This is a genomic window from Streptomyces sp. NPDC085927 (genome assembly GCF_044540975.1).
GTDB lineage: Bacteria > Actinomycetota > Actinomycetes > Streptomycetales > Streptomycetaceae > Streptomyces > Streptomyces hirsutus.
In genome coordinates, this window is sequence record NZ_JBITSN010000001.1 from 394,674 (window position 1) to 451,950 (window position 57,277).

The 57,277-nt window shown below is 70.5% G+C and carries 51 protein-coding genes and 1 pseudogene (2 of these 52 only partly in view); 27 read left to right on the forward strand and 25 right to left on the reverse strand.

What is annotated here, in order from left to right; all coding sequences use genetic code 11:
- From ACIF80_RS01845 to ACIF80_RS01855, 3 genes are all read right to left on the reverse strand, one after another.
- Window positions 1-107, reverse strand: the 5' portion of a protein-coding gene (locus tag ACIF80_RS01845; protein WP_399798100.1) for an FAD-dependent oxidoreductase. Its footprint begins 1,009 nt before the window's first position; the window shows 107 of its 1,116 coding nt (coding positions 1-107); its start codon is at window positions 105-107; its stop codon lies beyond the left edge, outside the window.
- A 63-nt stretch (window positions 108-170) separates the two neighbouring features.
- A complete protein-coding gene (locus tag ACIF80_RS01850) occupies window positions 171-1,130 on the reverse strand; it encodes a phosphotriesterase (protein WP_399798103.1) in 960 nt (319 codons plus the stop codon).
- A gap of 48 nt (window positions 1,131-1,178) precedes the next feature.
- Window positions 1,179-2,153, reverse strand: coding sequence for a phosphotriesterase (locus ACIF80_RS01855; RefSeq protein WP_399798105.1), 975 nt, complete (start codon window positions 2,151-2,153; stop codon window positions 1,179-1,181).
- A gap of 573 nt (window positions 2,154-2,726) precedes the next feature.
- On the opposite strand from ACIF80_RS01855, the gene ACIF80_RS01860 reads away from it, so the two are divergent.
- From ACIF80_RS01860 to ACIF80_RS01875, 4 genes are read left to right on the forward strand one after another with little or no spacing between them, the layout of a single operon-like run.
- Window positions 2,727-3,320: a gas vesicle protein gene (locus tag ACIF80_RS01860; RefSeq protein WP_399798108.1), complete on the forward strand. Its 594-nt coding sequence runs from the start codon at window positions 2,727-2,729 to the stop codon at window positions 3,318-3,320.
- Window positions 3,310-4,248 (forward strand): gas vesicle protein, encoded by a 939-nt coding sequence (locus tag ACIF80_RS01865; RefSeq protein ID WP_399798110.1) that lies wholly within the window; start codon window positions 3,310-3,312, stop codon window positions 4,246-4,248. Before ACIF80_RS01860 ends, ACIF80_RS01865 begins: the two co-directional genes overlap by 11 nt.
- Before the next feature lie 37 nt (window positions 4,249-4,285).
- Window positions 4,286-4,600, forward strand: a complete 315-nt coding sequence (locus tag ACIF80_RS01870) for a gas vesicle protein K (RefSeq protein WP_399798113.1) — start codon at window positions 4,286-4,288, stop codon at window positions 4,598-4,600.
- Complete coding sequence (locus ACIF80_RS01875; RefSeq protein ID WP_399798116.1) at window positions 4,597-5,424, forward strand: GvpL/GvpF family gas vesicle protein; 828 nt, start codon at window positions 4,597-4,599, stop codon at window positions 5,422-5,424. The genes ACIF80_RS01870 and ACIF80_RS01875 overlap by 4 nt, the downstream gene beginning before the upstream one ends.
- 99 nt (window positions 5,425-5,523) lie before the next feature.
- Here ACIF80_RS01875 and ACIF80_RS01880 read toward each other — a convergent pair.
- The 6 genes and pseudogenes from ACIF80_RS01880 to ACIF80_RS01905 all read right to left on the reverse strand — a co-directional run.
- Window positions 5,524-5,813 (reverse strand): annotated as a pseudogene (locus ACIF80_RS01880) (ATP-binding protein); the annotation flags it as partial.
- Between the two features lie 20 nt (window positions 5,814-5,833).
- Entirely contained in the window at window positions 5,834-7,267 is a 1,434-nt protein-coding gene (locus ACIF80_RS01885) for a S41 family peptidase (RefSeq protein WP_399798119.1), read from the reverse strand.
- A 1,149-nt stretch (window positions 7,268-8,416) separates the two neighbouring features.
- On the reverse strand, window positions 8,417-8,656 hold the full coding sequence (locus ACIF80_RS01890) for a CstA-like transporter-associated (seleno)protein (RefSeq protein ID WP_399798121.1): 240 nt from the start codon (window positions 8,654-8,656) through the stop codon (window positions 8,417-8,419).
- Window positions 8,653-10,767 carry a carbon starvation CstA family protein gene (locus tag ACIF80_RS01895; protein WP_399798124.1) on the reverse strand — a complete coding sequence of 705 codons (2,115 nt, stop codon included), beginning with the start codon at window positions 10,765-10,767 and terminating at the stop codon, window positions 8,653-8,655. Before ACIF80_RS01895 ends, ACIF80_RS01890 begins: the two co-directional genes overlap by 4 nt.
- A gap of 804 nt (window positions 10,768-11,571) precedes the next feature.
- A complete protein-coding gene (locus ACIF80_RS01900) occupies window positions 11,572-11,781 on the reverse strand; it encodes a hypothetical protein (RefSeq protein ID WP_399798126.1) in 210 nt (69 codons plus the stop codon).
- A 253-nt stretch (window positions 11,782-12,034) separates the two neighbouring features.
- Window positions 12,035-13,558 (reverse strand): GntP family permease, encoded by a 1,524-nt coding sequence (locus ACIF80_RS01905; protein ID WP_399798129.1) that lies wholly within the window; start codon window positions 13,556-13,558, stop codon window positions 12,035-12,037.
- Between the two features lie 337 nt (window positions 13,559-13,895).
- On the opposite strand from ACIF80_RS01905, the gene ACIF80_RS01910 reads away from it, so the two are divergent.
- The 4 genes from ACIF80_RS01910 (at window position 13,896) to ACIF80_RS01925 (ending at window position 17,225) form a co-directional block, all read left to right on the forward strand.
- Window positions 13,896-14,864 (forward strand): LysR family transcriptional regulator, encoded by a 969-nt coding sequence (locus ACIF80_RS01910; RefSeq protein ID WP_399798132.1) that lies wholly within the window; start codon window positions 13,896-13,898, stop codon window positions 14,862-14,864.
- Window positions 14,865-14,934: 70 nt separating this feature from the next.
- Entirely contained in the window at window positions 14,935-15,999 is a 1,065-nt protein-coding gene (locus tag ACIF80_RS01915) for a tartrate dehydrogenase (RefSeq protein WP_399798134.1), read from the forward strand.
- Window positions 16,000-16,581: 582 nt separating this feature from the next.
- Window positions 16,582-16,833, forward strand: a complete 252-nt coding sequence (locus tag ACIF80_RS01920; protein WP_399798137.1) for a hypothetical protein — start codon at window positions 16,582-16,584, stop codon at window positions 16,831-16,833.
- Window positions 16,833-17,225 carry a DNA-binding protein gene (locus ACIF80_RS01925; protein WP_399798139.1) on the forward strand — a complete coding sequence of 131 codons (393 nt, stop codon included), beginning with the start codon at window positions 16,833-16,835 and terminating at the stop codon, window positions 17,223-17,225. Before ACIF80_RS01920 ends, ACIF80_RS01925 begins: the two co-directional genes overlap by 1 nt.
- Before the next feature lie 243 nt (window positions 17,226-17,468).
- On the opposite strand, the gene ACIF80_RS01930 is transcribed toward ACIF80_RS01925, so the two are convergent.
- The gene (locus tag ACIF80_RS01930; RefSeq protein WP_399798141.1) at window positions 17,469-19,652 is read right to left on the reverse strand and encodes a DEAD/DEAH box helicase; all 2,184 of its coding nucleotides are present in this window, start codon (window positions 19,650-19,652) and stop codon (window positions 17,469-17,471) included.
- Window positions 19,653-19,762: 110 nt separating this feature from the next.
- Here ACIF80_RS01930 and ACIF80_RS01935 point away from each other — a divergent pair, with 110 nt between their 5' ends.
- Window positions 19,763-20,032, forward strand: coding sequence for a type II toxin-antitoxin system Phd/YefM family antitoxin (locus ACIF80_RS01935; RefSeq protein ID WP_060180502.1), 270 nt, complete (start codon window positions 19,763-19,765; stop codon window positions 20,030-20,032).
- Complete coding sequence (locus tag ACIF80_RS01940) at window positions 20,025-20,288, forward strand: type II toxin-antitoxin system RelE/ParE family toxin (protein ID WP_399798145.1); 264 nt, start codon at window positions 20,025-20,027, stop codon at window positions 20,286-20,288. The genes ACIF80_RS01935 and ACIF80_RS01940 overlap by 8 nt, the downstream gene beginning before the upstream one ends.
- 84 nt (window positions 20,289-20,372) lie before the next feature.
- On the opposite strand, the gene ychF is transcribed toward ACIF80_RS01940, so the two are convergent.
- Window positions 20,373-21,461 (reverse strand): redox-regulated ATPase YchF, encoded by a 1,089-nt coding sequence (gene ychF, locus ACIF80_RS01945; RefSeq protein ID WP_399798147.1) that lies wholly within the window; start codon window positions 21,459-21,461, stop codon window positions 20,373-20,375.
- Window positions 21,462-21,643: 182 nt separating this feature from the next.
- Between ychF and ACIF80_RS01950 the strand changes: the two genes are divergently transcribed.
- On the forward strand, window positions 21,644-22,261 hold the full coding sequence (locus tag ACIF80_RS01950) for a DUF6542 domain-containing protein (RefSeq protein WP_399798150.1): 618 nt from the start codon (window positions 21,644-21,646) through the stop codon (window positions 22,259-22,261).
- 19 nt (window positions 22,262-22,280) lie between these two features.
- On the opposite strand, the gene ppgK is transcribed toward ACIF80_RS01950, so the two are convergent.
- Both ppgK and ACIF80_RS01960 read right to left on the reverse strand, forming a co-directional pair.
- Window positions 22,281-23,027 carry a polyphosphate--glucose phosphotransferase gene (gene ppgK / locus ACIF80_RS01955; RefSeq protein ID WP_399798153.1) on the reverse strand — a complete coding sequence of 249 codons (747 nt, stop codon included), beginning with the start codon at window positions 23,025-23,027 and terminating at the stop codon, window positions 22,281-22,283.
- A 121-nt stretch (window positions 23,028-23,148) separates the two neighbouring features.
- Window positions 23,149-24,177: a 4-hydroxy-3-methylbut-2-enyl diphosphate reductase gene (locus ACIF80_RS01960; RefSeq protein WP_399798155.1), complete on the reverse strand. Its 1,029-nt coding sequence runs from the start codon at window positions 24,175-24,177 to the stop codon at window positions 23,149-23,151.
- 190 nt (window positions 24,178-24,367) lie between these two features.
- Here ACIF80_RS01960 and xseA point away from each other — a divergent pair, with 190 nt between their 5' ends.
- Window positions 24,368-25,576 (forward strand): exodeoxyribonuclease VII large subunit, encoded by a 1,209-nt coding sequence (gene xseA / locus ACIF80_RS01965; protein ID WP_399798157.1) that lies wholly within the window; start codon window positions 24,368-24,370, stop codon window positions 25,574-25,576.
- A 9-nt stretch (window positions 25,577-25,585) separates the two neighbouring features.
- Window positions 25,586-25,852 carry an exodeoxyribonuclease VII small subunit gene (locus ACIF80_RS01970; protein WP_399798160.1) on the forward strand — a complete coding sequence of 89 codons (267 nt, stop codon included), beginning with the start codon at window positions 25,586-25,588 and terminating at the stop codon, window positions 25,850-25,852.
- A 90-nt stretch (window positions 25,853-25,942) separates the two neighbouring features.
- On the opposite strand, the gene ACIF80_RS01975 is transcribed toward ACIF80_RS01970, so the two are convergent.
- Window positions 25,943-26,155: a DUF4287 domain-containing protein gene (locus tag ACIF80_RS01975; RefSeq protein WP_399798162.1), complete on the reverse strand. Its 213-nt coding sequence runs from the start codon at window positions 26,153-26,155 to the stop codon at window positions 25,943-25,945.
- 237 nt (window positions 26,156-26,392) lie between these two features.
- Here ACIF80_RS01975 and ACIF80_RS01980 point away from each other — a divergent pair, with 237 nt between their 5' ends.
- The gene (locus ACIF80_RS01980; RefSeq protein WP_399798164.1) at window positions 26,393-26,983 is read left to right on the forward strand and encodes a malonic semialdehyde reductase; all 591 of its coding nucleotides are present in this window, start codon (window positions 26,393-26,395) and stop codon (window positions 26,981-26,983) included.
- Window positions 26,984-27,087: 104 nt separating this feature from the next.
- On the opposite strand, the gene ACIF80_RS01985 is transcribed toward ACIF80_RS01980, so the two are convergent.
- On the reverse strand, window positions 27,088-27,597 hold the full coding sequence (locus ACIF80_RS01985) for a DUF4245 domain-containing protein (protein WP_399798166.1): 510 nt from the start codon (window positions 27,595-27,597) through the stop codon (window positions 27,088-27,090).
- Between the two features lie 143 nt (window positions 27,598-27,740).
- Between ACIF80_RS01985 and glpX the strand changes: the two genes are divergently transcribed.
- Window positions 27,741-28,775 carry a class II fructose-bisphosphatase gene (glpX, locus tag ACIF80_RS01990; protein WP_381204500.1) on the forward strand — a complete coding sequence of 345 codons (1,035 nt, stop codon included), beginning with the start codon at window positions 27,741-27,743 and terminating at the stop codon, window positions 28,773-28,775.
- 183 nt (window positions 28,776-28,958) lie between these two features.
- Here the strand turns inward: glpX and ACIF80_RS01995 are convergent, their stop codons facing one another.
- Both ACIF80_RS01995 and ACIF80_RS02000 read right to left on the reverse strand, forming a co-directional pair.
- Window positions 28,959-29,336, reverse strand: coding sequence for a WhiB family transcriptional regulator (locus ACIF80_RS01995; protein WP_065002061.1), 378 nt, complete (start codon window positions 29,334-29,336; stop codon window positions 28,959-28,961).
- 198 nt (window positions 29,337-29,534) lie between these two features.
- The gene (locus ACIF80_RS02000) at window positions 29,535-30,230 is read right to left on the reverse strand and encodes a DUF1707 domain-containing protein (protein WP_399798169.1); all 696 of its coding nucleotides are present in this window, start codon (window positions 30,228-30,230) and stop codon (window positions 29,535-29,537) included.
- Window positions 30,231-30,520: 290 nt separating this feature from the next.
- Between ACIF80_RS02000 and ACIF80_RS02005 the strand changes: the two genes are divergently transcribed.
- From ACIF80_RS02005 to ACIF80_RS02025, 5 genes are all read left to right on the forward strand, one after another.
- A complete protein-coding gene (locus ACIF80_RS02005) occupies window positions 30,521-32,200 on the forward strand; it encodes a fumarate hydratase (RefSeq protein WP_399798171.1) in 1,680 nt (559 codons plus the stop codon).
- A 405-nt stretch (window positions 32,201-32,605) separates the two neighbouring features.
- Entirely contained in the window at window positions 32,606-33,574 is a 969-nt protein-coding gene (locus tag ACIF80_RS02010; protein ID WP_399798174.1) for a M28 family metallopeptidase, read from the forward strand.
- 383 nt (window positions 33,575-33,957) lie between these two features.
- Entirely contained in the window at window positions 33,958-35,361 is a 1,404-nt protein-coding gene (locus ACIF80_RS02015) for a class II fumarate hydratase (RefSeq protein WP_399798177.1), read from the forward strand.
- 162 nt (window positions 35,362-35,523) lie between these two features.
- Entirely contained in the window at window positions 35,524-36,285 is a 762-nt protein-coding gene (locus ACIF80_RS02020) for a DUF402 domain-containing protein (RefSeq protein WP_399798179.1), read from the forward strand.
- A gap of 489 nt (window positions 36,286-36,774) precedes the next feature.
- Entirely contained in the window at window positions 36,775-38,856 is a 2,082-nt protein-coding gene (locus ACIF80_RS02025; RefSeq protein ID WP_399799374.1) for a SpoIIE family protein phosphatase, read from the forward strand.
- A gap of 110 nt (window positions 38,857-38,966) precedes the next feature.
- Here ACIF80_RS02025 and ACIF80_RS02030 read toward each other — a convergent pair whose 3' ends face one another.
- The gene (locus tag ACIF80_RS02030; RefSeq protein ID WP_399798182.1) at window positions 38,967-41,267 is read right to left on the reverse strand and encodes a transglycosylase domain-containing protein; all 2,301 of its coding nucleotides are present in this window, start codon (window positions 41,265-41,267) and stop codon (window positions 38,967-38,969) included.
- 291 nt (window positions 41,268-41,558) lie between these two features.
- Here ACIF80_RS02030 and ACIF80_RS02035 point away from each other — a divergent pair, with 291 nt between their 5' ends.
- The 6 genes from ACIF80_RS02035 (at window position 41,559) to ACIF80_RS02060 (ending at window position 47,600) form a co-directional block, all read left to right on the forward strand.
- Window positions 41,559-42,503 (forward strand): SPFH domain-containing protein, encoded by a 945-nt coding sequence (locus ACIF80_RS02035; protein ID WP_399798185.1) that lies wholly within the window; start codon window positions 41,559-41,561, stop codon window positions 42,501-42,503.
- Window positions 42,500-42,814 (forward strand): hypothetical protein, encoded by a 315-nt coding sequence (locus tag ACIF80_RS02040; protein WP_399798188.1) that lies wholly within the window; start codon window positions 42,500-42,502, stop codon window positions 42,812-42,814. The genes ACIF80_RS02035 and ACIF80_RS02040 overlap by 4 nt, the downstream gene beginning before the upstream one ends.
- Window positions 42,815-43,235: 421 nt before the next feature.
- Window positions 43,236-43,760 (forward strand): PadR family transcriptional regulator, encoded by a 525-nt coding sequence (locus tag ACIF80_RS02045; RefSeq protein ID WP_332430353.1) that lies wholly within the window; start codon window positions 43,236-43,238, stop codon window positions 43,758-43,760.
- A complete protein-coding gene (locus ACIF80_RS02050; RefSeq protein WP_399798191.1) occupies window positions 43,757-44,446 on the forward strand; it encodes an ABC transporter ATP-binding protein in 690 nt (229 codons plus the stop codon). Before ACIF80_RS02045 ends, ACIF80_RS02050 begins: the two co-directional genes overlap by 4 nt.
- Window positions 44,447-44,544: 98 nt before the next feature.
- A complete protein-coding gene (locus tag ACIF80_RS02055) occupies window positions 44,545-46,863 on the forward strand; it encodes an ABC transporter permease (RefSeq protein ID WP_399799377.1) in 2,319 nt (772 codons plus the stop codon).
- 188 nt (window positions 46,864-47,051) lie between these two features.
- A complete protein-coding gene (locus tag ACIF80_RS02060; protein WP_399798194.1) occupies window positions 47,052-47,600 on the forward strand; it encodes an alkyl hydroperoxide reductase in 549 nt (182 codons plus the stop codon).
- 88 nt (window positions 47,601-47,688) lie between these two features.
- On the opposite strand, the gene ACIF80_RS02065 is transcribed toward ACIF80_RS02060, so the two are convergent.
- The 4 genes from ACIF80_RS02065 to ACIF80_RS02080 form a co-directional block, all read right to left on the reverse strand.
- Window positions 47,689-49,191 (reverse strand): AI-2E family transporter, encoded by a 1,503-nt coding sequence (locus ACIF80_RS02065; protein ID WP_399798196.1) that lies wholly within the window; start codon window positions 49,189-49,191, stop codon window positions 47,689-47,691.
- A gap of 144 nt (window positions 49,192-49,335) precedes the next feature.
- Entirely contained in the window at window positions 49,336-50,079 is a 744-nt protein-coding gene (locus tag ACIF80_RS02070) for a transglycosylase SLT domain-containing protein (RefSeq protein WP_399798199.1), read from the reverse strand.
- Window positions 50,080-50,562: 483 nt separating this feature from the next.
- The gene (locus ACIF80_RS02075; RefSeq protein ID WP_399798201.1) at window positions 50,563-51,888 is read right to left on the reverse strand and encodes a PhoH family protein; all 1,326 of its coding nucleotides are present in this window, start codon (window positions 51,886-51,888) and stop codon (window positions 50,563-50,565) included.
- 353 nt (window positions 51,889-52,241) lie between these two features.
- The gene (locus tag ACIF80_RS02080) at window positions 52,242-53,015 is read right to left on the reverse strand and encodes an isoprenyl transferase (protein WP_399798204.1); all 774 of its coding nucleotides are present in this window, start codon (window positions 53,013-53,015) and stop codon (window positions 52,242-52,244) included.
- A gap of 1,042 nt (window positions 53,016-54,057) precedes the next feature.
- Between ACIF80_RS02080 and ACIF80_RS02085 the strand changes: the two genes are divergently transcribed.
- Window positions 54,058-55,260, forward strand: coding sequence for a winged helix DNA-binding domain-containing protein (locus ACIF80_RS02085; RefSeq protein ID WP_399798206.1), 1,203 nt, complete (start codon window positions 54,058-54,060; stop codon window positions 55,258-55,260).
- A gap of 18 nt (window positions 55,261-55,278) precedes the next feature.
- Here ACIF80_RS02085 and ACIF80_RS02090 read toward each other — a convergent pair whose 3' ends face one another.
- From ACIF80_RS02090 to ACIF80_RS02100, 3 genes are all read right to left on the reverse strand, one after another.
- The gene (locus ACIF80_RS02090) at window positions 55,279-56,073 is read right to left on the reverse strand and encodes a methyltransferase domain-containing protein (RefSeq protein ID WP_399798209.1); all 795 of its coding nucleotides are present in this window, start codon (window positions 56,071-56,073) and stop codon (window positions 55,279-55,281) included.
- Window positions 56,074-56,278: 205 nt separating this feature from the next.
- Entirely contained in the window at window positions 56,279-57,166 is an 888-nt protein-coding gene (locus tag ACIF80_RS02095; protein ID WP_399798211.1) for an LLM class flavin-dependent oxidoreductase, read from the reverse strand.
- Between the two features lie 10 nt (window positions 57,167-57,176).
- A protein-coding gene (locus tag ACIF80_RS02100) for a hypothetical protein (RefSeq protein ID WP_399798214.1) crosses the window boundary here: on the reverse strand, window positions 57,177-57,277 show its final stretch. Its footprint extends 157 nt past the window's final position; only the last 101 of its 258 coding nucleotides appear in the window; its start codon lies beyond the right edge, outside the window — the gene reads right to left on this strand; it ends in the stop codon at window positions 57,177-57,179.

The following is a 57,277-nucleotide window of genomic DNA, read 5'->3' on the forward strand; positions in this document are numbered from 1 at the left end:
ACGTCGACCTCCGCGCCCAGCAGGCTCAGGGCCTTGGCCGCCGCCGCGCCGCCGTACCCCGCACCGACGATGGCGATCTTCAGGTTTTTCAGTTCTGAGGTCTGCATGGTGGTTCTCTCTGATTCTGGAAGGTCAGGAAGACCGTGAAGGGTCAGGAAGTTTTCTGGGAGTCAGGAGGACTTCTGGAGGGTCAGGAAGTCGGCCGGGTTGTCGACGAAGATCGTCTTGATCGCGGCCTCGTCGAGACCGGCGGCGCGGAGGTCCGGGATGAGGTCCTCGAAGATGTAGTTGACGGTGTGGCCCTTCACGCCCGGCCAGCCCAGGGGGCTGCAGTTGGCGTCGGCGGAGGCGAGGACCTGGTTCAGCCGGCCGTCGCCGATGAACCGGAGGAAGTGGTCCAGCCGCTCCTGGCGGGGGCGGGCCCAGAACGGCGGGTCCGGCAGCTCGGTCTCGTAGCCGAAGGTGTCGAAGCCGATGCGCCCGCCCTGCTCGGCGATCCAGACATCGCGCGTCTTGTCGGCGTTCACGCCGTCGTCGACGTGCCCGAACAGGACGCGGTCCAGGGGAAGACCCTCTTCGTTGAAGATCGCGATCGCGTTCTCGGCGTCGATCGCGAGGTGGGTCAGGATCGGCACACCCGTGGTGAGCGAGGCGCGGGCGGCGGCCCGGTAGATGCGCTTGTCCAGCTCCGTCATACGGCCACCGCGGCTCACCCCGACCTTGATGACACCGGCGAGGCTGCCGGTGTCGCCGATGCCGACGGTGATCTCGTGGACGAACTGGCGGGTCAGGTAGTCCACGTCGGCCCGGGCGAAGTGCGGCAGGGCGGTGTCGCCGCCGACGAAGCCGGTGCAGGCGACGATGTGGACACCGGTCTTCGCGGACAGCGACTTGTAGTAGTCGACGTCACGGCCGTTGCAGATCCCGGTCGCGTCGACGAAGGTGCCGCCGCCCAGCTCGTGGAACCTGCGCAGCTTCGGCACGGTCTCCTCGTACCGCTGCTCGGGGGTCTTCCACCACTTCGTGTCCAGCTCGGAGCCGGGCATGCCGTAGCCGATGTGCTCGTGGACGGCCACGAGACCCAGCTCCTCGGCCGGGATCTGCCCCAGGACGGTGTTCACTCTCGACACAACACTCACCTTTGAGAAAAGAGACTTGACGGTCGCTCGTGGGGGCGCTCAGCGCGCCGACAGCAGGTCGCGCGGGTTCTCCACGAGGATCCGCTGCGTGTCCTCGTCGCTGAGACCCTGTGCCTTCAGGAGCGGGACGAAGGTGGTCAGGACGTAGCTGTACGGCAGGTCGTTGCCGGTGTGGCCCTTGGCCACACCGGTCGCGCTGCTCGAGAGCAGGATCCGGTTGCCGAAGCCGGCCCGCACGAGCTCGGCGGCCAGGGCTGCGCGCTCGTCGTCGGTGATGTGGGCGTCGTCCTGCGCGCCGACGTGGTCCAGGGCGACGTAGGCCCCGTGCCGGGCGATCCCGAGGGGCGCGCCGGCGGCGACGGCGTCCCTGCGGTCGAGTCCGCCGACGACGACGCGGTCGGCGGGCAGCTTCTCGTCGAGGACGACGTCGAGGTCGTGGAGGGCGTCGGCGCCGTAGCGGATGGAGACCGCGACGCCGGTGCTCAGCGCGGTCCGGGCCGCACCGCGGAACAGGCTCTCGTCGGTCGCGGTCATGCCGTCGAGGGTCGCGGTGGTGGCCACCAGGCCGGCGGCGCCGCGTCGCTCCACGCGGGGCACCACCATGCCCTCGGTGACCTCCTTGGTGAAGAGGTCGGCGAACTTCTCGGCCGGCCACGGCGTCGGCGGGTTGGTCTGCGGCGTCAGGAAGTAGCCGCCGAGCATCTCCTCGGGGCCCTGGCCCGTCGAGGCGACGATGTGCACGCCGGTCGTACGGGAGAGAGCCTCGTACAGCCGCACGTCCCGGCCGTGGAACATGCCGGTGCTGTCGACGACGGTGCCGCCGCCGTGGGCACGGAAGTCCTTCAGCTTGGCGGCGAGCGTCTCGAAGATCTCGGCACGGTCGAGGGTGACGTCGTAGGCGTACTCCGCGCCCGGAACCACCGACAGCAGTGCCTCGTGGACCGACACGACGCCCAGCTGCTCGGCTGCCACCGGGCCGAGGACGGTGTTCACAGTGTTGCTCTCGACGCTCATGCCTGCCTCACGTGTCCGGGGTGGGGTACACCGCAGGGGCGCACCGCACCCTTGTGGCTGATGTCAAGGTAGCCATTCGCTTTACACGACGTCAATGAAACTGACACCACGAAAAAACAATTCACGAAAGGCGGCTCAGACACCCGGCACAACCCGCCAGCCCTGCGACGACGCCCCGGAAGGCGGTCGGGCACCACCGGCACGGACCCCCTGTTGTGAGCGTCTCACCCCGAGCGGAATGCCCGAATTGAACTGAATTCGCACCGACGGCTTCGGCAAGGACGCCAGGACCCGGCCCGGCCGGCCGTGGCCGGCGGGAGCGCGGGGCTGCTGAGGCACCGGCTACGACGACACCGGCCGGTCCCCAGGACCTCCGTGCCGACGCAGAACGGCGGCAGTCGCCGCTCGGTCGCCCATCCCCCCATTCTGCGACCGCGGCTCGCGCCCGCCGGGGGCCGGACGGGTGGCATGCGCCGCGCCGGCCCCCACCCGCTCATGACGATCGAACCGTTCACGCGCCCTTGGAACCACACCCGGGTGTGTAAGTGACAGGAGAGCGGACAGACGCGCGGAATGAGCAGCTACCCCGAGAGGATCACCCCGAGCGACAGCGGATTCCCGTCCACGGTCTCCCGGCCCGGCCCCCCGCAGGGCGGGATGCCGAGCGCGGGCCCGTCCCCGATGCAGCCACGACGGGACGGCGACGGCAGCCTCGCGCACGTGGTGGAGACCCTGCTGGACAAGGGCCTCGTACTCAACGCCGACATCATGGTCTCGGTGGCCGGGGTGGAGCTGCTGGGCATCCGTCTGCGCGCGGCGCTGGCCTCGTTCGAGACGGCCGCCCGCTACGGGCTGGAGTTCCCGTCCGGCACGGACACGGAGACCGCCGCGTGGCGCGACACACGCGAGGAGAAGGAGAGCTGCCCGGCCTGCGGCAAACGCTCCCCGGTCGAGCAACTGCTGGAGAAGTGGTGCCCCTGGTGCGGGTGGCTCAGCGCGCAGGCCCGGATGCGGGACCTCCCCGAGCACACCCGGCCGGCGGCGGTGACCGAGCGCGGGGAGGAGCCCGCCGCCGGCAACGACGAGGACGAGGCCGACGAGGACCGGGACCGCCGGGCGGCCGAACCGGCCCCGGCCGAGGGCGAGGCGGAACGGCGTGACGGCTGACCTCTCACCGATGCGCCCCACGCGGGATCCGCGGGTCACCCTGGACGACCTGCTGGAAGTCGTGCTGAACAAGGGCGCGGTCCTGCACCTGGACCTGATCGTCGCCGTGGCCGACATCCCGTTGATCGGCGTCTCCCTCCGGGCGGCCATCGCCGGGATGGAGACGATGCTGGAGTACGGGATGATGCGCCACTGGGACGAGAACACCCGTGCCTGGGCCGAGCGGTCCGTCGCCCGCCGCGCCCTCGACCTGGGGGAGGACGAGAACGTCGTCTGCCGGATGAGCGGCGGCCATCTCCTGACGGAGGGTCTCTACCACGGATGGCGGCCCGGCACCGTCTACCTCACCGACCAGCGCCTCGTCGTCCTGCGTGACGAACCACGGGAAATCCTGTGGGAGACCGGACTCGACGCCGTCACCGCCGTGCGGCTCGAACCGGAGAGGACGGTCGGAGGCGAGGAACGGCTGCGCCTGGACGTCGCTCTGGCCGACGGCAGTCAGGAACGCCTCTCGGCCCGGGAGCCCGGAGAACTGCACGACCTCCTCACCGAGGCGTGCGCCGGCCGCGCGACGCCCGCCCTCCCCTTCACGTTCACGCCCCCCGCCGAGGAGGAACCGCCTCTCGCCGAGGGGCACCTGTGGTACCACGAACCGCGCCGGGACGGGCCGTTGTGGCGCGGCGGTCAGGGACGGCTGACCTCCGACAGGCTGATCTGGAAGTCCCCCGTGGATTCCCGGCCGGCGCTCGCGCTGTCCACGGCGGACATCACCGCGGTGCGGCGGGTACCCGCGTACAGCCCTGCCGGAGAGGGCAGCGTCATCGCGGTGCACACCACCGCGGGCGACGAGGTGAGGCTGGCCGCGGACGATCCGGTGGCCTGGACGCAACGGCTGCGCACGACGGGGCCCGTGGCGGCGGCCGGATGAGCGACCGAGCACGACAGCAGCAGGAGGGAGAGCCGACATGCCGTTGACCGTCGACGAGAAGAGCCTCAAACACGGGGTGCTGTCCTTGGTGGTCACCTTGGTGGAGGTCATCCAGGAAGCGCTGGACCGCCAGGCCCTGCGCCGCATGAACGGCAACGACCTGACCCCGCAGGAGGCCGAACGCCTGGCGAACGCCCTGCTGGAACTGGACGAGGCGATGGAGCAGATCAAGGAGGACCACGGCATCGTCTCCTCCGTCGCCGACCTGCACCGGGGACTGGACGAAGTCGTCGACGACGTCGTGGACAAGCTGATCAACCCGCAGCGCTGGGCGGAGGAGGCAGGCGAATGACCGAGCACACGGCGTTGTACGTGTACGCGCTGCTCCCGGACCGGCCGGACGCGGCCGACGGCGTCACCGGGATCGACGGTCGCCCCCTGCGGCTGGTGCGCGTTCCCGGCACCTCCGTCGCGGCACTGGTGCACGACGCCGCGCCGGCCCCTCTCGAGGGCGGCGACGACCAGGTGCGCCGCTGGGTGGAGGAACAGAGCCGGGCGGTGGACATCGTGTGGGAACGCACCGGCAGCATCCTGCCGATGACCTTCAACGTCCTGGTCGCCGAGGAGCCGGCGCCGGAGGACCGGCCCGCGGCCGGGCGGAGCGCCGAACGGCGCCTGACGGAGTGGATCACCGAGCAGGCGGCGGACATCAGGGGCCAGTTGGAGGACCTGGCCGGCCGGTGCGAACTGCGGGTCGACATCACCGTGGACCGTACGGCCGCCACCGCGGGCGACGCGGGAGAGGACACACCGGAGGGCATGCCGGACGGCCTGTCGCCCGGCATGCGCAGGCTGATGGCCAAGCAGCGGGAGCACCAGGCCCGCAACGCGGCCGGACAGCTCGCCGACACCCTGCACGCCGAGATCAGGCACCGTCTGCTGTCCATCGCCGAGGACTACCGCGACCGCGGCCCCACCCACCGTGTCGCGGGCGAGACGGACGTCCTGTGCGCCGCCCTGCTCGTCCGGCGGGAGGACATCGACACCGTCGGCACCGTACTGACCGAACTGCGGGCCCGGCAGCCCGCCGTCCGCATCCGCTTCCTGGGCCCCTGGCCCCCGTACTCCTTCATCGACACCAGCCACCGCGCCCGGGCGGAGGAAATGGCCCCTTGAAACCCCGAAGCCGGTCCTCCGGCACGCCGCCCCCTCTCCAGGGGCTCCCCGAAGGAGGGCGCCTGCCGCCGGATGCGGAAACCCGGATGGGCTGAGCCGCTACCGGGGCTGCCACGCCCGTACGAGGTCCTCCGGCCCCCAGTGCGCGGTGAGCGGCAGACCATCGGCCACTCCGCAGCGGGATACCGCGACCAGTGGAGTATCCGGGGCGGTACCGGGGACGGCCGGCATGTCGCGTACCAAGGCGTCGTACTCATGACGACCGAAAGGCTGGTTCTCCAGCCACTTGACCGATCCGACGAAGTGACCTGCCGGGTCACCGGCTCGCGGTCCGCACCGATGAGGTCGATCTCGGGGTTGTTCCGACGGTTCCACCAACCGCCGACGGCAAGCCACCCGTTGCGGGTATTCATCCGGTGGATCCGCGAGGGCATGGCGTTGTCGTTGCCGGCGGCTTGTTCGCGAGATGGTCGAGGGCGCGGGCGACGGCCGAATCACAGCGGCGTCCGATCTCTGTGGCCGTGAAGACAGGGGTACGGAATTCCTGCGGCACCGGGATGCCACGGCCCTCGAAGCTCTGCCCGGCCGCGTTCCGGTAGTCCTCGTTGCTGAGATCGAGGGACCAGCCGCCGGGCAGTGTTCGCGACAGTTGGTCCGAGAAGACGCCCTGCGTCGGGCGGCCGATCAACGTGGGCTTCGGCGAGCGGTTCAGCAGTGTCATGACCGCCGTCTCGCCTGCGCTCACCGTGAGGTCGCTGACCAGCAGCGCGATCGGTCCGTGGAAGCCGGGGCGGGCGCTGGGCGACACCTGCAGCTTCTCGTACGGCGTGAACCCGGAGGCTGCCTGCGTGTTGCGTGCCCGCTTCTGGAACGCGAAATGGGGCTCCGCTGTCAGCCGGGAGGCGAGTTCGAGGCTGAGGCCGTCGAAACCGCCGTCGTTGAGGCGCAGATCGAGCACGAGGCCGCGCCAGCCGTCCTGCTCCGCGACGGCGAACACCGTGTCCAGGGCTTGTGTGAACTCCTTCCGGTCGATGTCGTACGACTCGTCCGCGAAGTCGTCGAATTGCGTGATGCGCAGGTATCCCAGGTGGCCCGGCAGCCCGCCGGCGTATTCCACCTTGCCGTCGATGACGGGTTCGAGCTGCTTGCCCAGCCTTGCTTCGATCGCGGGGCGTAAGGCATCAGTGTCCATGTCGGCCGAGTCGCGTGTGCCCGGCCGTTTACCGTAAAGGCTGAGGTCCTTCCCCTCGATACCGGTGTGCATGTCGCCGAGCTTGCGGACTGCGCCACCCAGCAGCTTGCCGAGCATCCGGTCGGTGTTGTGCTTGGCCAGGGCCGCCCGGTCGTGTTTTCTGCCCGCCGCATCGAGCCTCCGGTGCGCATAGGGCGGGTAGTGCTCGGCGAGGTTCTGCCAGAAGACGTCGAAGGTCTGCAGACGACGGTCGGCCGCGTTCCCCGAGACAGCGGAGGGGCAGCCGGGCTGCTTCTTGAGCCGGTTCATGCGGATGTGCCCGGCCGAACCCGGCTCCTGCACGATCAGATGGCCTCCTTGCCTGCGGACGACCAGCTCGACCTCACCATCCTCACCAAAGGCCGTTGCAGTGCCATCGCGGCCCACCGGTGCCAACAAGTCCCCGTCAAGGCAGCTCACCGATGTCTGTTCGTAGGAGGTGAGCTCCGTCTTCCCCGCGCTGTCCCGGGCGATGTTGAAGACGTAACCGTATCCGGTGCTCTGCCATATCCCTTCGATCGCCGCGGGCCGGCTGTCAGGGGTGCGGTCCGGAACCGAGCAAGCGGTCAGCACCGCGGCGAGCCCCACCAGCAGCCATTGTTTCCGTGCCATGAGCGCGAACGTACCGTAAGCTTGATCTTTAACTTCACTGCTGTCCCAAATGGGCGTGTTCGGTGAGGGTTTCGGCTCGTTTCATGGTATTCCCTGGTTCGCGCCATGGGGGCCGGCTTGCGGTTTCTCGATCCGGATGGGCACCCGGGGCCTGGCCGGGAAAGTTTGGGCACACCTGCGGGACGGGTGGTCTTCGCGCGGAGGTGGCGGAACCCCGGCGGTCCCGGGCAGGGCCCGCGAGGGGCACCCGAGACCGGCACCAGGCCGGCACGGGAACGGCGGAGGAGCCGGACTCGCGAGAGTGAAGTTTCCACGTGATCACGGCCACGCTCCGTTCGACGAGATCAACAGAACACAGCCGACTTCACCGTTGCTCGCCCCGGACAGCTGAACCGAAGTCCTCAAGTCCATGAGGAAAATGGCTGCTCACGCCTGGATCTGCGCGGCCTCCGCCTCGGCCACGGCCAGTTCGCCGGCATCGATGCCCAAGTCCTCGATGGCCTTGGCCTCCTGGTCGGGCACCTTGCGGACGACGGACACCTTGCTCAGCGCGATCGTCCGGCAGGACCGTCACGGCACATGTCCTACGGCCATCGGGCCTGACGTCGGCCGATGCCTGGTGGAAGGCTGAGGTTTTCCTGAGGAAGCTCTGAGCGCAGGCGGAGCCGACGGCATCGGTCGGCCGGAGGGTGTGATCCTCGTCGAGTTGGATCAGTTCAGCGAGCGCGGTGGTGTGCTCGGCGCCGCAGAGCGCCGAGCTCCTTCTCCGGCCACTCCACCACGTCCAGCGCGCCGCAGCTCCGGTCCGGCCTCGGCCAGCCGGTGCAGGGCGACGACGAGCGCGGTGGTGTGCGGCTCCGGGTGGTTCACGTCGATCCGTACGGAGAAGGTCTTCGCAACCGCGTCCGCGATCTGCCGAGCTGCGGCGAGCGCCCGGTCCGCGGTCCGCTGTCGCCGGCCGAGGGCCTCGTCTGATTCGAAACGAACGATCCCACGGTGCCGTCGCCCGGCCGCCCCTAGGAGCGGCCGGGGTGTTGGGCTGAGGGCCGGGCGATGGGAGCCGGGCCGGCCACCCGGCCGGAGCCGCGCCCGAACCCGGCCGCCCGGAGCGCGCCTGAGTGCCCGTCAGAGGTGCTGGCGCCGCGTTCGTCAGCAGCAGCGCCCGCCCTCGCGCGGGTCGCGGTCCCGGCGGTCGAGCCGGTCGCGTTCGAACTCCTGGCGGCTGAGAAGCGGTCGGTCCGACGCCCGGGCACGCTCGGCGTAACGAGCGTAGGTGTTCTCGCCGTTGAGTTCCCTCACGTACCAGCGCATCCATGCCAGGCCGCGGCGTGCGCCCCTGAGGGCGGCGCCCCGCACCGTGAAGTGCGGGGCGCCGCCTTGGGCCGTCACGGCTTGCCCGCCGGCACGACGTCAGCGGTCTCGGGCTCGGGCCGTGCCGGAATCCGGGACTCCACGTACTCGGATTCCGCGAGCGGCAGCGAACCGCCGTTGCGCACCGCCTTGACAGCGACCCGGGCACAGGCGAGCACCACGACGATGGTCAGGACCGCGAACACCACCGACAGTGTTCCGGTGACCGTCGAGTTGCTGACGACGGTCGCCATGTCGTCCAGGGACTTGGCGGGGGCCAGGACGGTGCCCTGGTCGAGCGCGTCCTGGTACTTGGCGCGCTGCGCGAAGAAGCCGATCGCCGGGTCGTTCGAGAACACCTTCTGCCAGGAGGCGGTCATGGTGATCGCGAGTGCCCAGGCCAGCGGGATCCCGGTCACCCAGGCCCACTTGAGGCGGCCCGACTTGATCAGAAGGGCGGTGGAGATGGCCAGGGCGATGGAGGCCAGGAGCTGGTTGGCGATGCCGAAGAGCGGGAAGAGCTGGTTGATGCCTCCGAGCGGATCGGTGACGCCGACCCAGAGGAAGTAGCCCCAGGCCAGGACGACCACGGCCGACGAGATCCAGATGCCGGGCCGCCAGTCCTTGTCCCTGAACCGCGGTACGACGTTGCCGAGCGTGTCCTGGAGCATGAAGCGGCCCACACGCGTACCGGCGTCCACCGCGGTGAGAATGAACAGCGCCTCGAACATGATGGCGAAGTGGTACCAGAACGACATCATGCCGTCGCTGCCGAAGGCATCCGCGAGAATCACCGCGATGCCGACCGCGAGGGTCGGCGCGCCGCCGGTACGGGCGACGAGCGACTCCTCACCGACCGAGTCCGCCATGTGCTGCAGGGTCTCGGGGGTGATGTGGAAGCCGAAGCCGGCGACCGCCTCGGACGCGGACTGCAGGCTGTCGCCGAGGACTCCGGCCGGGGCGTTCATCGCGTAGTACAGGCCCGGGTCGAGAACACAGGCGGCCACCAGGGCCATGATCGCGACGAAGGACTCCATCAGCATCGAGCCGTAGCCGATGAGCGGAACGTGCGACTCCTTCTCGATCATCTTCGGGGTGGTGCCCGAGGAGATCAGCGCGTGGAACCCCGAGAGAGCGCCACAGGCGATGGTGATGAAGGCGAAGGGGAAGAGCCCGCCGGCGAAGACCGGCCCGTTGCCCTCGCGGGCAAAGCTGGAGATCGGGTCGACCGTGAGGTCCGGCATCGCGATCAGGACACCGACCGCGAGCAGGACGATCACTCCGACCTTCATGAAGGTGGAGAGGTAGTCGCGCGGCGCGAGCAGCACCCACACGGGCAGGACGGAGGCCACGAAGCCATACACCACCAGGCAGACGACCAGCGTCGTGGGCGAGAGGACGAAGACATCGGCGAACGAGGACTCCGAGACCCAGTTGCCGCCGAGGATCGCCGCGATCAGCAGGACGAACCCGATCACGCTGATCTCGGTGACCCTTCCCGGCCGGAAATAGCGCAGGTAGCAGCCCATGAACAGGGCGATCGGAATGGTCATCGCGATCGAGAAGGTGCCCCACGCGGACTCGGCGAGGGCGTTGACCACGATCATCGCGAGCACGGCCAGAATGATGATCATGATGGCGAAGACCGAGATCAGGGCGGCGATGCCGCCGACGCGCCCGATTTCGTCGCGCGCCATCTGCCCCAGCGACTTGCCGTTGCGGCGCATCGAGAAGAACAGGACCACCATGTCCTGGACGGCACCCGCGAAGATCACGCCGACGATGATCCAGATGGTGCCCGGCAGATAGCCCATCTGCGCTGCGAGCACCGGACCGACCAGGGGACCCGCGCCCGCGATGGCCGCGAAGTGATGGCCGAAGAGGACGCGTTTGTCGGTCGGGTGGTAGTCGACTCCGTCGTTGAACCGCTCGGCGGGGGTGGCGCGCCGGTCATCGACCTTGAGGACCTTGCGCGCGATGAACCGCGCGTAGAAGCGCTGGGCGATCAGGTACGAGCCGATCGCGGCGGCCACGATCCAGATCGCGGAGACCTTCTCACCCCGGGAGATCGCGAGCACGCTCCAGCCCGCCCCGCCGATAGCGGCGACGGTCGTCCAGAGTGCTATTTGAGCGGGCTTGAGTCTGCGCACTGTTAGGTTCCCTGCTTCTCGTAGCAAGCTGGGAGGGCAAGTGCCACGGCTCCTCGAGGAGCCCTTACCAGTCCGTGCACCGGTGTCGGGGCAGCCTCCGGCCGCGGGGCGGTCCCCGATGGAGCTCGGACAGCACGTGACCTGCCGGATGACACGGATGCCTGCATCGGACGCGACACCCAGCTGCATCAATATCCACAATCACGGACAGATGTTCCGCGGTGAAGAACTTAGACTCGAGTAGTTTCGACGTCAACAACATGCTTGTATCCCACACATTTCCCCCGCACCAGGACCGCCGTCCGTCCCACCACGGGGACGGACGGCCGTTGCGGCCCCTTGGCCGCCGACGAGGGCGACGAGGGCGAACAAGGTCTCCCTGATCGAGGCCCAGCACAACTACCAGGACTTCGGCGCATGCGACCAGCACGACCGACGGTCCGTCCGGCCCCGGCAGCGGACGAGCCACTCGATCCGGCCTGGCACCCGAGCGGCCTCACACGGGGCTCCTTCGAGGTCTGGGGAGCGAAGGGCTGGGCCCCGTGGCCGGCAGACTTCTCGGTGCTCTGCTGGCGGCTTCCCGCCCTCTGGCGCCGCGACCATTCCGCCTCATGACCTCCCCCACCGAGAGCCTCGTCCAGCAGTACGGCATCTCCGGCACCGGCCTGGACCGGGAACTCGGCTGGACCGCGCCCTGGGAGCACCTGGCCGGAAAAGCCCGCATGTGACCCCTTACCACACCAACTGCCGCCGGAGGAAAGTACGTTACGGCCTGAACGGCATGTTGTGGGTGGCGAGACCCGTTCACAGCGTGGTGGTGAACTTCCCGTCGGCCGGCTTGCGCAGCCAGCCCCGCTCGGCCAGCCGACGTGCGACCCGCTCGGCAACGGCGAGCTCCTCCAGGTCATCGCGCACCTGTTGAAGCTGCTGGCTCAACTTCTCTGCCTGCACCTCGAGTTCGTCCCTGCGGGCCGTGATCAGCTCACGAAGGTCCGGTTCCGCATCCTGAGCCACCCGATGCACCTCCCGCCCGGTCCTCCGGCAGGCGCCACATTCGCCACCATCCCCGGCCCCGCGGTAATACAGGCTGTTCCCGTCCGGACGAACATCAGCCCAACCGCACTCCAGCAGGGCCCTGGTCACGGCATGCTCCCACACCCGGTCCGGGTGTGGGAGATCTTCGGGAACGCTCGGCCGATGCATGACGACCATACGTTCGAGGTCCATCGTGGGACTCGTGCCCGCTGGAAGACGGGAGCTGCTCCTGTCACTGGAAAGCCGAAATCGCCAGGACGATGGGCAGCGAGATGAGCGAGGCCAGCGTCATCGGGATGGTGTGGGTCTTGATGGTCCCCCGGGTGGAGAACCCGAGCAGGGACTGGAACATCCAGAAGAAGTTGCTGGACACGTGGGGGACGAAGAGGGCGCCCGAACCGGCTGCGAGGGCCACCAGGACCACTGGCGTGTCGAGGTTGCCCGCGATGGGCGCCAGGATACCCGCGGCGGTGATGCCTGCGACGGTGATGGAGCCGAGCGCGATGTGCAGCACAGCCGCCACGATCCAGACCAGCAGCAGGGGCGGCAGGAATCCGGAAGAGAACGCGCTGCCGAGAATCTCGGCCATGCCGGAGCCCTCGATGACGAACCCGAGCGAACCGCTGATGCCGCTGAGCACGAGGATGGGGCCGCACTGAGTCAGCGCCGTGCCGATGGCCCCACTGATCTCGTGCCGGGACCGGACGCGGCTCGCCAGCGCATAGGCCAGGGCGGCGCCCAGGAAGACGGCGACCACGGGGTCGGTCAGGAACACGAGCGCCGCCGAGCCGACGGACATGGCGTCCGCGAGTGCTCCGCCTGCGATCAGGACCAGCGTCAACAGCACCGGTGTGACGGCGACGAACAGGGACGGCTCCCGTACCTTCTCCCCGAGCGGCACCCCGCCCGGCGCCGCGCCGGGCGACTCGGTGGTGGTCGTCTTCTCACCATCCTGAACAGCCGCTGCGGCCCGGGGCGAACTGCCGACCGTCGCCCCGTCTCCAGAGGGCTGCGCCTTCTCGCCCTCCTGGCGGCGGAAACCATTGCCGTCAGGGCCGTCGTGCGCTTGTCCGGGGGCGGGCCGGGACTTGTCGTCCTCGTCCGCCTCACCGGCCTCGTCGAACTCCGGCTCCCACTTCATCAGACGCAGAAGGGCGGCGAAAACGAGCATGGTCAGCAGCGCCGTGGGCAGACCGACCGCGAGACCGACCAGGAACATCTGGCCCAGTGGGACGTTCAGAATGCCGGCGATGGCCACAGCGGCGACGCCGGGCGCGACGAACACCAGACCCACTTCGATGCCGGCGGTGAGCGAGCCGCCCATCAGGGCGCGGCCCTTCGGGCCCAGCCGCGGCCCCAGCCGGCGCGCGAGCGGTGACGAGAGCACCAGCAGCACGTCCGAGTAGATCGAGGTGAACATCGAGCTCAGTGTCGCGGCGAAGACATACGGGACGCTGCGCTCGCCGAAGACCTTGAGCATCGTCTCGACGAGACGCTGCATCGTGTTCGTCACCGTGAGCAGCGCGCCCAGGACGACACCGAACGTCACCAGGATGCCGATGTCACCCATGACGTCGGCGAATCCTGCCGCGACCGCCTCCGGAGTGCCCTTCGCCCCGACCGCGGTGGTCAGCCCGAGATAGAAAGTTCCGAAAAGAAGCGCGAACACAGGGGGGAGCCTCAACCACGTGATCGCGACGACGATGCCGACGACGGCGATCGTCGTGTTGAGGAACAGCAGGGCTTCGTCGGGCACGGGAGACTCCGCTCATAGAATTCCACCAGGTCCGTGCAGATCCGTCAGGAGCCGGCCCGACGGGTAGCCCCGGGGACGGCTGCTCGCGTGGTGCGTCGAGTTCGCGGACCGGTCACTGCCGCCGGACCCGTCGGCGGTGTGTGACGTGTCGTACATGGTGACGACGGTCACCCCCGCTGTCCAAGACGCATATGCAGCCCGACCGATAACATCCGCTTATCGAACGGCAGGTATGAAAGACGGCGCTGGCCAGAACACCCCACTCCAGTCAGGGACTCGCCCCTGGACATGATCGGGCCGGTACCTGCCGCGCAGGCTCGCGAAGGCGATGGACGGCTTGGACATACGACAGCTGCGCTACTTCCTGGCCGTGGTCGACCACGGCGGCGCACACCGGGCGGCCGAGCATCTCTTCGTCGCCCAGCCGTCGGTGACCCAGACCATCCGCCGCCTCGAGGCCGATCTCGGGACCAGTCTGTTCCTGCGGCAGGGCCGCGGGCTCGTGCTGAGCCCATCGGGTACGGCCCTGGTCGCGCCGGCCCGCGAAGCGGTCCGCTCCCTCGATGTCGCCCGCGAAACGGTCGCGGCCGTGGACGGTCTGCGAGGCGGACAGTTGCGCATCGCCTCCATGCCGTCCCAGGTCGTCAGCCCCCTCACCGGGCTCATCGCCGCCTACGCCGACGCCTACCCTCACGTTCAGGTGGCGGTGGTGGCCGCCGCCCGGCCCGACGACGTCCGTGACGCCCTTCGCAGGGGCGCCGCCGAGGTCGGCATCGTCGCCGCGGCCGGCACTCACGAGGCGTTCGCAGACCTCAACCATGTGCCCATCGAAACGCAGTCGTTCGTGCTCGTCGCCCGTGACGACGCAGGCCTTCCGCCCGGCGACCGTCCCCTCGCCGTCGGCGAGCTCACCGGCCTGCGCCTCGTCGCCGGCCAGCCGGGCACGGGAATGCGCCGCATCGCAGACACCATCGTCGCCGCGACCGACTGCCGCATCACGGTCGAGATCGAGCACCGCGAGGGCCTCCTCCCCCTCGTTCTGAGCGGCCTGGGGGTGGCCGTCGTCGCCGACTCCTGGCGCCCCCTCGCCGACGCGGTCGGGCTACGCGTCCGACGGCTCGCGGTCGAAGACACCCTCGAAGTGGGCCTGGTCTGGCAGCGCCACCGCCTCAGCCCCGCTGCCGCCGCATTCGTCGCCGTCATCCAAGGCGCCGGCAACGTCAGCGATCCGGGGCCGGCGGCACAGACGACTGAGACCACCCGGCAGCGCCGCACATCGGCCGGGACGGCGCGGCGCGACCGATAGGGGAGTCTTATCGGACAGGCTGCAAACGGCTCTTGGACAGTCGCGAGCATCCCGGCGTTCCATGGTGACCATGACCATTCGCTACCGCATCGCCCTCATCCCCGGCGACGGCATCGGCGCCGAGGTGCTGCCGCCCGCCTGCGCCGTCCTCGACGCCGTCGGCAAGCGCCACGGACTCACGTTCGCCTACGACACGCTCGACTGGTCCTGCGAGCGTTACCTCGCCGAGGGGGCGATGATGCCGGCCGACGGTCTGGAGCGCATCCGTCACCACGACGCCATCCTCCTCGGCGCCGTCGGATGGTCCGGCGTGCCCGACCACGTCTCGCTGTGGGGTCTCCTCATCCCCATCCGTCGCCAGTTCCGCCAGTACGTGAACCTGCGCCCCATCAAGGTCCTCCAGGGCGTGCCGAGCCCGGTGGCGAAGGCCACCAGCGACGTCGACCTCGTGGTCGTCCGCGAGAACGTAGAGGGTGAGTACTCCGAGATCGGCGGACGCCTCAACCGCGGCTTCCCCGACGAGATGGCGGTCCAGGAGGCCGTTTTCACCCGTCCTGGCGTCGAACGCATCCTCGACTACGCCTTCACCACCGCTCAGCAGCGCAATGGCCACCTGGTCTCCGCCACCAAGTCCAACGGCATCGTCCACACCATGCCGTTCTGGGACGAACTCGTCAGGGAGGCCGGCGAGCGGTTCCCGCACGTGACCTGGCGGCAGGAGCACATCGACGCACTCGTCGCAAAGATCGTCCTCGACCCGGCCCGGTTCGACGTCATCGTAGGATCGAACCTGTTCGGCGACATCCTCTCCGACCTCGCAGCCGCCGTCGCAGGCAGCATCGGGATCGCTCCCGCGGCCAACCTCAACCCCGAGCGCGAGTACCCCTCCATGTTCGAGCCCGTCCACGGCTCCGCCCCCGACATCGCCGGCCAGGGCATCGCCAATCCCCTCGGCGCGATCTGGTGCGCCGCGATGATGCTCGACCACCTGGGTCACCCCGAGGCCGGCGCCGAGGTCTTCGACGCATTCGCCTCCGTGCTGGCCACCACCGACGTCCGTACGCCCGACCTCGGCGGGACTGCCGGCACGAAGGACTTCACCCGCCTGGTACTCGAGGGCATCGCCCACGGCTAGCGGTGGTTTGTCGGAGCGGGGCAGGCAAGGGTTGGAGTGAGTGGTTGGCCGTGGCTGACTGCGTCGAACAGGCCCTGGTGGTGCCGGCGGGGCGTGCTGATCCAGGCTTTCCAGATGAAGAACGGTGCGGCTCCTCTGCAGGGATGGCCGCGAAGCGAGTGGGCGGCAGCCTCTGTGGACTGTTCGCCAAGACCGCGGGCCGCCCTCCATCCTTCGCCCGCAGAGGGGCCCGGGCCGGCGGGTGCTCAACTGCACGGTCCACGTCCTGATTGGCGCCCCGCCGGCTGCCACGGAACACGGCGCGCGACGAGGTGCCCCGGGCTGCGGCCCGGTGGGCGCGTGAGCCGGCCGAGTCGACGGCCGCCGCGGTCTTCGGGGTGGCCCGGTTCCTACCGGGCGGCACCCTTCCACCGCCGATACGCGTCCCGCCCGCGGCCGCGTCCCCGCTCTCCGTTTGGTTGCGTTGGCCGCCGATGAGCGTTTACGACCGTACTGCGGACTGTCTGCGGACCGGGCAGCCTCCCCCGTGCTGCCCTGACCATTCGCACCCACAGAGTTACGACCACCGGTAGGATCGGCACCATGAGTGGTAGTAAAAAGTACTCCATCAGCCTGCCCGAGGACCTTGCCGAGGCCGTACGCGCCCATGTCGGACCCGGCGGCTTCTCCGCCTACGTCGCCGAAGCCCTCGAACAACGGGTCGCCATGGACAAGCTCCGGGAGATCGTCGCCGACTTCGAGACCGACAATGACGAGCTCACCCGCGAGGAGGTCGAGGCCGCCCGCGCGCTGCTGCGCCATGACCACCGGCAGGCCGGCGGTGCCGCCGCCTGATGCCCGGAACCCTGCTGCTCGACAGCGAAGGACTCTCCAAGCTCTACCGCAAGGACCGCACCGTCGTGGCTCTGGTCCAGGCGGCATCGGAGGAGGGCATCCGCGTGGCAACCAGCGCCATGACCACCCTTGAGGCCGATTACGAGCGGATCCACCCGGCCCGCATCAAGTGGGTCCTCTCCCGCGTCGACGTTCACGACGTCACCAAGGAGGTCACCGACGAGGCCGCCGCCCTCCTTCGCACCCATCATCTCCACGGCCACAAGTACGCCATCGACGCCGCCTTCGCCGTCATCGCCCGCAACGCGCCCCCGCCGGTCACCGTCCTCACTTCCGACCCCGAGGACCTGGTGCTCCTCTGCGGCCCTTCCGTAGAGGTCGTCAAGGTCTGAAAACGTCGGCCACAGCCCCGCCCACCAGGTCGGCCGTCGGCCACAGCACTTCATGAGACGAGGGCCCCGGCAGACAGAAACCTGCGCCCGACCCGCCAAGAGGCGGGCCGGGCAACGTCCTCGATGGCTCGTCAGACGTTGAAGCGGAATGCCCGAGCCTCGACCCTGACCTGCGGCGGAGCCGCATGCAACGCCCTGACCAGGCATTTCCCCCGTTGGCGTGCATGGGGTCCCGACGGTCGCTTACACGTGTCCTGCGGACTCTTCGCGGACCGCTCCCAGCCGCGCCTGCTCCTCCTCGACGATCTGGCGGGCCATCGCCGTGTCGGAAACGTCGACCGCGTCCGGTGTCGACTCGGCGACCGCGCTGCGACGTGCGTACGCGTCGAACAGGCGGGTCTTGTTCTTCAGCATCTCCACCATCCGCTCGTCCACCCCGCGGGTGGTGAGCAGCCGGTGCACCCGCACCGAACGGACCTGCCCCATGCGGTGGGCCCGCGCCACCGCCTGGTGTTCGATGGTCGGTTTGATCTGAGGCTCACAGATGATCACGACGGACGCGGCCTGCATGTTGAGCCCCACCCCCGCCGCCTCGATCTGCGCCACCAGCACCGCATGACCCGGCACGGCGGCGAACTCGTCCACCAGCTGCTGGCGGCGGGCGGGCGGCACGCTTCCCGAGATCGGACCGAACACCTGACCGCCACCATTGCTCCGCGCGCCATCCAGCGCGTCCTTCACCGCTCCAAGGACATCCCTGAAGTTGGAGAACACCACCACCTTCAGCCCGTTCTCGGCGGCGTCCTCGACGATCTCGCGCAGCCGGTTCAGCTTGGCCGACTTCTCGGGGCACGCGTACGCCGCTCTGCGCATCGCCATGAAGTTGCCGGTGCGCACGGCCTCACGGTAGGCATCTTCGTCCGACGCGCTCAGCTCCTCCCACTCGTCCGTCTGCTGGAGCGCGGGCAGTTCGGTCAGAACATCCTGCTGGTTGCGGCGCAGGTAGACCGGGGCAACGGCCTTCCGGAAGGCCTTGGAACCGGCCACTCCGTCACGGTCACCGACAGCCCCTGCCAGGTGCGGCTGGAGAATCTGCACAAGGCTGCGAAACTCGGCGACTCGGTTCTCCATGGGCGTGCCGGTCATGAAGAGAACCCGTTCGCAGTGCCCGGACCATTCAGTCACGGCCCGGGAGCGACGCGTCTTCGGATTCTTCACGTAGTGCGCCTCGTCCACGACCAGCATCCCCAGCTCGCCGCCTCCGGGGACCGGGAAACCACGCAAGGCGTCGAAGGTGGTCACTCCTACGCCGCCCCGGCCCTTCCAGTCGGCGAACGCTTCCTGCCTGTCGGGGCCGTGAAGAGGCATCACGCGCAGCTTGCTGCGTGCCTCGATCTCGCGTGTCCAGTTGATCAGAACGCTGGCCGGGCAGACGACCATGAAGTGGCTCTGCCCCTCGGCCGCGAGATGAGCCAGAGCAGCGATGGCCTGGATGGTCTTGCCGAGCCCCATCTCGTCGCCGAGAATCACCTTGCGTTGCGCCAGAGCGAAGCGGGCCCCGAAGGCTTGATAGCCGCGCAGCGACACCCGCCGGTGAGTGTCATCCAGCATCTGATCGCGGACCCGCTCGGCAACTTCGTCGGGCAGGAACCCCTCGGCAGCGGCAGTGTCGGGTCTGCGGCCGGAGATCTCCGCGAGCAGGCTGTAGTACTCGGCGGAACGCAGCTCGAAGTCGACCCAGGCCGCAGCCTCGGTCGAGGTACCGCGCAGCAGATCCACCGAGGCCTGTGCAAACAGCTCTGGCACACCGCCCTGCGCTGCTTCCTCGGTCAGCCTGCGGACCTCTGCAACGGCCTCCAGCGCCCGAGCTCGTTTGGCCTGCCCCACCAGCAGTATCCGCAGCCGCCCGGCGGCCGGCTTGGCCTCGGCCAGCAGCGGACCGAGCCGCTCCGAGAGAGCCGCGGCCGTGTCGACGGCTCGCCGCGCATCGGGGCCCGCTTCCACCAGCACATGCAGGGCCATGACGAGTGAGGTGGTTCGCGGCTCCGGCCGATCCACGTCGATGTGGACGGCTATGGTCTCCCGAACGGCATCAGATATCTGACGTGCCGCCGCGATGACCTGATCGGCGGTCCGCTGCCCCACGCCAGGAATCTGCCGCAACCGGTAGGAACCGGCATCGAGTACCTGCCGGACCGACCGTAGCCCGCTCCTCTCGACTTCCCCGAGCCTCAGCCGACCCTCGGTGACCTCCTTCAACCGGGCCACTGGGATGGCGTCCAGCGCCTGTTCCGCCGCCGTATCGCAGATCGGCTTCAGCGCCGCCCGAACCGCCTCGACAGCCCGCTCGTGGTCACCGGCCACCGCCTGCGCCGCCTCGTACAGCCGCCCTCCCGCGGCGACCGCCCCCCGCTCACTGCGCCCCATCCCGCCCCGACCCCTCTCGCCCTGTCCCCGCATACTGCCACCGCTGCCCCCAGCGCCGACCGGGACCCGCAGACGTTGTGTACACATGGCACACTCGGTACCCTTGGGGCATGACGCAGCCGCTGCCCATAGAGTCCATCCGCGACGTACGCGCCCACTTGGCCGAAGTCGTCGAACGGGCCGACCGCGACGACGTGCCCACTGTCATCACCCGCCGCGGCAAGCAGGTCGCCGCCGTGGTCTCGATCGAGGTGCTGCGCAAGTACCAGGAGTGGGAAGAGCGCGAGATCAACCGCATCATCGACGAGCGCATGGCGAGCCCTGCCGCCGGCGTCCCGATCGAGGACGTGATGAGGGAGACGCTGGCACGCAGTGAGTGACTACCGCACGGTGTTCCGGCCCGAGGCCCAGGCCGAGCTGCGCAAGATCCCGCGTGACATGGCGCTTCGCATCCTGGCCAAACTGACAGAGCTGGAAAGCGACCCCTTCGGCCTCAACACCACCGCACTCGTATCCCGGCCTGAGCGCCGCCGCCTACGGGTAGGCGACCACCGTGTCGTCTACACGATCGACAACGGGGAGCTGGTGGCGTGGGTCGTACACGTCGGACACCGCTCCACGGTCTACGACACGTAGCTGCTCCAGGTTCTGCGGACTACCGCGGACAGCACAACGGCCTGACCTGCTTTCTCGCAGGTCAGGCCGTTTGTCCACGTCCAATCAGACGTTGAAGCGAAACTCCACCACGTCGCCGTCGCGCATGACGTAGTCCTTGCCCTCCATGCGGGCCTTGCCCTTGGCGCGGGCCTCGGCGACCGAGCCGGTTTCGACGAGGTCGGCGAAGGAGATGACCTCGGCCTTGATGAAGCCCTTCTGGAAGTCGGTGTGGATGACTCCGGCGGCCTCGGGGGCGGTGGCGCCGCGCTTGATGGTCCAGGCGCGGGACTCCTTCGGGCCCGCGGTCAGGTACGTCTGCAGGCCGAGGGTGTTGAAGCCGACGCGGGCGAGGGTGGCGAGACCGGGCTCCTCGGCGCCGACCGACTCCAGGAGCTCCATGGCGTCCTCCTCGTCCAGCTCGGCGAGGTCCGCCTCCAGCTTGGCGTTGAGGAAGATCGCCTCGGCGGGGGCGACCAGGGCGCGCTGCTCGTTCTTGAAGTCCTCGTCGGTCAGCTCGTCCTCGTCGACGTTGAAGACGTAGAGGAACGGCTTGGTGGTGAGCAGGTGCAGGTCGTGCAGGGGCTCGGCGCGCTCGCTGCCCTGGACGATGCCGTGCGTGAAGAGCGTGTCGCCCTTCTCCAGGATCTCCTTGGCCTCCTCGACCGCCTTGACCTTGGGCGCGATGTCCTTCTTGATCCGCGACTCCTTCTGCAGGCGCGGCAGGACCTTCTCGACGGTCTGCAGGTCGGCGAGGATCAGCTCGGTGTTGATCGTCTCGATGTCGTCCTTCGGCGAGACCTTGCCGTCGACGTGGACGACGTTCTCGTCCCGGAAGGCGCGGATGACCTGGCAGATCGCGTCGGACTCGCGGATGTTCGCCAGGAACTTGTTGCCGAGGCCCTCGCCCTCGCTGGCGCCGCGGACGATGCCCGCGATGTCGACGAAGTCGACCGTGGCCGGGAGGATCTTCTGGGAGCCGAAGATCTCCGCGAGCTTCGCCAGCCGGGCGTCGGGGACACCGACCACGCCGACGTTCGGCTCGATGGTGGCGAACGGGTAGTTGGCCGCCAGCACGTCGTTCTTGGTCAGGGCGTTGAACAGGGTCGACTTGCCGACATTCGGCAGACCGACGATTCCGATCGTGAGCGACACGTTGCGACTTCCCGTACGTGAGGGTGGGGGACGAGGACCGGCCGACTGGGCGCGTGGGCCGATCCACCAGTCTACGGCGTACCCGCTCCGCACCCCGTCGGCAAATCGAACGCATGGACAGCCCTCGCTCCCCGGCGTGTCCGTCGGCCCATTCGGCACATAAACAGACCTAAGTTGGTCCAGTGGAGCAACACAGCACGCGACCTGCTCAGTACGGACCGCGACGCGACCGGCCGGCCCGGCCGCCTCGGCCACCCCGGCCGCCACTGCCTCCGCAGGCGGGGCGGACCCCCGGGGGCGGTGTCGCGCGCTCCGCCCGGCCTGCCCGTCCGGCACAGCGCAGGCCCGCGCCGGTCCCCCGGCCCGCTCCCTCCCCCGCGGCCCGGCGGCTGCCGAATCCCCGGCTCACCGGGCTCGGCGGAGGCCTCTTCTGCGGGCTCGTGATGCTGACGCTCGGGTTCCTCGTCGCGCTGCTGTTCGGGATGTCCCAGACCGTGTACGGCGTGCTGTTCCTGCCGGTGTGCGTGCTGACCGCGCTGTGGGTGCGCGAGGGGGACCTGCTCACCGCACCCGTGGTCGTCCCGATCGCCTTCGCCCTGGGCCTGGTCCCGGTCGCCGACGAAGGCGACGGCGGGACCGGAGGCCGGCTCATGGGCATGGTGACGGGACTCGCCACCCAGGCCGGCTGGCTGTACGGGGGGACCCTGATCGCCTGTGCGATCGTGCTCGGCCGCCGGATGCGCATGATCCGTACGATCAACCGGCGGACCGCCGCCGCCCGGAGCCGGGCCCAGGCCTGACGTCCGGGCGACCCGGTGCCTATATGCCCGTGGCCGCCCGCATCGCCGCTCCCACGATGCCCGCGTTGTTCTGCAGCTGCGCCGGGACGATCTCGGCCTTGATGCCTTCGATGTGGTGCAGGAACTTCTCGGACTTGCGACTGACGCCGCCGCCGATCACGAACAGCTCCGGCGAGAACAGCATCTCCACGTGGGCCAGGTACTTCTGCACCCGGCGTGCCCAGTGCTCCCACGTCAGTTCGTGGTCCTCCCGGGCCTTGCTGGAGGCCCGCTTCTCCGCCTCGTGGCCGTCCAGCTCCAGGTGGCCGAGCTCCGTGTTGGGGACCAGGACGCCGTCCACGAACACGGCGCTGCCGATGCCGGTACCGAACGTCAGCAGGACGACCGTGCCCCGGCGGCCCTTCGCGGCACCGAAGTGCATCTCGGCGATGCCCGCCGCGTCCGCGTCGTTGACCACGGTCACGGGCAGACCGCCGAGGCGGTCGCCGAGCAGGACCCGCGCGTCGGTGCCGACCCAGCTCTTGTCGACGTTGGCCGCCGAACGGATCGTGGTGCCGTCGGTGACCACGCCCGGGAAGGTGACCCCGACCGGGCCGGTCCAGCCGAAGTGGTCGACGACCTCCTTGACCCCGTCGGCCACCGCGTCCGGCGTGGACGGGTGAGGGGTGAGGACCTTGCAGCGCTCCTGCGCCAGGTCCCCCTTGTCCAGGTCGACCGGGGCACCCTTGATCCCGGACCCGCCGATGTCCACACCGAAGATCTGCATGGGACTACGTTAAGCCGGGCCGTGAACGGCCACCGAACCAAATGCCGTCACCAATCGGACAGAGGGTGAGGATTGGGGACGTGACGCCGTCACATCCCCCGGACCCTCACGCGGCGGCGCGCTACGCCGACGCCGAGGCCTCTCCCGGCCCGGTGCCGCCGCGCTCCGCCGCCAGCGTCGCCGCCTCCTCGCGCAGGTCGCGGCGCAGCTCCTTCGGCAGCGAGAAGATGATGGACTCCTCGGCGGCCTTGACGATCTCCACGTCCTCGAAGCCGCGCTGCGCGAGCCATTCCAGGACCTGCTCGACCAGGACCTCCGGCACCGAGGCGCCCGAGGTGACGCCGACCGTGGAGACGCCCTCCAGCCAGGCCTCGTCGATCTCGTCGGCGAAGTCCACCAGGTGGGCGTCACGGGCGCCCGCGATCTTGGCGACCTCGACGAGCCGCACGGAGTTGGAGGAGTTCCGCGAGCCGACCACGATCACCAGGTCCGCCTCGGCGCCCATCTGCTTGACCGCCAGCTGGCGGTTCTGCGTGGCGTAGCAGATGTCGTCGCTGGGCGGGGAGATCAGCTGGGGGAACTTGTCCTTGAGGGCGTCGACGGTCTCCATGGTCTCGTCCACCGAGAGGGTGGTCTGGGAGAGCCAGACGACCCTCGACGGGTCACGGACCTCGACCTTGGCGACGTCCTCGGGGCCGTCGACGAGCTGGATGTGGTCGGGGGCCTCGCCGGAGGTGCCGATGACCTCTTCGTGGCCCTCGTGCCCGATCAGGAGGATGTCGTAGTCCTCGCTCGCGAACCGGACCGCTTCCTTGTGCACCTTGGTGACCAGCGGGCAGGTCGCGTCGATGGTGGCGAGCCGGCCGCGCGCGGCCTCCTCGTGGACGACGGGGGCCACGCCGTGCGCGGAGAACATGACGATGTTGCCCGGCGGCACCTCCTCGGTCCGTTCGACGAAGACGGCGCCCTTCTTCTCCAGGGTCTGCACGACGTACTTGTTGTGCACGATCTCGTGCCGGACGTAGACGGGAGCCCCGTACTGCTCCAGGGCCTTCTCGACGGCGATCACGGCGCGGTCCACGCCCGCGCAGTAGCCCCGGGGGGCGGCGAGCAGGACACGGCGGCCAGGCGAAGCGGTCATGCGTCCCATCGTAAGGGCCACGTCCGGCAGCCCGGTGATCGCGTCCAGGAGAGGCTCCGGGCCGGTCCGGGTTCCGGGTGCACGGGGGCGGCGGGCAGGGCGTGCGGGCGCACCGGGCGCATGGGCGGGCGGTGTACGGGCAGGGGGGCCGCGCCTGGTGGTGGCCTGCGATGTCGGTGGCTCGGACTAGTCTCGCGACATGGCTCTCAACACGTCTGCGGAAGCGCCCATCCCGGTCGGTGAGGTGTCCCGGCTCATCGGGGGGTGGATCGACCGGCTCGGCGCGGTGTGGGTCGAGGGGCAGATCACCCAGCTGTCGCGGCGGCCGGGCGCCGGGGTGGTGTTCATGACACTGCGGGACGCCTCGCACGACATCTCCGTCGGCGTGACCTGCTACCGGCAGGTGTTCGACGCCGTCGCCGACGTCGTCAGCGAGGGCGCGCGGGTCGTGGTGCACTGCAAGCCCGAGTGGTACGCCCCGCGCGGGCAGCTGTCGCTGCGGGCCGCCGAGATCAGGCCGGTCGGGGTCGGGGAGTTGCTCGCGCGCCTCGAGCAGCTGAAGAAGTCCCTCGCGCGGGAGGGCCTTTTCGCTCCCGAGCGGAAGAAACCGCTGCCGTTCCTGCCGCGGCTGGTCGGGCTGGTCTGCGGACGCGCCTCGGCCGCCGAGCGGGACGTGCTGGAGAACGCCCACCGCCGCTGGCCCGCCGTCCGCTTCGAGGTGCGCAATGTCGCCGTGCAGGGCGTGCACGCGGTGCCGCAGGTCGTCCAGGCCGTGAAGGAGCTGGACGCGGTCGACGAGGTGGACGTGATCGTCGTGGCGCGGGGCGGGGGCAGCGTGGAGGACCTGCTGCCGTTCTCCGACGAGCAGCTGGTGCGGACGGTGGCGGACTGCCGTACGCCGGTCGTCTCCGCGATCGGGCACGAGCCGGACAACCCGCTCCTGGACCACGTCGCCGACGTACGGGCCTCCACTCCGACGGACGCGGCCAAGAGGGTCGTCCCGGACGTGGGCGAGGAGCACGAGCGGGTGCGGCTGCTGCGCGACCGTGCGCGGCGCTGCGTCCAGGCGTTCGTCGACCGGGAGGAGCGGGGGCTGGCGCAGGCGCTGGCCCGGCCCTCGATGGAGGCGCCGTACCGGATGATCGACGGGCGGGCCGAGGAGGTCACCGCGCTGCTCGACCGGGCCCGGCGCTCCCTGCGGCACCAGCTGGACCGGACCGACTCCGAGCTGACGCACACGCACGCGCGCGTGGTGGCCCTCTCCCCCGCCGCGACGCTCAAGCGCGGGTACGCCGTGCTGCAGCGGGCCGACGGAGACGCCGTGCGTGATCCGGGCGAGGTGGAGGCCGGTGAGGTGTTGCGGGCACGGGTGTCCGAGGGTGAGTTCAGTGTCCGAGTCGATGCGTAGGGTGGGCGGATGACCAGCAAGACGGAGCAGACGGGGCAGGCGGAGGCCGCGGCCGAGGCTCTCGGGTACGAGCAGGCGCGGGACGAGCTGATCGAGGTCGTACGCCGCCTGGAGACGGGCGGTACGACGCTGGAGGAGTCGCTCGCGCTGTGGGAGCGCGGCGAGGAACTGGCCAAGGTGTGCCGGAACCGGCTGGACGGGGCACGGGCCCGGCTGGACGCGGCACTCGCGGAGGAGACCGCCGGAGCGGGACGGGCGGAGGACGGGGAGCTGTAGCCCCGCCCCGTCCACCGGGCCCCGGCCCGCCCACGCTCGGTCCGGCCGCGCCCGGTCCACCGGGCCCCGGCCCGCCCCGGCGGACCGGGGCTACTTGGCGTTGTCCTCGGTCAGCGTGTGGGCGACGAGGGCGTTCGCGTGACCGTGGCCCAGGCCGTGCTCGGTCTTGAGCCAGGCGACCAGCTCCATGTGCCTGACGAGCGGCGAGGAGCGGATCAGCTCCTTCCATTCCGCGATCGGACGGCCGTACTTCTTCTCGATCGACGGGAAGTAGCCGGCGGGGCCCTTGGCTGTGGCGGTCATATCAGGTTGGTCCCATCCCGGGTGAGTGGCGGCGTACTGCCCTTGAAGACCGCGGGCGGCCGGCGAAGTGATCGCCGGATCGATGTGGCGCGCATCACCATGAAGCGGTTTCCTTGTGAAGCAGATCACCGCATTCCGCTTTTTGTTGAACTTTGAACTTCTCTGTCGTAACGTTTTCCTCGTTAAGGGTTTCGCGCCGACCGCGCGGGGCCGACGCTCCTCCTAGAAAGTTCACGCATGTCTCTCGTTCTTGACTCCGCCGCCCAGGACCTGCTCTTCCGCGAGGCGCGCACCGCCAACACGTTCACCGACGAGCCGGTGACCGACGAGCAGGTGCAGGCCATCTACGACCTGGTCAAGTACGGCCCGACCTCCATGAACCAGTCGCCGCTGCGCGTCACCCTGGTCCGCTCCCCCGAGGCCCGCGAGCGTCTCGTCCAGCACATGGCGGAGGGCAACGCGGCCAAGACGGCCACCGCCCCGCTGGTCGCCATCCTTTCCGCGGACAACGAGTTCCACGAGGAGCTGCCGCAGCTCTTCCCGCACTTCCCCGGGGCCAAGGACATGTTCGCCGGCGACCGCTCGGTGCGGGAGAACCAGGCCACGCTGAACGCCGCCCTGCAGGCCGCGTACTTCATCGTCGGCGTGCGCGCCGCGGGCCTGGCCGCCGGCCCGATGACCGGCTGCGACTTCGAGGGCATCCGCAAGGAGTTCCTCGACGACGACCACACCCCGCTGATGGTCGTCAACATCGGCCGCCCCGGCGAGGACGCCTGGTTCCCGCGCAGCCCGCGCCTGGAGTACGACCAGGTCGTCACCACCGTCTGATCGTCGCCTCACGGCATACGGCAGGGCCCCCGACACGACGTGTCGGGGGCCCTGCCGTATGCCTGCCGTACGCCGGCCGCCGCGAACCGGCCGTCGCGAACGGGTCAGTCGGATGCGGTGCGCAGGGCCTCGGCCATCTCCGTCAGCCGGGTGAAGGACGCCGTGCCCGTCACCACGGTGGTCGAACCCTCGTCCTCGAGCACCAGCGCGTCGTACCGATCGCCCTCGTACCGGGTCCAGGTCTTTCCGTCGATCTGCTGCGTCTTCCCGGTCTTCTCCGCGCCCTGGGTCTCGTCCTCGATGAAGACCACCGGCTTCCGAGTCGACTGCTCGACCGCCACGTACTCCCCGTCGGGAGCTCGGTAGCCGAGGTGCCAGGCATCGAACTCCTCGCCCTGGAAACGGACGGAGGTGGGCTTCCACGCCTCGGACAGACCTTCGGGCGCGGCCACCGGGTAGGTGGCGGCGCGGCGCGCGGTGAGCAGGTCGACGCGGTAGTCGACCCGCTTGAGGTCGGGCTCACCGTCGTCGTGCGGGATGAACAGCCAGATCCCTCCCGCGACGAGCAAGATGAGACTCAGGGAGAGGATCATGTCCCGAGCCGACTTCTGCATGCTGTTCGTTCCTGCCACGCCCTTATCGTCGCAGGTGCCCGGCCCGCTCATCCGTGGGGGCCCCTGCTCATTTTGTCGGCCCGGCGCTAGAGTCAGGCGCAACACCCTCATCCGGCCGTCGTCGTACAGAAAGGTGCGCTCCGATGACCGAACACCATCAACTTCCGTCCGAACTCGATGTGCCCTCCGAAGCTCCCGACCGCAACCTCGCCCTGGAACTCGTCCGGGTCACCGAGGCCGCCGCGATGGCCGCCGGGCGCTGGGTCGGGCGCGGTGACAAGAACGGCGCCGACGGTGCCGCGGTACGCGCCATGCGCACCCTCGTCTCCACCGTCTCGATGAACGGCGTCGTCGTCATCGGGGAGGGCGAGAAGGACGAGGCCCCGATGCTCTTCAACGGGGAGCGCGTGGGCGACGGGACCGGGCCCGAGTGCGACATCGCCGTCGACCCGATCGACGGCACCACGCTGACCGCCAAGGGCATGACCAACGCGATCGCCGTACTGGCCGCCGCCGAACGCGGCTCGATGTTCGACCCCTCGGCCGTGTTCTACATGGACAAGCTGGTCACCGGGCCCGAGGCCGCCGACTTCGTCGACATCGACGCGCCGGTGGCCGTGAACATCCGCCGGGTCGCCAAGGCCAAGCGGGTCACCCCCGAGGACGTCACGGTGGTGATCCTCGACCGGCCCCGGCACGAGGGCATCATCAAGGAGATCCGGGAGACCGGGGCGCGCATCAAGCTGATCTCCGACGGTGACGTGGCCGGCTCGATCCTCGCCCTGCGCGAGGGCACCGGCATCGACCTGCTGCTCGGCATCGGCGGCACCCCCGAGGGCATCATCTCGGCCTGCGCCGTGAAGTGCCTCGGCGGCACCCTCCAGGGCAAGCTGTGGCCGCAGGACGACGCGGAGCGGCAGCGCGCGATCGACGCGGGGCACGACCTCGACCGGGTGCTGACCGACGGCGACCTGGTCTCCGGCGAGAACGTCTTCTTCGTGGCCACCGGCATCACCGACGGCGAGCTGCTGCGCGGGGTGCGGTACCGGTCCGAGACCGCCACGACCGACTCCATCGTGATGCGGTCCAAGTCGGGCACGGTGCGGCGCATCGACTCCGAGCACCGGCTGAGCAAGCTGCGCGCGTACAGCGCGGTGGATTTCGACCGCGCCAAGTAACTCCGCCGGGTTCGACGAAGGCCGTACGGGCGGCCCACGGGTGTGCGGTCCGTGGGCCGCCGGGAGCCTCGCCGAACGGTGCCGGTGCGGGTCCGTTGCGGCCGGGCGCGCTTCCGTCCCGGTGAGCCACCCCGATGGGTCACCGGGACGGAAGCACGCCTCGCACCGGGTTCCGGGGGCTGGTCAGCCTGCCGCGGCTATGGAACCGCCGGTGCGGGCCGTCTTCTGGAGTTCCACGTCCCGCCGGCGGCGGCGGGCCAGGACCACACGGCGCTCGGCGGCGGTCAGGCCGCCCCAGACGCCGTAGGGCTCGGGCTGGAGCAGGGCGTGCTCCCTGCACTCGACCATCACCGGACAGCGGGCGCAGACCCGCTTGGCGGCCTCCTCCCGGGAGAGCCTGGCGGCCGTGGGCTCCTTCGACGGGGCGAAGAACAGCCCTGCCTCGTCGCGTCGGCACACCGCCTCGGTGTGCCAGGGCGCGTCCTGGTCCCTGTCTCGCGTCGGCACCCGCTGGGCCGGAACGGCAGCTACCTGCAGGGACGAATGCGGCGGTTGCGGCACGGGTCTACTCCTGACGACGGCTTCGCGAGCGAGAGACGATGCAGCAAGGCTTACCCGCTGTGCGTGCGCCTATGCACTGAGTCCCGAACCGCCGCTTCCGGCAACGGAATTCGGCCCACGCCGCCTCCGTGCCGCCCCCGCGCCGCACGGACGGAACGCCTCCGTTTCAGCGCCTCCGCCCGCCCCGCGTCACGACCGTCAACGGTCCTGACGCTTGCGCAACCCCTTGTCCACCGAGCGCTGCACCCGGTCGAGGATGTCCGCCACCAGCTTGCCCCGCTTGGGCCGCGCCTCGATATTGCCCAGCACCGCCCAGCCGTCCACGTAGACCACCGGGGCCTCGGGGTCCTCGGAGTCCAGCGAGGCCACCTCGAAGTTGCCGAGGACACCACCGCCCATGCCGCGCAGCGACACGTTCTCCGGGACGCGGACCTCGACGTTGCCGAAGACCGAGAAGGCCTTGATCACGACCTGCTGGTGCTCGAAGATCGCCTCACTGAGGTCTATCTCGACATTGCCGAAGACCGCGTACACATGGATGCGGCGGCCGGGCCGCCAGCGGCCCTTGCGGGTGGCGGAACTGAAGACCGCCACCACGTTGTCGTCGGGGTCCATCGGGATGGCGCCCGCGGTGGGCCGGCTGGGCGCCGAGGCATGGACCGCACGCCGCTGGTGGGCGCCCGGCAGATCCCGGACGAACACCTCGAGCTCTCCGGCGGTCTTGGCGGCCAGCACGCCCTCGACGCGCTCGGCGTGCTCGTCGGGGGACAGCCTGCCCTCGGCGAGGGCCTCGCGCAGAAGGTCGGCGACACGGTCGCGGTCGGCGTCCGAGACGCGCAGCTCGGAGGCCCGCGGTGCGCTGTCCTGCGGCTGGGCGTGCTTCTGAAGGTCCACGACGGCAGCTTACCCAAACGCGATAGATCGCGACTACCCCCTGTCGCGAACTCCTCGTGAACGACTCGGGAACCGCCGGACCGACCGGGCGGATCCCACCGGCCCGGCCACCCCCACCGGGCCCACCGGCCCGACCGACCCGACCGGAAGCGATGAGGTGACCCGCCGGGAAGCCACGAGGCGGTGACCGACCGCTACTGAGGACAACCTCACAGGTTCGCCCCCCGCGGCAGGTCCTACGCTGGTGGCCGCCCGCCAGTGCCGGCGGGCGGCCACCTGTCGAGTGAGGAATGGGCGAGATGCCTGAGTTCGAGTACGCCGATCTGCTCCCCATGGGAGAGGACACCACCCCCTACCGGCTGGTGACCTCCGAGGGTGTCTCCACCTTCGAGGCCGACGGACGGACCTTCCTCAAGGTGGAGCCGGAGGCGCTGCGCACGCTCGCCGAAGAGGCCATCCGCGACATCCAGCACTACCTGCGGCCCGCCCACCTCACCCAGCTGCGCCGCATCATCGACGACCCCGAGGCGTCGTCCAACGACAAGTTCGTCGCCCTGGACCTGCTGAAGAACGCCAACATCGCGGCGGCCGGCGTGCTCCCCATGTGCCAGGACACCGGCACCGCGATCGTCATGGGCAAGCGCGGCCAGAACGTCCTCACCGAGGGCGGCGACGAGGAGGCCCTGTCCCGGGGCATCTACGACGCGTACCGGAACCTCAACCTGCGCTACTCCCAGATGGCGCCCCTGACCATGTGGGAGGAGAAGAACACCGGCTCCAACCTCCCCGCCCAGATCGAGCTGTACGCCACCGACGGCGGCGCCTACAAGTTCCTGTTCATGGCCAAGGGCGGCGGCTCCGCCAACAAGAGCTTCCTCTACCAGGAGACCAAGGCCGTCCTGAACGAGTCCTCCATGATGAAGTTCCTGGAGGAGAAGATCCGTTCGCTCGGCACGGCCGCCTGTCCGCCGTACCACCTGGCGATCGTCGTCGGCGGCACGTCCGCCGAGTACGCGCTGAAGACCGCGAAGTACGCCTCCGCGCACTACCTCGACGAGATCCCGACCGAGGGTTCCCCGCTGGGCCACGGCTTCCGCGACAAGGAGCTGGAGGACAAGGTCTTCAAGCTGACCCAGAAGATCGGCATCGGCGCGCAGTTCGGCGGCAAGTACTTCTGCCACGACGTCCGCGTGGTCCGGCTGCCGCGGCACGGCGCCTCCTGCCCGGTCGCGATCGCGGTCTCCTGCTCCGCCGACCGCCAGGCCGTCGCGAAGATCACCGCCGAGGGCGTCTTCCTCGAGCAGCTGGAGCGGGACCCCGCGCGGTTCCTCCCGGAGACGACGGAGGAGCAGCTGGAGTCCGACGGCGATGTCGTCCGGATCGACCTGAACCAGCCGATGGACGCCATCCTCGCGGAGCTCACCAAGTACCCGGTGAAGACCCGCCTCTCCCTGACCGGTCCGCTGGTCGTCGCCCGCGACATCGCGCACGCCAAGATCAAGGAGCGGCTGGACGCGGGCGAGGGGATGCCGCAGTACCTCAAGGACCACCCGGTGTACTACGCCGGTCCGGCCAAGACGCCCGAGGGCTACGCGTCCGGCTCCTTCGGCCCGACGACGGCCGGCCGCATGGACTCCTACGTCGAGCAGTTCCAGGCGGCCGGCGGCTCCAAGGTGATGCTCGCCAAGGGCAACCGCAGCAAGCAGGTCACCGACGCGTGCAACGCGCACAGCGGCTTCTACCTCGGCTCGATCGGCGGGCCGGCCGCCCGGCTCGCCCAGGACTGCATCAAGAAGGTCGAGGTCCTGGAGTACGAGGAGCTCGGCATGGAGGCGGTCTGGAAGATCGAGGTCGAGGACTTCCCGGCGTTCGTCGTCGTCGACGACAAGGGCAACGACTTCTTCCAGGACCCTTCGCCGCAGCAGCCGACGTTCACGTCGATTCCGATGCGGGGGCCGGGGCTGGCGTAGTACCCCCCGGGGGCGGCGGTTGAGGGTTTCAGCCCCCGCCGCCCCTTTTCCTCCCGTCCCCGGGGCCGCGCCCCGGACCCCTTCGGTCCCGAACGGGCCTCGCCCTCGAACGCCGGACGGGCCGGAGGGTGGCCCACCCCCGCAGTTCGTCCTCGACCGGCCGGGCCGGCTCGACACCGACACGCCCTCACGACAGGCCCCGGATACATCCGCGGGGGCTGCCGCGGAGTCCCGCGCGCCCGGATAGCGGACGCCGTGTTCCTTTTTTGGACAACCTGCCCGCACGGGCCCCGTTTCCGTTGACTCCCTCAACCTTCACTGTGAGTCTTCTCGCCACCTTGACATGCACACGCTATGTCAGGCTCCCTGTGGCCCACCCCACGGCCACCTCCAGAAGGAGACAGTGTGAGACGACGATTCGCCGTGGCGAGCTTCTCCCTCGCCGTCGTGCTCGGCTGCGGGACACTCCCCGCCGCGGCCGCCGCTCCCGCGGACACGGACCGGGCCGTCACCGCCGTGAACGCGCTCGCCGCGCCCGACGTCGACGTGACGAAGGTGCGGGCCCACCTGAGCGAGCTCAGCGCCATCGCCGGCCGCAACGGCGGCAACCGCCGCTCCACCACCCAGGGGTACCGCGACTCGGTCGCCTACGTGAAGGGCAAGCTGCAGGCGGCCGGGTACACCGTCACCGAACAGCCCTGCACCTCCGGCTGCACCAGCGGAGCGGGTCCCAACCTGATCGCCGAGTGGCCGCAGGGCGACGCGAACAACGTGTACATGTTCGGCGCCCACCTCGACGGCGTCTCGGCGGGTCCCGGCATGAACGACAACGGCTCCGGCTCGGCCGCACTCCTGGAGAACGCCCTGACCCTGGCCCAGCAGAACCCGGCCATGCGCAACCGGGTCCGCTTCGCCTGGTGGACCGACGAGGAGCAGGGCCTCAACGGCTCCGAGTTCTACGTCCGTTCGCTGTCCTCCACCCAGCGCTCCAGGATCCGGGCGTACTACAACTTCGACATGGTCGCCTCGACCAACGGCGGCTACTTCATCAACCGCATCACCACGTCGGCCGCCGCGCCGATGAAGGCGTACTGGGACTCGCTGGGCCTGCGGCCCGAGGAGAACACCGAGGGCGCCGGGCGCAGCGACGACTACCCCTTCCAGCAGGCCGGCATCCCCACCTCCGGCTACGCGATGGGCGCCGGCGCCCGCAAGACGTCCGCACAGGCCGCCAAATGGGGCGGCACGGCCGGTTCCGCCTACGACCCCTGCTACCACCGGTCCTGCGACACCCTCACCAACATCAACACCACCGGCCTGAACCGCGCGGCCGACGGCATCGCCCACACCCTCTGGCAGCAGGCCGTCTCCTGAAACCGGAAAGCCGCCGGTTCCCGGCCCGCCGGCGTACGGCGGGTCGACGCCCGAGGCCGACGGCGGCACGCCCACCACGCCGTCCGACGCCGACGCCCGTAGCGGATGCGTGCGGCGCCCGGTCGGCCTGACGGCGTACGCGGGCGGCCGGGTGGCCGTCTTCCCGCGGCCGGCGGGAGCGCGTCCCCGTGGACGGGCCTCCCGGCCGACGGCGCGTGCCTCCGGGGCACCCGGCCGGCGCCGGTCTCCGCGCGGCACTCCGCCCCGCCGCTCCCTCGCGGCGGGGCGGAGTCCGTTCCGGGTACCCGCGAGGAATGCCGGCGAGGGGCCGGCAGGAATACACCCGGCCGGCGCCACTGCTGTGAACCTTCGGAGGTACGACGATGACGACCACGGACGACAACCGGCACTACCGCACCGAGCACGACTCCATGGGGGAGGTGAAGGTACCCGCCGACGCCAAGTGGCGGGCGCAGACGCAGCGGGCCGTGGAGAACTTCCCGATCTCGGGGCAGCGCATCGAACGCGCCCACATCGAGGCCCTCGCCCGGATCAAGGGCGCCGCGGCGAAGGTGAACGCGCGCCTCGGTGTGCTGGACAAGGACATCGCCGAGGCGATCGGCGAGGCGGCCGGGGAGGTCGCCGGGGGGAAGTGGGACGAGCACTTCCCCGTCGACGTGTTCCAGACGGGTTCGGGCACCTCGTCCAACATGAACACCAACGAGGTCATCGCCACCCTGGCGACCGAGCGGCTCGGGCGCCCCGTGCATCCCAACGACCACGTCAACGCCTCCCAGTCGTCCAACGACGTCTTCCCGTCCTCGATCCACATCGCCGCCACCGCCGCCGTCACCCGGGACCTCGTACCGGCCCTGGAACACCTCGCGGCCTCGCTGGAGCGCAAGGCCGAGGAGTTCGCCGACGTGGTGAAGTCGGGGCGTACGCACCTGATGGACGCCACGCCCGTCACCCTCGGGCAGGAGTTCGGCGGGTACGCGGCCCAGGTGCGGTACGGGGTCGAGCGGCTGTACGCCTCCCTGCCGCGGCTGGCCGAACTGCCCCTCGGCGGGACCGCCGTCGGCACCGGCATCAACACTCCGCCCGGGTTCTCGGCCGCCGTCATCGAGGAGATCGCCGAGGCCACCGGGCTGCCGCTGACCGAGGCCCGCGACCACTTCGAGGCGCAGGGCGCCCGGGACGGCATCGTGGAGACCAGCGGTCAGCTGCGGACGATCGCGGTCGGACTGACGAAGATCGCCAACGATCTGCGGTGGATGGCCTCGGGGCCCCGCACCGGCCTCGCCGAGATCACCCTGCCCGACCTCCAGCCCGGCTCCTCGATCATGCCCGGCAAGGTCAACCCGGTCGTCCCGGAGGCCGTGCTCATGGTGAGCGCGCAGGTCGTCGGCAACGACGCGACCGTCGCCACCGCGGGTGCCGCCGGCAACTTCGAGCTCAACGTGATGCTGCCCGTCATCGCGAAGAACGTCCTGGAGTCGATCCGGCTGCTCGCGAACGCCTCCCGGCTGCTCGCCGACCGTACGGTCGACGGGATCGTGGCCGACCGCGAGCGCGCCCGTGAGTACGCCGAGTCCTCACCGTCGGTGGTCACCCCGCTCAACAGGTACATCGGCTACGAGGAGGCCGCGAAGGTCGCCAAGAAGGCGCTGGCGGAGCGGAAGACCATCCGTCAGGTGGTCCTGGAGGGCGGGTACGTCGAGCGCGGCGACCTCACCGTGGAGCAGCTCGACGAGGCCCTGGACGTCCTGCGGATGACCCGCCCGTGAAGCGGCGCGGCGGGAGAGTGCCCTGGGCGCTCTCCCGCCGCGCCCCCGTCATGCCCCCGCCGGGTCTCCTCCGTTGCCCCGCCGTGTGTCGCCGGTGTACCGCACGGGTGAAGCGTGACGGGGACCGCAGCGGTCTGTGTCCGTGGCACCTAATATCTGCCCATGACAGAGGGCGGAGCGACAGGACACGGGAAAGAGGGCGGCCCACGCCGGGACCGGCGCGGCACGACGGCGGCGGGCGGACCGGGGCACGGGACCGGGACGGCGGGCGGTCCGGACGGCCGCTGGGCGCCCGGGACGCAGGTGCTGTGGCGTTACCGGGAGAACGGCGGCGCGCGCTTCCACATCGCGCGCCCCGTCACGGTCGTACGCGACGATCCGGAGTTGCTCGCCGTGTGGATGGCGCCCGGCACCGAGTGTGTGAAGCCCGTGCTCGCCGACGGCACTCCCGTGCACCAGGAGCCCCTCCGGACCCGGTACACCAAGCCCCGTACGGTCCAGCGCGGCCGCTGGACCGGGACCGGTGTGCTGAAGCTGGCCCGGCCCGGTGAGCCCTGGTCGGTGTGGCTGTTCTGGGACCGGGACTGGCGGTTCAAGAACTGGTACGTGAACCTGGAGGAGCCGCTGACCCGTTGGGCCGGCGGAGTGGACTCGGAGGATCATTTTCTGGACATCTCCGTGCACCCGGACCGCAGTTGGCACTGGCGGGACGAGGACGAGTTCGCGCAGGCCCAGCGGGACGGCCTGGTGGACGCCGCGCTGGCCGGCCGGGTGCGGAAGGCGGGCCGGGACGCGGTGGCCGTGATCTCCCGGTGGGGAGCCCCGTTCTCGGACGGCTGGCAGAACTGGCGCCCGGATCCGTCCTGGGCGGTACCTTCACTGCCACCGGACTGGGACCGCACGCCCGCGCATCTGTCGTCATGAGACTCTTGATGCACCCCGGGTCAGGAAACGTAGGATCGTCCTCCGCAAGGCACCGGGCGACAACAACTCCCGGAGCACGCGCTGGGCTTGACCGAACGTCACCGAGGGGCGGCAGGACGTGAGCGAGGGGTACGGCACTACCGGTGCGGGCCGGGGACGGTCGGTGGGCGGCGCAGGAGCAAGCGCTCACCACGCGGGGATTCCGTTCCGGGGACACGCATTCCGGGTATCGGAGTTCCGGCGGGACGTACGGTGTGCACGGTGTGCGTCCCCGGCCTCACGTTCACGGAGCAGGCGGGAATGTGAGGAACGGGCCGTGGCCCCGGACGGATGGACTCGACACGCGTGACGGAGCAGCCGACCTCCTACGAGCGCCCGGATCCGGGCGTCACCCCCGCGGATGCCCACGGGGTGTTCCTGCCTGCCCCGGCACCGGCACACGAGCCCGGCTCGACATCGTCGTCATCGTCGTCGTCACCGCCGCCGTCCGTGCCCGCGTCTCCGGCTCCGTCGGCGTCCTCGGCGTCGTCGGGTACGGCAGGACCCGGCGCCGAGCACTCCCAGCCGCACGCCGGGCAGGAATCCGGACCCGACACCCACCGACCTCGGCCCACGCCCGAGGGCATACCGCTTCAGCCGGCCGGAGGACAGAGACCCGACGTGCACGACCACCCGGCAGCGGACCACCCGGCAGCGACTCCTCCGGCACCCCGCGCTGCGCCCGAGGAGCAAGAGGGCCAGGAGCGCGGGGCCCAGGACCGCGGGGCCCAGGAACCGGCGCCCCAGGACCACTCCGCTCCCGTCCCCGACGGCCTCGATCGCCGCACCGGTCAGATCACCCCGCCCGGGAAGCCCACCCCGATGCGGCGGGACGGGGACCGGCTGAGGTTCGTCGGCGCCGCGACCCGGCGGATCGCCCGCGGCATTGATCTCGAAGAGATCGTGATGGGTCTGTGCCGGGCCACCGTGCCCACCTTCGCCGACACCATCCTGGTCTATCTGCGCGAACCGCTGCCGGTCGGTGACGAGCGGCCCACGGGCCCGCTGGTCCTGCGACTGCGGCGCAGCGACCGGATCCCGGCCGAGCGCGACACCGAGGGCGGTTTCGTGCCGGCCGCCGCGCCCGCGCGCTCCGAGCTGGACTCCATCGGCTCGGAGCGGTGCACGGTGCGGCCCGGCAGCGCGCTCGCCGAAGTGCTGCGCGGCGTACGGCCGGTGTTCACGGACGCGCCCGCCGCGCGCGCCGCGCTGCCCGAACTCCTGGGCGAAGGCGCCGAGTCGGCCGTCCCCGACGGCCAGCGGGCGATCCTCGCGCCGCTGCGCGGCCGGCGCCGGGTGATCGGCGCGGCCCTGTTCCTGCGCGGCCCCGAGCGCATCGCCTTCGAGGCCGACGACCTGCTGGTCGCCGCCCAGCTCGCCACGCACAGCGCCCTCGGCATCGACAAGGCGGTGCTGTACGGGCGGGAGGCGTACATCGCGGACGAGTTGCAGCGGACCATGCTGCCGGAGAACCTGCCGCGCTGCACCGGCGTGCGGCTGGCCTCCCGCTATCTGCCGGCCGCCGAGACCGCGCGTGTGGGCGGTGACTGGTACGACGCCATCCCGCTGCCCGGCAGCAGGGTCGCGCTGGTCGTCGGCGACGTCATGGGGCACTCCATGACCTCCGCCGCGATCATGGGGCAACTGCGCACCACCGCCCAGACCCTGGCCGGGCTCGACCTGCCGCCGCAGGAGGTGCTGCACCACCTGGACGAGCAGGCGCAGCGGCTCGGCGCGGACCGCATGGCAACCTGCCTGTACGCGGTGTACGACCCGGTGGCGCACCGCATCACCATCGCCAACGCCGGTCATCCGCCGCCCATTCTGCTCCCCCTGGGCGGGCGGGCCGAGGTGCTGCGGGTGCCCGCGGGCGCCCCGATCGGCGTCGGCGGTGTGGACTTCGAGGCGGTCGAGCTGGACGCGCCCGCCGGGGCGACGCTGCTGCTCTACACGGACGGCCTGGTCGAGTCCCGGCTGCGGGACGTGTGGACCGGCATCGACCAGCTGCGCGACAAGCTCGCCGCGACCGCGCAGCTGACCGGCCCGGACCATCCGCCGCCGCTGGAGGCGCTGTGCGACGAGGTGCTCGACATGCTCGGTCCGGGCGACCGGGACGACGACATCGCGCTGCTCGCCGCCCGCTTCGACGGGATCGCGCCGAGCGATGTGGCGTACTGGTTCCTCGAGCCGGAGGACGCCGCTCCCGGCCGGGCCCGCCGCCTGGCCCGCCGGGCGCTGTCCCGGTGGGGCATGGAGGACCTGAGCGACTCGGTGGAGCTGCTGGTCAGCGAGGTGGTCACCAACGCGGTCCGGTACGCCTCCCGCCCGGTCACCCTGCGGCTGCTGCGTACGGACGTCCTGCGCTGCGAGGTCGGTGACGACGTGCCCCAGCTCCCGCGGCTGCGCCAGGCACGCGCCACGGACGAGGGAGGCCGCGGCCTCTACCTGGTCAACCGCCTGGCCCGCCGCTGGGGCGCGACCCGGCTGAGCACCGGCAAGGTGGTCTGGTTCGAGCTGAACCACGGCGGCTGAACCACGGCACCCGCGTCACAGCGCCTGAGCCACGGCAGCTGAAGGGTGCCGACGACACGGGGGGCGCCCGGTCCTGTCACCGGGCGCCCCCCACCTCGTCCGCTCCCCCTCTACTGCTTCTGCCGCTCCTCGTCGTCCGCCGGCTCGTCCGGGTCGGGCGGGACCTCGATGGTGGGCGGGGTGAAGGTCGGGCCCGTCGGCGGGGTGGTCGTCGGTTCCTCGGTGGTGGGCTCGGTCGTCGTCGGTTCCTCGGTCGGTTCCTCGGTGCTCGGAGCCTCCGAGGTCGGTTCCTCGGTCGTCGGCTCCTCGGACGGTGACTCGGACGGCGACGCGGGGGCCGACGAGGACGGGGGCGGTGTGACGGCCGCGCCCTGGTCGGTCTCCAGGTCGAACCTGCTGGTCTTCTCCATCACGCCGAAGGTGTAGGCGGACCAGATCTGCGCCGGGAAGCCACCGCCGTTGACCCGGGGCTGGCCGCCCGCGCCGTACATCTCGACCTGCGGGTGCGGGGGCTTGTCGTCCTCGCCGAACAGGCCGACCGTGGTGACCAGGTCGGGGGTGTAGCCGGCGAACCAGGCCGACTTGTTGTTGTCGGAGGTGCCCGTCTTGCCGGCGACCTGCTGGCCGTCGCGCAGCGGGTTGTCCCGGACCGCCGTGCGGGCGGTGCCGTCGTCGACCACACCGGTGAGGACCGAGGTCACCGTGTCGGCGGCCTCGCGGCTGATGGCCTGCTCGCCGATCGCGTCGGGGATGGTGACGGTGCGGTTGAGGTGCTCGGCCGACTTGAGGATCGTCGGGGTGGTCCGCTTGCCGTGGTTGTCGAGGGTGGCGTAGGCGGCGGCCATGTCCATCGGGCTCGCGCCCATGGAGCCCAGGGTCTGGGCGGGCACCGCCTCCAGGTCCTCGACGTCCATGCCGAGCTTGCCCGCGGTCTCCATCACCTTCGGCATCCCCACGTCGACGCCCATCTGCGCGAAGACGGAGTTGACGGACTTGTTCATGGCCGTCTGGACGGTGATGTCGCCGTAGTCCGCGTCGTCCTCGTTCTCCGGGGCGAAGCCGACCTCCGTGCCGTTCTCCACGACGGGCCGCTTGCTGGTGCCGTCGTAGACGGTGCTGGCCGCGATCGGCAGGCCGTCCTGCGTCTCGGCCTGTTCCTCGACGGCGGCCGCCAGGATCACCGGCTTGAAGGTGGAGGCGGGCTGGTAGTCGTCGCGGGTGGCGTTGTTCGTGAAGTGCTTGAGGTAGTCCACGCCGCCGTACAGCGCCACGACCGCGCCCGTCTTCGGGTCCACGGAGACGGCGCCGGCCTGGATGTCGGCGTCGACCTTGCGCTCCCCGGGGTCCAGCTTGCCGGTGAGCTGGGTCTTGACCGCCTCCTCCAGCGCCTTCTGCTTCTTCTTGTCGATGTTGAGGGTGATGGTCCAGCCGCCGAGGTCGACCAGGGCGTCGGCCTCCTTGGCGTCCGCGGCGGTGCCTTCGGTGACCAGCTGCCGCTTCAGCGCCGCGTTGGCCTCGGTCACCAGGTAGCCGACCTGGCCGGCCTGGCCGGGGTTGCCCCTGGGGTCCTTGGGCACCGGGAACTCCATGCCGGACCGCTCTGCGGCGTCCAGCCACTTCTGCTCGACCATGTTGTCGAGGACGTAGTTCCAGCGGTTCTTGACGAGCTTCTTGCTGGTGTCCGAGGCCACCGCCCAGTCGTACTGGCTCGGTGCCTGGAGGAGCGCGGCGAGGTAGGCGCCCTGCTCGACGGTCAGGTCCTCGGCGTCGACGCGGTAGTAGGCCTGGGCGGCGGCCTGGACACCGTAGGCACCGCGGCCGTAGTAGCTGGTGTTCATGTAACCGGCGAGGATGTAGTCCTTGGACTTCTCCCGGTCCAGCTTCAGGGAGATGACGAGTTCCTTGAGCTTGCGCGAGACCGTCTGTTCCTGGGTCAGGTAGTAGTTCTTCACGTACTGCTGGGTGATCGTCGAACCGCCCTGCGAGCCCTTGCCGGACGCGGTGTTGAGCAGACCGCGTGCCGTGCCCTTGAGGTCGACGCCGGCGTCGTTGTAGAACGTCTTGTTCTCGGCGGCGACGAACGCCCGCTGGACCGGCTTGGGGACCTGCGCGAGGTCGACGACCTCACGGTTGACCTCGCCGTCGCGGGCCATGATCGAGCCGTCGCTGTACTTGTAGACGTTGCTCTGCTGCTGGGCGTCGGCGTTCCCCTCGGGGATGTCGATCAGCATGTACAGCACGATGAAGGCGCCCATGCCGAGCAGGCAGAGGCCGAAGGCCGTGCCGAGGATCTTCTTCCAGGTGAAGAGGCGGCGTATCCGGCCCTGCCCGTTCCCGCCCGACGAGCGGCCCCCGGAGGCCGCACGGTGCCCACCGCGCTGTCGTGCGCGTCGTTCTTCCGCTCGTCCCATGGGTCCGCTCTGCTCCGCTTCACTCGTGTGTACCGACGAAGCACATGGGTTCGCCGATCAGGTCAACTCCGCAAGCTAACACCGGAAGCTATGACAAACAGCTGCCGATCCGGCCTTTACGGGCGTGACAATCAGCACCCGTCCCACCGGAACCGCCTTCCGCCTCACCAGAACCGACGTGCGAAACCTGTTCATGGTTGCCGCGAGCCGCTAAAGTGATATCACTTGGATAAGCAGGCGCTATCGGACTGCATCACTCCCGACGGCGCTCCGAAAGACGGGGGATCACCCATGTCCATACACGACACGCAGGCCGCGCCGGCCACGGCCGACGTACCCGAGATGCCGGCCCCGCGCGTACGGGAGACGCCGGCGCACAGCGTCGGCGGTGGGCTCGCGCTGACGCTCGGCCTGCTCGGACTGCTGCTCGGCGTCGGTATGGCCGTCAGCGCCACGGCGGTCACCGCGACTGCCGGGAAGGCGGCGCTGATCGTCTTCGGCATCCTGATCGCCATCACCGCCTTCCTCGCCATGTGCGGGCTGAACACGGTGGCGCCGGGCGAGGCCCGGGTGGTCCAGCTCTTCGGGCGCTACCGGGGCACGATCCGGGAGGACGGCCTGCGCTGGGTGAACCCCTTCACCTCCCGCACCAAGATCTCGACCCGCGTACGCAACCACGAGACCGCGGTCCTCAAGGTGAACGACGCCTACGGCAACCCGATCGAGCTGGCCTCGGTCGTGGTGTGGCGGGTGGAGGACACCGCGCAGGCCACCTTCGAGGTGGACGACTACGTCGAGTTCGTCTCCACCCAGACCGAGGCCGCCGTCCGGCACATCGCCATCGAGTACCCGTACGACGCCCACGAGGAGGGCGGCCTCTCGCTGCGCGGCAACGCCGAGGAGATCACCGAGAAGCTCGCGGTCGAGCTGCGCGCACGGGTGGACGCGGCCGGGGTCGAGATCATCGAGTCCCGCTTCACCCACCTCGCCTACGCCCCCGAGATCGCCTCCGCGATGCTCCAGCGGCAGCAGGCCGGCGCGGTCGTGGCGGCCCGGCAGCTGATCGTGGAGGGCGCCGTGGGCATGGTCGAGACGGCGCTGGCCCGGATCTCCGAGCAGGACATCGTGGAGCTGGACCCCGAGCGCAAGGCCGCGATGGTGTCCAACCTGATGGTGGTCCTGTGCGGTGACCGCGCCGTGCAGCCGGTCCTCAACACCGGGACCCTCTACCAGTGACCGCCCCGCCCGGCCCGGAGGGCCAGACCCCTCGGCGCAGGCCGCAGCAGCGCAAGCAGGTGCTGCTGCGGCTGGACCCGCTGGTGCACGAGGCTCTGGCGCGATGGGCGAACGACGAGCTGCGCTCGGCGAACGCGCAGATCGAGTTCCTGCTGCGGCGGGCGCTCGCGGAAGCGGGCCGGCTCCCCGGCGAGGCGGGCCCCCTCCCCCGCCGGGGGCGCCCGCCCGCACAGCAGCCGCCCGCGCAGCCCCCGCAGTCCGGCCGACCGCCGCAGCCTCCGCCCGAGGAACATCCGCCCGAGTCCCGGTGACCTCCCCCTGATCTCCCCGGGGCGATGACCGCCCCGGGCCGGACGATCACTCGGGGCCCGGTGACCACCTCGCGCCCCGGTGACGCCCTCCGGACTCCCGCCTTCCTGGACCCCTGTCTTCCCGGGCCCTGCTTTCTTCGGCCCCTGGGGCCTTTCGTCCGGATGGGCCTCCGGGGTCTTTCGCCCGGAGCGGCCGGACCCCGCTCTCCGGTCCGGCCGCTCCGGACGGACGGACCGGCCGCTCCGGTCGAGAGGCCCCGGCCCTCTGGATCCGGGCGCCCGTCCACCCCGCTCCCACCCCCTCCCGCCCCGGTGACAGAACCGTGACAACCGGCCCTCACCTGGGCTCCCGCACCCCGTTCCACCACCTGCACACTCGATGTATACACGGCACGTATACACACTGTGTAGAGTGCTCGCCATGTCCATCGGTCACACCCTTCTGGGGCTCCTGGAGTCCGGCCCGCGCCATGGTTACGACTTGAAGCGTGCCTTCGACGCGAAATTCGGTCACGACCGGCCACTGCACTACGGCCAGGTCTACTCGACGATGTCCCGCCTGCTGAAGAACGGGCTCGTCGAAGTCGACGGCATCGAGGCCGGCGACGGCCCCGAGCGCAAGCGGTACGCGATCACGGAGGCCGGCGTCACCGACGTCGCCCGCTGGCTCGCCACGCCGGAGAAGCCGGAGCCGTACCTCCAGTCGACGCTCTACACCAAGGTCGTCCTCGCGCTGCTCACCAGCCGCGACGCCGCCGACATCCTCGACACCCAGCGGTCCGAGCATCTGCGCGGCATGCGCGCCCTCACCGAGCGCAAGCGCCGGGGCGACCTGGCCGACCAGCTCATCTGCGACCACGCCCTGTTCCACCTCGAGGCCGATCTGCGCTGGCTGGAGCTCACCGCCGCGCGCCTCGACAAACTCCGTGAGGCGGTCTCCCGATGACGATCCCCGCCGGGTCCCTGCTCGTCGCCCAGGACCTGCGCAAGGCGTACGGGCCCACCCCCGCGCTGGACGGCGCCGCGTTCTCCATCCACCCCGGCGAGGTCGTCGCCGTGATGGGTCCCTCCGGGTCGGGCAAGTCGACCCTGCTGCACTGCCTCGCCGGGATCGTCACACCCGACTCCGGCTCGATCACGTACAACGGGCGCGAACTGACCGCGATGAACGACTCCGAGCGCAGCAGGCTCAGGCGCTCGGAGTTCGGCTTCGTCTTCCAGTTCGGGCAGCTCGTGCCGGAGCTGACCTGCGTGGAGAACGTCGCCCTGCCCATGCGGCTGAACGGCACGCCCCGCAAGGAGGCCGAGCGCACCGCCCTGGCCTGGCTCGAGCGCCTGGAGGTCGACGACGTCCGGGCGAAGCGGCCCGGCGAGGTCTCCGGCGGCCAGGGGCAGCGGGTCGCCGTGGCCCGGTCGCTGGTGACCGGCCCGCGGGTCCTGTTCGCCGACGAGCCGACCGGCGCGCTGGACTCGCTCAACGGCGAGCGCGTGATGGAACTGCTCACCGAGGCCGCCCGGTCCACCAACGCCGCCGTCGTCCTCGTCACGCACGAGGCGCGGGTGGCCGCGTACTCCGACCGCGAGATCGTCGTACGCGACGGGAAGTCCCGGGACATGGAGCACGCCGTATGAGCGCGACCGAGGAGCGGACCCGTACCGTCTCCTCCGCCCCGGAAGTCCCCGCCGTCCGCACGGAGCCGAAGGTCCGGGCAGTGGTCCGGGACCTGGGCATGGGCGTCCGGTTCGCCCTGGCCGGCGGGCGCGAGGGGTGGATCAGGGCTCTGCTCACCGGCGTCGGCGTCGGCCTCGGTGTGGCGCTGCTGCTGCTCTGCGCCGCCCTGCCCGGCGTGCTGTCGGAGCGGGACCGGCGGGAGGAGGCGCGGCTCGACTGGCCCTTCAGCTCGGAGGTCGTGCCGAAGGCCGACGACACCCTGATCATCGCGCGTACCGACACCGACTTCCGGGACGAGGACGTCCGCGGCCGCCTGACGGAACCGGAGGGCCCGGACGCCCCCCTGCCGCCGGGTCTGAGCGAGTTCCCGGCGGTCGGCGAGATGGTCGTCTCGCCCGCCCTGAAGGAGCTGCTCGCGTCGGACGGCACGGGGCTGCTGCGCGAGCGGCTGCCGTACGACGTCGCGGGGACGATCGGCGAGCAGGGCCTCATCGGTTCGCAGGAGCTCGCCTACTACGCGGGCGCCAAGGGGCTCGCCGAGGGGCTCGACGGCTCGAGGGCGGTGCGCCTCGACGGTTTCGGCACACCTCCCGAATACACGTCCGAGGAAGAGAACGACCCGGTGATCATGCTGCTGGTCCTGGTCGTCTTCGTGGTGCTGCTGACACCGGTCGCCGTGTTCATCGCCGCCGCCGTACGGTTCGGCGGTGAGCGGCGCGACCGCCGGCTGGCGGCACTGCGGCTGGTCGGCTCCGACGCGGCGGCCACCCGGCGCATCGCGGGGGGCGAGGCACTGGCCGGCTCGCTGCTCGGGCTGCTCCTCGGCACCGGCTTCTTCCTGATCGGCCGCCAGGTCGCCGCCTCCGTCGAGGTGTTCGGCGTCAGCGTGTTCCCGAGCTACCTGAACCCCTCACCGCTGCTGGCCCTCCTGGTCGCGGTCGCGGTCCCGGCGGCCGCGGTGCTGGTGACGCTGCTCGCGCTGCGCGGGGTCGTCATCGAGCCCCTGGGCGTGGTCCGTACGGTGCGTCCGCCCCGGCGGCGGCTGTGGTGGCGGCTGCTGCTGCCGCTGGCCGGCATCGTGATGCTCTACCCGATGGTCGGGCAGGGACGCGAGAACGGGGACTTCAACGAGTACCTGGTCGTCGGCGGTGTCCTGCTGCTGCTCATCGGCGTCACCGCACTGCTGCCGTGGCTCGTGGAGACGGTCGTCTCCCGCCTCGGCAGGGGCGGCCTGTCGTGGCAGCTGGCGGTGCGCCGGCTGCAGCTCAGCAGCGGCGCGGCGGCCCGGATGGTCAACGGGATCGCGGTGGCGGTGGCCGGCGCGATCGCGCTCCAGATGCTGTTCGCCGGTATCGAGGGCGACTACACCGAGGACACCGGGCTCGACGTGACGCTGGCCCAGGCGCAGGTGGAGTTGCCGGACGGCCACGCACTCGCCCCCGCCGCCGAGAAGCTGGCGGACGCCAAGGGGGTGAGCAGGGTCTACGCACTCGCCCACGGCTACCTCGCCGACAAGCCCTGGCGGCAGGGTCCGGAGAACACCGCCGCACTGACCGTCGCCGACTGCGCGACCCTGCGCACGGTGGCGAAGCTCCCCTCGTGCCGGGACGGCGACGTGTTCGCGGTGTCCGGCGCCGAGTACGACACCAGCACCCCGACGCTGAGCAGGCCGGGCCTGGACCTCCACCTCGAGGTGCCCGACCCCTCGGACCCCTCCCGCTACGCCGAGGGGATCACCTGGACGGTCCCCGCGGGCTTCAAGGAGGCCCGGTCGATTCCGGGCCCGGTGGGCGAGGAGCGCGGTGGCTTCCTGCTGACCCCGGGCGCGGTGACGGCGGGGATGACCGACACGCTCTCCGGCCAGCTCTACCTCGAGGTCGACGACTCGGTCCCGTACGCCATGGAGCACGTGCGGAACACGGCCGCCGCGATCGATCCGCTGACGCACACGTTCCGGTGGACCGCCACCGAGCGTTCGGACACCTACGAATCGATCCGTACCGGCCTGTTCGTCGGCGCGGCCTGTGTCCTGATGCTGATCGGGGCGAGCCTGCTGGTCTCCCAGCTGGAGCAGTTGCGCGAACGCCGCAAGCTGCTGTCGGCCCTGGTCGCCTTCGGCACCCGGCGGCGCACCCTGAGCCTGTCGGTGCTGTGGCAGACGGCCGTCCCGATCGGTCTGGGGCTGCTGCTGGCCTCGGCGGTGGGGGTCGCGCTGGGCGCCGTCCTGCTGCGGATGACGTCGACACCGGTGCGGGTGGACTGGACGAGCCTGTTGCAGATGACCGGTTTCGGTGCGGGTGTCGTCGTGGTGGTGACGCTGCTGAGCCTGCCGCCCCTCCTGCGCATGATGCGCCCGGACGGCCTGCGCACGGAGTGACCGGTGCGGCGGCCGGTCCCGGGCGGCACGGGGTGCCCGGGGCCGGCCGCCGCTCCTGGCAGCATGGACCGCGTCCGGCCCACGGGAGGCACCGGATGCACGGGGGACACGGGAAGCTCGGCAAGCCTGTGTGATCCGGAAGCCCTTGTGGTCCGGGAACCTTCCCCGCCAAGAGGAGTGTGTCCACCATGTCGCTCGAGTCCCTCAAGTCCCGCATTCCCGACTACGCACGGGACCTGACGCTCAATCTGGACGCGGCCATCGGCAGCTCGGACCTGCCGGCCCAGCGGCTGTGGGGCACGGTGCTGTCGACGGCGATCGCCTCGCGCTCGGCCGTCGTGCTGCGCGAGCTGGAGCCGGAGGCGAGGGCGGTTCTGTCGCCCGGGGCGTACCGGGCGGCGAAGACCACCGCCTCGGTGATGGCGCTGAACAACGTCTTCTTCCGGACCCGCCACCTGCTGTCGGACAAGGAGTACGGCAGCCTGCGCGCGGGCCTGCGGATGAACGTCCTCGGCAACCCGGGCGTCGACCGGGTCGACTTCGAGTTCTGGGCGTTCGCGGTCTCCGCGGTCAACGGCTGCGGACTGTGCCTCGACGCGCACGAGTCGGTCCTGCGCAGGGCGGGCGTCGAGCGCGAAGTCGTCCAGGAGGCGTACAAGATCGCCGCGGTGATCGAGGCCGTCGCCACCACCCTGGAAGCGGAGGCGGTCCTCGCGGAGGCGGCCCTCGCGGAGTGACTCCCGAGCGGCCGAGCAGCTCACGAACAGCTCACGGGCGACTCCGCGCGCGTCGTTCCACCGGCGATCACCGCTCGCCCTTCGTCCTTCACTCCACCGGCGGGACCGCCGGGGCCGGCGGGGCCAGCGGTGCCAGCGGCGCGGGGGAAACCGCCGCACCGGGCGGAGCCGGCGGCCCGGGGTGGGTCGTGGCCGCCGTCATCGCCGTGGACCCTCGTGGCTTCGGGGAGAAACGCGCGGCCGGTTCCTGGGCGTACGCGCGGAGATACACCACGACGGTGTTGGTCACCGCGACCAGCGGTACGGCGACCACCGCGCCGCCGATCCCCGCCACCATGCCGCCGGTGGCGACCGCCAGCACCACCGCGAGCGGGTGGACGCGGACGGCGCGGCCGAGGATGAACGGCTGGAGGATGTGGCCCTCGATCTGCTGCACCGCCAGGACCACCACCAGCGTCATGACCGCCGTGAACACGCCCTGGGTGACCAGTCCGACGACCACCGCGAGTGCCCCGGACACCACCGCGCCGACGAGCGGGATGAAGGCGAACAGGAAGATGAAGACGGCGAGCGGCACCGCCATCGGCACGTCCAGGAAGTAGATGCCGAGGCCGATGAAGACCGCGTCGATCAGTGCCACTATCACCGTGCCGCGCACATACGCCGTCAGCGTCCGCCACGCGGCCGGTCCGGCACCGGCGACCCCCGGACGGGCGGCGGCGGGCACCAGCTTCAGCGTCCACTCCCAGATGCGCTTGCCGTCGTAGAGCAGGAACAGCGTCGAGAAGACGGCGAGCAGGATGCCGGTGAGTGCCTCGACGACGACCGTCACACCCTCGAGTCCCGCCGAGGTGATCTGCTCGGTGTTGGCGCCGACCGCCTCACGCAGGTTCTTGGCGATGTCGTTGATCTGGTGGTCGGTGACGTGGAAGGGGCTGTTGAGCAGCCAGATCCGCAGCTCGTCGATGCCGTCCTGGATCTGGTCGGAGAGGGTGTCGATGTTCTCCATGACCTGCCAGGTCACGAACCAGCCTATGAGGCCGATGACGACGAACCCGAACAGCGCGGTCAGCGCCGTGGCCGGTCCGCGCGGCAGCCCGATCTTCCGCAGCCGGGCCACCGTCGGCTGGAGCAGCGCCGTGATCAGCAGTGCGGAGGCGAAGGCCAGCACCACCAGCTGCACGGCGCCGATGACCCGCATGAGCACCCAGACCGTGCCCGCGAGCACGAGCAGGCGCCAGCCGGCCTCGGCGGCGACCCGTACTCCCCAGGGCACGGCCTGCGCGGGGTCGGGGCGGGAGGGGACGACGGTGACCGGGGCGGGTGCGGTGCCGAAGGCCGTTGCGGGGGCGGGCTCGGCCGCGGGGGCGTGGTCGCCCGGCGGCACGGGCGCCCGGTCGGCGGGCTCGGCGGAGGGGGTGGAAGCGGAGGCATCGGGTGCGCCGGGTCCGGCGGCCGGGGCGGGCGTCACGCCGGGCTCGGGGCCGTCCTGGCTCTCCCGTTCCATCGCGGCGCGGCGTTCCTCCAACCGCCTGCTCACCTCGGTCAGTCCGGCTCCGATCCGGCCGAGCCATCCTGGCACGTGTGACATGGTGCGTCCTTTTCCCCCGGTTCTCCTCATCACTCCCCCTGCTTCCCCGGGAGGCGTCGATCAGACCGTACATGGCGAAAGCCCCACACCGTAGGACGGTGCGGGGCTCTGCCGAGGTTGAGCGGGCTGGTACCGAGCAGGGCTCTAGTACCAGTTGTTGGCCTGCCAGAACGACCAGGCACCGCAAGGGCTGCCGTAGCGGTCGTCCATGTAGTTGAGGCCCCACTTGATCTGAGTGGCCGGGTTGGTCCGCCAGTCGGCACCGGCCGACGCCATCTTGCCCGCCGGCAGCGCCTGGACGAGACCGTAGGCGCCGGAGGAAGGGTTCTCGGCCTGGTAGTTCCACGTGGACTCGTGGCTCACGATGTTGCTGAAGCACTGGAACTGGTCGGCCGGCACCATCTGCCGGGCCATCGCCTGGACCTCGGCGACGCTGTACGAGCTCTGGACCGCGAAGTCGGAGGCGGACGCGGAGGCCGTCTTGGAACGGCTGGCGGCCTTGTCGGCCTCCTCGCGCTCCTTGGCTTCCTTCGCCGCCTTGGCTTCCTTCGCCGCCTGCTCGGCGGCTTCCTTCTTCTTGGCGATCGCGGTCTCGGCGGCGGCCTTGCGGGCCGCCTCCTCCGCGTCCTTCTTGGCGCTCGTGTCCGCGGCGATGGCCATCGTTTCGGCCTGCTGCGTCAGGGAAGCGGTCTGCACCTCGACCTGCTGGCCCGCGGGGATGTCCGCGAGCAGCGTGGTGCCGGCTGCGGTCGCCTCAAGGTCATTGTTGGTCTGCGCGGTACTGCCCGACGCAACGCCGACGACGCTTCCGACAGCGGTGACCGCCGTGGCCGAAGCCACTGCGAATCCCCGGACCGAAATCCGGCTCACACGGTTTCCTTCCAGCATCGACCGCTTCGGTGACCCTCGCGGACGCAATCGTGCCCCTGGCACTGGCCTCCCCAACTCGGGTCACGGGAGGTACGGGCCCGGTGGGCAACTCCCGAACGGGAGCGCCGCGTGGTACTCGGGCGGCATACGACAACGCTATGCAGTTGATGCTGGTGCTCATGTGGCGCTCTACCGCTGGGGGTAAGGCTGCGTCGTATGCGGGGCCTGACAGGAGTGAGACTCTGCCGTAATACAGAGCCGGGAGGCAATTCCCTCGCGGGTGTGAAAGCTCACATCCCGTTTGGCCCAGACGATTACCGGAAAGCCCCACGCACGCCGACGCCGCCCGGATAGGCTCTCGGCCTTTCCGGACGGCGCCAACCATCAGGCGGGGCAGACGCCCCGGACTTCCCGGACTTCCCGGACTTCCCGGGCTTCCCGGACCGTTCGGACCGTTCGGACCGCTCGGACGTCCTGGATCACCCAGATCTCACAGAACGCTCAGATCTGCCCGTCCTCCAGCATTTCGGTCACAAGGGCGGCGATCGGGGACCTCTCGGACCGGTTCAGGGTCACGTGGGCGAAGAGCGGATGGCCCTTCAGTTTCTCGACGACGGCGACCACTCCGTCGTACCGGCCCACCCTGAGGTTGTCCCGCTGGGCGACGTCGTGGGTCAGGACGACCCGCGAATTGGCGCCGATCCGGGACAGAACGGTCAGCAGTACGTTCCGTTCCAGTGACTGGGCCTCGTCCACGATCACGAACGCGTCGTGCAGCGAGCGGCCCCGGATGTGCGTGAGCGGCAGGACCTCCAGCATGCCGCGCGCGGTGACCTCCTCGATGACCTCGCGGCTGGTGACCGCCGACAGCGTGTCGAAGACGGCCTGCGCCCAGGGGCTCATCTTCTCGGCCTCGCTGCCGGGAAGATAACCGAGCTCCTGTCCGCCCACCGCGTACAACGGACGGAAGACCATCACCTTCTGGTGCTGACGGCGCTCGAGCACCGCTTCCAGGCCCGCGCACAGCGCCAGCGCCGACTTGCCGGTGCCGGCCCGGCCGCCGAGGGAGAGGATTCCCACGTCGGGGTCGAGCAGCAGGTCGAGCGCGATCCGCTGCTCGGCGCTCCGGCCCTTGATGCCGAACGCCTCCCGGTCGCCGCGCACCAGGCGGACGCTGCCCTCGGGGGTGACCCGGCCGAGCGCCTTGCCGCGCTCCGACTGGATGGTCAGCCCCGTGTGCACGGGCAGGCCGGCCGCTTCGGGCACGTGGACGTGGCCCTCCTCGAAGAGAACGTCCACCTGCTCGCCGGGCAGGGTCAGTTCGGACATTCCGGTCCAGCCGGAGGCGTCCGTGACGGCGAGCTCGGCGCGGTACTCCTCGGCGAGGAGCCCCACGGAGGACGCCTTGATCCTGAGCGGGAGATCCTTCGACACGACGGTGACGTCGAATCCCTCGGCCTGCAGATTGCGGGCGACCGCGAGGATGCGGGAGTCGTTGTCCCCCAGGCGGTAGCCGCTGGGCAGCAGGCCGGGGTCCGAGTGGTTGAGCTCGACACGCAGGGTTCCGCCGAGGTCCCCGATCGGGAGGGGAGCATCGAGACGGCCGTACCGCACCCGGAACTCGTCGAGCAGACGCAGAGCCTGCCGGGCGAAGTAGCCGAGTTCGGGATGGTGCCGCTTGGCCTCCAATTCCGTCACCACGACGACGGGAAGCACGACCTCGTGCTCGTCGAAGCGGCTCAGGGCGTTGGGATCGGCCAGCAGGACGCTGGTGTCGATGACATAGGTGCGCCGGTCGGGCTTGTGGCGCTTTGTGCTGGTCACCACGGAAGGACGTACCCCCTCGGAAGAGGTCGGGGAGCGACGGAGCGGAGCTGGACCGGTTGACGGCGCCGATGCACGGGCCGAGAACCGGCCCTCCGCTGCTTCGTCCGTGCCGTGACCGCACGGTCGGGCTGGTGCAAAGGGCCTCCCGGGCGGACGACCCCGGGCCGTCCGCTGAGATCCGACACCCGTGGTTCGGGTGTCGACCTGTCTGACTTATGCCCTCGAACCATCGCGCCCATGCCCGAGCACCCTGCGGCACCCCGGTGAACTCCTCGTTACGTCCGTTACTCCGAACGGCTCACCGACTCCGCCCGGGGCCCGCTCGGCCTCCGAACGGCGCCGCGGCCGTGACCTCAGCCGCCGTAACGCCGATGACGGGCCGCGTAGTCGCGCAGGGCGCGCAGGAAGTCGACCTTGCGGAAGGCCGGCCAGAAGACCTCGCAGAAGTAGTACTCCGAGTGCGCGGTCTGCCACAGCATGAATCCGGACAACCGCTGCTCGCCACTCGTTCGGATGACAAGGTCCGGGTCGGGCTGGGCGCGGGTGTAGAGATGACGTCCGATCATGTCGACGTCGACGGCCTCGGCGAGCTCCTCCATCGAGGTGCCCTTCTCGTGGGCGTCGAGCATCATGGAACGCACCGCGTCGGCGATCTCCTGGCGACCGCCGTACCCGATGGCGACGTTGACCACTATGCCGTCGACCTGCGCGGTGGTCGTCTCGGCCTCTTTGAGGGTGGTCTGCATCCCGGCGGGCAGCAGGTCGGGGTTACCGACGTGGTGCACCCGCCAGCGGCCGTCGGCCGCGAGACTGCGTACGACGTCCTCGATGATGCCGAGCAACGGAACGAGTTCGTCCTTCGGCCGGTCGAAGTTGTCCGTCGACAGCAGCCACAGGGTGACCACCTCGACGTCCGTCTCGGAGCACCAGCCGAGGAACTCACCGATCTTGTCCGCGCCGGCCCGGTGGCCGTGGACGGTAGTGGAACCCGAGGCCTTCGCCCAACGACGGTTGCCATCCATGATGACGCCGATGTGCTTCGGCACCTGAGCGTGGTCCAGGCGGCCTCCCACCCGGCGCGTGTACAGCCTGACCAGCAGGCCGCGCAGCTTGTCGCGCAGGTTCACGTGATCGTCAGCCCCTCCGTACGGATCGGACAGGGGCGGCACCAGCCGCGGTCCGCGCCATGCGGCCCGGTACTCCTCGGCCGCGGGCGGACCCTGTCTCCCTGTGGCAGTCCCCGGGGGCGAAGCCTACCCCCGCGAGGGCAGGGGACCTCAACGTCGGGGGGCGTTCAGGCGCGGTCCGCACCAGGGCCGCACGGAACCGCGCGGGGGCCTGCCCGTGGGTCCTACCCGGATGGAGGCGGGAGCCGCCCCGGATGGAAGCAGGGGCCGCCCCGGATGAAGAGGCAGGGGTTTTCCCGGATGAAGGCAAGGGGTGACTCCGACACCGGGCAGGGACCCGCCCCGTCCGATGACCACCTGAGGCCGGGACCGGAAGCCGCGGCCGGACCACCGGACGCGGGCAAAGAAAAACGGGCCGGTCCGTGGGGGGGATACGGACCGGCCCGAGGGGGGGAGTTCCACCATAACCCTTTGTGAGTGATGCTGCGTACATAGGCGTGCCACAACTACTCTCCGGAATCGTCCGGCAACGCCCCGATGGCCCCGGAAGTACGCATTCCGGGCGTTCCGGTGGCCGAAATATGACAGTTCTTCCCGGAAGAAACCGGCGATAGCGACCCATCTCGCCCGGGGCGGCACGACGCACCCTCGGCAGAACCCCGCCATGACCACCCTTCCGGCCGTCCCTCCGATGGGTGAACCCGCGAGGAACGCCCACTTGACCGACCGACGAGTCGGGTACCGGGCGACGGGCGACGGCACGACGCCTCGGGCATCGCGCGGTCCCCTCCACTGCACGATGCCGTCCGCGCAGCTTTGCCCGGGCGAATGACTGTGGCTTGAACAGAGCCCGGCAGATGACTGAAAGGCGAGCCACGCCCAGGAGTGGCCCGGAAACGCGGGCCGGACCGCCGATTGCGGACGGAACCTGTCCTCGATCGCCTCTACCGTCGAAGACATGACGAGGCCGGGAACAGACACACAGGCAGGCACTGGCCCAGGGGCAAGCGCAGGGGCAGGGTCAAGCGCAGGGGCGGGGACGGTGACGGCGACCGAGACGACCGTCACATGGGCCGAGGCGAGTGCGCGGCGGTTCGAGCGGCAGTTCCTGGCCTCCCCTGCGCCGGGGAGCACGCCGGTCGCCGAGGTGGTGTCCACGATGCTCGGCGCGCACGCCCAGGTGCTGTCGGCGGCCGAGGCGTCGGTGGGGTTGCGCAGGTCCGGCGCGACCCGGGCGGACGTACGGACCGCACTGTGGGAGGACCGCTCGCTGGTGAAGACGTTCGGCCCCCGCGGGACGGTCCATCTCCTCCCCACCCACGAACTGCCCCTGTGGTGCGCCGCGCTGAGCGCGGTACCGACAGGACTGAGCCCTTTCTCGTCCGGCGCCCGGCTCACCGAGGAGCAGGCGCGGCAGGTCGTGGCCGCGATCGGGGACGCGCTCGACGGTACCTGTCTGACGATGGACGAGCTGAGCGAGGAGGTCGTGGCCCGCACCGGCCCCTGGGCGGGCGACCTGGTGATGCCCGCGTTCCAGGGCATGTGGCCGCGCTGGCGGCAGGTACTGCACCGGGCGGGCTGGGCGGGCACGCTGAGCTTCGGACCCCAGCGCGGCCGCAAGGTCACATACACCCGCCCGCCGGCCGTCGACATCGCGACGCCCCCTGACGCCGACGCGGCACTGAGCACCTTCGTGAGCCGCTACCTGCACGCCTACGGCCCGTCGACCCCGCGACACTTCGCCAAGTGGCTCGCCGCACCGGTGGGCTGGGCGACGAAGGTGTTCCGGGACCTGGCGGCCGGGGGCGCGATCGAGGAGGTCGGGTTCGAGGGCGGCGCCGGCTGGTGGGTGACGGCGGGCGACACGGACTTCCCGCAGGACCGGAGCCAGAAGCGGGACCAGCCCCTCCCCCCGGCCCGGGGCGTACGCCTCCTCCCCTACTTCGACGCGTACCTCATCGCCGCCCAGCCGCGCGAGCGCCTCTTCCCGGGAGAGGCGTACGAACGCGCGCTGGCGGGCGGACAGGCCGGCAACTACCCGGTGCTGCTCATCGACGGCGTGGTGGCGGGCGTATGGCACCAGCGCCGCAGCGGCCGTCGTACGACGATCACGGTGGAGCCGTTGAAGCCGCTGACGACGCGACAGGAGAGGGAGCTGGCAGAACAGGCGGAGCGGGTGGGGGAAGTACTCGAAGCGAAGCCGGAGTTGGTCGTGGGCAAGGTGACCGTCGGCGCGCACGCGTAGGCGCCGGACCGAGGGCGGTCAGGGATTGCGTACGTCGAAGAGGTGGCGGCTGCTGTGGGCGACGAACACGCCCTCGGTCTCGATCCGTTCGTGCAGGTCGCGCAGTTGGGGCAGATACGCCTCGACGGTGAAGTCCGGAACCATCCAGATCACCTTGCGCAGGAAGTGCACGACGGCGGCGATGTCGTAGAACTCCATGCGCAGTCGTTCGGTCCGCAGGTCGACGATCTCCAGCCCGGCGGCCTCGGCGTCCCGGCGTTCGCGTTCGGGATGCCGGGCATCGAGCCGCTCGTCCGGCTGTGGCCCGAGGAAGTGCTCGACGAGTTCGTAGGCGCTGCGGGGTCCGACGTGCTGAGCGAAGTAACCGCCGCCGGGCCGCAGCACCCGCGCGATCTCCCGCCAGTGGGCCGTCACCGGATGCCGGCTGACGACGAGATCGAAGACCCCGTCGGCGAAGGGCAACGGCCCGTCCGCGGAGGCGACGACGGAGCCGCCCCGCTCCCGGAGGAGCCCGGCGGCCTTGACGACGTTGGGTGCCCACCTCTCGGTGGCGACGACAAGCGCGGGCCGACGGCCCTCGGGGACGGCACGTCCGGCTTCGTCGAGGGCGAAGCTCAGCACCTCCCCTCCCCCGGTCTGCACATCGAGCACAGCCCCGACCGCCCTGCCCGGCTGCCCGCCCAACCGCCCGGCCATGGCCCGCGCGTACCCCCACGAGGGCCGGACCTCGGTGGCCCGCCCGGCGAACCAGGAGAAGTCCCACCCCTCGGTGGGAACGGCCACACCTTCGGCCAGCAGCTCGTCAAAGGACAAGGAGGAAGGCGAAGGGGAAGAAGAGGATGAGGAAGAGGTAGAGGAACGGTCCGAGCGACGACGTCCGTACGACATCCCTCGATCCTCACAGAAGCCGACGGAACCCGCTCTCGGATTTTCCCGGGCAGGCAGCTGCGGCCCGCAGCCCACGTTCACGGCCTCCAGTCCACGACCCGCAGTCCACGGCCCGCACTCCGCGCCTGCCCTACAACACCGCGGTCCCCACCCGCCGGGCCACTTCCTCCGCGGCGAACCGCACGAACCCCTCGGGGTCCGGCTCGTCCCCCGTCGGCTGGAGGATCACGGAGTCGGCCCCGGCGTCGGCCAGCCGGTGGACCGCCTCGGCGACGGCACCGGCGTCCCCGGCCACTCCGAGATCGGGTTCGGAGCCGACGCCCTCGGCGATCAGCTCGGCGCGGAGCCGTTCGTCGGCACCGGGCCCGGTGGCGGTGAGGAGATAGGCGACGACTGTGTGCGCCGTGGCCTCACGCCCGGCCGCCGCGCGCCCCTCGTCGATGAGACGCCGGGCACGCCGGACGCCCTCGGGTGAGGTGGACGCCGTGAGAATGGTGCCGTCGGCGACCTCGCCGGTGAGCCGCAGGGTACGCGGCCCGGTAGCGCCGGCGAGTACATTGACCTCCCCCTCGGGCGGCCAGTCGAGGGCGACGTCGTCGAGGGTGACGTACCGTCCGTCGACGGTGAGCCGCTCCCCGCGCAACAGGGCGCGCAACGCGACGAGATGCTCCCGCAACAGCGTCACCGGCGACTCGACCCGGGCCCCGACCTGCCCCATCCAGTCCTGCACACCGTGCCCGACGCCGAGGACGGCCCGCCCGGGGAACATCCGGTGCAGGGTGGCGGCCTCCATGGCCGTGATGGCAACGTTCCGCAACGGCACGGGGAGCAGCCCGACCCCGATCCGTACCCGCTCCGTCCAGGCCAGCGCGGCGGCGGCCGTGGAGATCCCGCCCTCCCGGAAACAGTCCTCCCACAGCCACAGCTCATCCAGCCCGGCGTCCTCCGCACTGCGGGCGACGGCACGAAGACGCTCAGGAGCAAGCTGCGGCCGGAACACGGCACCAAGTGTGGTCATGGCGATCTACCTACCCGGGGCTCTCGAAGCTGACGCTCCTGGCGATCGCCCGCAGGATCGCCCGGTACTCCTCGCGCCGGGCCGGGGCCGTGGTGGTGAGCGTGAGGACAG

Bases quoted from the DNA above. Each gene is read 5' to 3' on its own strand.
- ACIF80_RS01935 (WP_060180502.1), top strand. From the start codon at position 19,763: ATGACGCAGCCGCTGCCCATAGAGTCCATCCGCGACGTACGCGCCCAC.
- ppgK (WP_399798153.1), bottom strand. From the start codon at position 23,027: ATGCAGATCTTCGGTGTGGACATCGGCGGGTCCGGGATCAAGGGTGCC.
- ACIF80_RS02045 (WP_332430353.1), top strand. From the start codon at position 43,236: ATGTCCATCGGTCACACCCTTCTGGGGCTCCTGGAGTCCGGCCCGCGC.
- ACIF80_RS01885 (WP_399798119.1), bottom strand. From the start codon at position 7,267: ATGGCACGGAAACAATGGCTGCTGGTGGGGCTCGCCGCGGTGCTGACC.
- ACIF80_RS01860 (WP_399798108.1), top strand. From the start codon at position 2,727: ATGAGCAGCTACCCCGAGAGGATCACCCCGAGCGACAGCGGATTCCCG.
- ACIF80_RS01980 (WP_399798164.1), top strand. From the start codon at position 26,393: ATGTCTCTCGTTCTTGACTCCGCCGCCCAGGACCTGCTCTTCCGCGAG.
- ACIF80_RS01925 (WP_399798139.1), top strand. From the start codon at position 16,833: ATGCCCGGAACCCTGCTGCTCGACAGCGAAGGACTCTCCAAGCTCTAC.
- ACIF80_RS02015 (WP_399798177.1), top strand. From the start codon at position 33,958: ATGACGACCACGGACGACAACCGGCACTACCGCACCGAGCACGACTCC.
- ACIF80_RS01915 (WP_399798134.1), top strand. From the start codon at position 14,935: ATGACCATTCGCTACCGCATCGCCCTCATCCCCGGCGACGGCATCGGC.
- xseA (WP_399798157.1), top strand. From the start codon at position 24,368: ATGGCTCTCAACACGTCTGCGGAAGCGCCCATCCCGGTCGGTGAGGTG.
- ACIF80_RS01870 (WP_399798113.1), top strand. From the start codon at position 4,286: ATGCCGTTGACCGTCGACGAGAAGAGCCTCAAACACGGGGTGCTGTCC.
- ACIF80_RS02065 (WP_399798196.1), bottom strand. From the start codon at position 49,191: ATGTCACACGTGCCAGGATGGCTCGGCCGGATCGGAGCCGGACTGACC.
- ACIF80_RS02060 (WP_399798194.1), top strand. From the start codon at position 47,052: ATGTCGCTCGAGTCCCTCAAGTCCCGCATTCCCGACTACGCACGGGAC.
- glpX (WP_381204500.1), top strand. From the start codon at position 27,741: ATGACCGAACACCATCAACTTCCGTCCGAACTCGATGTGCCCTCCGAA.
- ACIF80_RS02030 (WP_399798182.1), bottom strand. From the start codon at position 41,267: ATGGGACGAGCGGAAGAACGACGCGCACGACAGCGCGGTGGGCACCGT.
- ACIF80_RS02020 (WP_399798179.1), top strand. From the start codon at position 35,524: ATGACAGAGGGCGGAGCGACAGGACACGGGAAAGAGGGCGGCCCACGC.
- ACIF80_RS02050 (WP_399798191.1), top strand. From the start codon at position 43,757: ATGACGATCCCCGCCGGGTCCCTGCTCGTCGCCCAGGACCTGCGCAAG.
- ACIF80_RS01960 (WP_399798155.1), bottom strand. From the start codon at position 24,177: ATGGGACGCATGACCGCTTCGCCTGGCCGCCGTGTCCTGCTCGCCGCC.
- ACIF80_RS02005 (WP_399798171.1), top strand. From the start codon at position 30,521: ATGGGCGAGATGCCTGAGTTCGAGTACGCCGATCTGCTCCCCATGGGA.
- ACIF80_RS02055 (WP_399799377.1), top strand. From the start codon at position 44,545: ATGGGCGTCCGGTTCGCCCTGGCCGGCGGGCGCGAGGGGTGGATCAGG.
- ACIF80_RS02070 (WP_399798199.1), bottom strand. From the start codon at position 50,079: ATGCTGGAAGGAAACCGTGTGAGCCGGATTTCGGTCCGGGGATTCGCA.
- ACIF80_RS02035 (WP_399798185.1), top strand. From the start codon at position 41,559: ATGTCCATACACGACACGCAGGCCGCGCCGGCCACGGCCGACGTACCC.
- ACIF80_RS01975 (WP_399798162.1), bottom strand. From the start codon at position 26,155: ATGACCGCCACAGCCAAGGGCCCCGCCGGCTACTTCCCGTCGATCGAG.
- ACIF80_RS01875 (WP_399798116.1), top strand. From the start codon at position 4,597: ATGACCGAGCACACGGCGTTGTACGTGTACGCGCTGCTCCCGGACCGG.
- ACIF80_RS01985 (WP_399798166.1), bottom strand. From the start codon at position 27,597: ATGCAGAAGTCGGCTCGGGACATGATCCTCTCCCTGAGTCTCATCTTG.
- ACIF80_RS02095 (WP_399798211.1), bottom strand. From the start codon at position 57,166: ATGACCACACTTGGTGCCGTGTTCCGGCCGCAGCTTGCTCCTGAGCGT.
- ACIF80_RS01920 (WP_399798137.1), top strand. From the start codon at position 16,582: ATGAGTGGTAGTAAAAAGTACTCCATCAGCCTGCCCGAGGACCTTGCC.
- ACIF80_RS01855 (WP_399798105.1), bottom strand. From the start codon at position 2,153: ATGAGCGTCGAGAGCAACACTGTGAACACCGTCCTCGGCCCGGTGGCA.
- ACIF80_RS01970 (WP_399798160.1), top strand. From the start codon at position 25,586: ATGACCAGCAAGACGGAGCAGACGGGGCAGGCGGAGGCCGCGGCCGAG.
- ACIF80_RS01930 (WP_399798141.1), bottom strand. From the start codon at position 19,652: ATGGGGCGCAGTGAGCGGGGGGCGGTCGCCGCGGGAGGGCGGCTGTAC.